46 protein-coding genes (2 of these 46 running past the window's edge) are annotated in these 57357 nt (G+C 72.3%); 20 read left to right on the top strand and 26 right to left on the bottom strand.

Going from position 1 to position 57357, the window contains the following annotated elements; genetic code table 11:
* Together AC2YHB_RS10080 and AC2YHB_RS10075 are read left to right on the top strand one after the other, a co-directional pair.
* Positions 1–762: the 3' portion of a universal stress protein gene (locus tag AC2YHB_RS10080; RefSeq protein ID WP_179647354.1), read on the top strand. It extends 84 nt beyond the left edge of the window; 762 of the gene's 846 nt are visible here — the last part of the coding sequence; its start codon lies off the left edge, out of view; it ends in the stop codon at positions 760–762.
* Positions 759–1307: a flavodoxin family protein gene (locus tag AC2YHB_RS10075; RefSeq protein WP_179647355.1), complete on the top strand. Its 549-nt coding sequence runs from the start codon at positions 759–761 to the stop codon at positions 1305–1307. Before AC2YHB_RS10080 ends, AC2YHB_RS10075 begins: the two co-directional genes overlap by 4 nt.
* A 9-nt stretch (positions 1308–1316) precedes the next feature.
* On the opposite strand, the gene AC2YHB_RS10070 is transcribed toward AC2YHB_RS10075, so the two are convergent.
* Both AC2YHB_RS10070 and AC2YHB_RS10065 read right to left on the bottom strand, forming a co-directional pair.
* Complete coding sequence (locus AC2YHB_RS10070; RefSeq protein ID WP_179647356.1) at positions 1317–1796, bottom strand: T3SS (YopN, CesT) and YbjN peptide-binding chaperone 1; 480 nt, start codon at positions 1794–1796, stop codon at positions 1317–1319.
* Between the two features lie 23 nt (positions 1797–1819).
* Complete coding sequence (locus AC2YHB_RS10065) at positions 1820–3355, bottom strand: SDR family NAD(P)-dependent oxidoreductase (RefSeq protein WP_308645434.1); 1536 nt, start codon at positions 3353–3355, stop codon at positions 1820–1822.
* Positions 3356–3479: 124 nt separating this feature from the next.
* On the opposite strand from AC2YHB_RS10065, the gene AC2YHB_RS10060 reads away from it, so the two are divergent.
* Entirely contained in the window at positions 3480–5255 is a 1776-nt protein-coding gene (locus AC2YHB_RS10060) for an RCC1 domain-containing protein (protein WP_487353834.1), read from the top strand.
* Positions 5256–5277: 22 nt separating this feature from the next.
* Here the strand turns inward: AC2YHB_RS10060 and AC2YHB_RS10055 are convergent, their stop codons facing one another.
* Together AC2YHB_RS10055 and AC2YHB_RS10050 are read right to left on the bottom strand one after the other, a co-directional pair.
* Complete coding sequence (locus AC2YHB_RS10055; RefSeq protein WP_179647359.1) at positions 5278–5763, bottom strand: (2Fe-2S)-binding protein; 486 nt, start codon at positions 5761–5763, stop codon at positions 5278–5280.
* Positions 5764–5773: 10 nt separating this feature from the next.
* Complete coding sequence (locus AC2YHB_RS10050; RefSeq protein WP_487353833.1) at positions 5774–8098, bottom strand: molybdopterin cofactor-binding domain-containing protein; 2325 nt, start codon at positions 8096–8098, stop codon at positions 5774–5776.
* 182 nt (positions 8099–8280) lie between these two features.
* On the opposite strand from AC2YHB_RS10050, the gene AC2YHB_RS10045 reads away from it, so the two are divergent.
* On the top strand, positions 8281–9693 hold the full coding sequence (locus AC2YHB_RS10045; protein WP_487353832.1) for a diguanylate cyclase domain-containing protein: 1413 nt from the start codon (positions 8281–8283) through the stop codon (positions 9691–9693).
* Here AC2YHB_RS10045 and AC2YHB_RS10040 read toward each other — a convergent pair.
* Positions 9662–10258, bottom strand: coding sequence for a TetR/AcrR family transcriptional regulator (locus AC2YHB_RS10040; RefSeq protein ID WP_179647362.1), 597 nt, complete (start codon positions 10256–10258; stop codon positions 9662–9664). The two genes, AC2YHB_RS10045 and AC2YHB_RS10040, sit on opposite strands and share 32 nt — an antisense overlap.
* Positions 10259–10310: 52 nt before the next feature.
* On the opposite strand from AC2YHB_RS10040, the gene AC2YHB_RS10035 reads away from it, so the two are divergent.
* Positions 10311–11177 (top strand): oxygenase MpaB family protein, encoded by an 867-nt coding sequence (locus tag AC2YHB_RS10035; protein WP_218864574.1) that lies wholly within the window; start codon positions 10311–10313, stop codon positions 11175–11177.
* An 11-nt stretch (positions 11178–11188) separates the two neighbouring features.
* Entirely contained in the window at positions 11189–12388 is a 1200-nt protein-coding gene (locus AC2YHB_RS10030; protein ID WP_179647363.1) for an acyl-CoA dehydrogenase family protein, read from the top strand.
* 99 nt (positions 12389–12487) lie between these two features.
* On the opposite strand, the gene AC2YHB_RS10025 is transcribed toward AC2YHB_RS10030, so the two are convergent.
* Positions 12488–14557, bottom strand: coding sequence for a putative bifunctional diguanylate cyclase/phosphodiesterase (locus AC2YHB_RS10025; RefSeq protein ID WP_487353831.1), 2070 nt, complete (start codon positions 14555–14557; stop codon positions 12488–12490).
* 124 nt (positions 14558–14681) lie between these two features.
* Here AC2YHB_RS10025 and AC2YHB_RS10020 point away from each other — a divergent pair, with 124 nt between their 5' ends.
* On the top strand, positions 14682–16169 hold the full coding sequence (locus AC2YHB_RS10020; RefSeq protein ID WP_487353830.1) for a glycosyltransferase family 2 protein: 1488 nt from the start codon (positions 14682–14684) through the stop codon (positions 16167–16169).
* Complete coding sequence (locus AC2YHB_RS10015; RefSeq protein ID WP_207006118.1) at positions 16166–16384, top strand: hypothetical protein; 219 nt, start codon at positions 16166–16168, stop codon at positions 16382–16384. The genes AC2YHB_RS10020 and AC2YHB_RS10015 overlap by 4 nt, the downstream gene beginning before the upstream one ends.
* A 214-nt stretch (positions 16385–16598) precedes the next feature.
* On the opposite strand, the gene AC2YHB_RS10010 is transcribed toward AC2YHB_RS10015, so the two are convergent.
* From AC2YHB_RS10010 to AC2YHB_RS09995, 4 genes are read right to left on the bottom strand one after another with little or no spacing between them, the layout of a single operon-like run.
* A complete protein-coding gene (locus AC2YHB_RS10010; RefSeq protein ID WP_179651862.1) occupies positions 16599–17639 on the bottom strand; it encodes an iron-siderophore ABC transporter substrate-binding protein in 1041 nt (346 codons plus the stop codon).
* Between the two features lie 45 nt (positions 17640–17684).
* A complete protein-coding gene (locus tag AC2YHB_RS10005) occupies positions 17685–18497 on the bottom strand; it encodes an ABC transporter ATP-binding protein (RefSeq protein ID WP_487353829.1) in 813 nt (270 codons plus the stop codon).
* A 3-nt stretch (positions 18498–18500) separates the two neighbouring features.
* Positions 18501–19532 carry a FecCD family ABC transporter permease gene (locus AC2YHB_RS10000; RefSeq protein WP_487353828.1) on the bottom strand — a complete coding sequence of 344 codons (1032 nt, stop codon included), beginning with the start codon at positions 19530–19532 and terminating at the stop codon, positions 18501–18503.
* A gap of 5 nt (positions 19533–19537) precedes the next feature.
* Positions 19538–20575 carry a FecCD family ABC transporter permease gene (locus AC2YHB_RS09995; protein WP_487353827.1) on the bottom strand — a complete coding sequence of 346 codons (1038 nt, stop codon included), beginning with the start codon at positions 20573–20575 and terminating at the stop codon, positions 19538–19540.
* 141 nt (positions 20576–20716) lie between these two features.
* On the opposite strand from AC2YHB_RS09995, the gene AC2YHB_RS09990 reads away from it, so the two are divergent.
* A complete protein-coding gene (locus tag AC2YHB_RS09990; RefSeq protein ID WP_487353826.1) occupies positions 20717–22837 on the top strand; it encodes a putative bifunctional diguanylate cyclase/phosphodiesterase in 2121 nt (706 codons plus the stop codon).
* Positions 22834–23634: an HDOD domain-containing protein gene (locus AC2YHB_RS09985; RefSeq protein WP_487353825.1), complete on the top strand. Its 801-nt coding sequence runs from the start codon at positions 22834–22836 to the stop codon at positions 23632–23634. Before AC2YHB_RS09990 ends, AC2YHB_RS09985 begins: the two co-directional genes overlap by 4 nt.
* A gap of 28 nt (positions 23635–23662) precedes the next feature.
* On the opposite strand, the gene AC2YHB_RS09980 is transcribed toward AC2YHB_RS09985, so the two are convergent.
* The 4 genes from AC2YHB_RS09980 to AC2YHB_RS09965 all read right to left on the bottom strand — a co-directional run bounded on the left by AC2YHB_RS09980 (position 23663) and on the right by AC2YHB_RS09965 (position 31135).
* On the bottom strand, positions 23663–25705 hold the full coding sequence (locus AC2YHB_RS09980) for a hypothetical protein (protein WP_487353824.1): 2043 nt from the start codon (positions 25703–25705) through the stop codon (positions 23663–23665).
* A gap of 327 nt (positions 25706–26032) precedes the next feature.
* A complete protein-coding gene (locus AC2YHB_RS09975; protein ID WP_179647371.1) occupies positions 26033–28951 on the bottom strand; it encodes a bifunctional [glutamine synthetase] adenylyltransferase/[glutamine synthetase]-adenylyl-L-tyrosine phosphorylase in 2919 nt (972 codons plus the stop codon).
* A gap of 33 nt (positions 28952–28984) precedes the next feature.
* A complete protein-coding gene (locus tag AC2YHB_RS09970; protein WP_036544627.1) occupies positions 28985–30325 on the bottom strand; it encodes a glutamine synthetase family protein in 1341 nt (446 codons plus the stop codon).
* Between the two features lie 126 nt (positions 30326–30451).
* Positions 30452–31135: a helix-turn-helix transcriptional regulator gene (locus AC2YHB_RS09965; protein WP_179647372.1), complete on the bottom strand. Its 684-nt coding sequence runs from the start codon at positions 31133–31135 to the stop codon at positions 30452–30454.
* 114 nt (positions 31136–31249) lie between these two features.
* On the opposite strand from AC2YHB_RS09965, the gene AC2YHB_RS09960 reads away from it, so the two are divergent.
* The gene (locus AC2YHB_RS09960) at positions 31250–31708 is read left to right on the top strand and encodes a hypothetical protein (RefSeq protein WP_036544623.1); all 459 of its coding nucleotides are present in this window, start codon (positions 31250–31252) and stop codon (positions 31706–31708) included.
* 27 nt (positions 31709–31735) lie between these two features.
* Here AC2YHB_RS09960 and AC2YHB_RS09955 read toward each other — a convergent pair whose 3' ends face one another.
* Complete coding sequence (locus tag AC2YHB_RS09955; protein ID WP_179647373.1) at positions 31736–33790, bottom strand: NAD(+) synthase; 2055 nt, start codon at positions 33788–33790, stop codon at positions 31736–31738.
* A gap of 61 nt (positions 33791–33851) precedes the next feature.
* On the opposite strand from AC2YHB_RS09955, the gene AC2YHB_RS09950 reads away from it, so the two are divergent.
* From AC2YHB_RS09950 to AC2YHB_RS09940, 3 genes are all read left to right on the top strand, one after another.
* Positions 33852–34310 carry a VOC family protein gene (locus tag AC2YHB_RS09950; protein WP_179647374.1) on the top strand — a complete coding sequence of 153 codons (459 nt, stop codon included), beginning with the start codon at positions 33852–33854 and terminating at the stop codon, positions 34308–34310.
* 106 nt (positions 34311–34416) lie between these two features.
* Positions 34417–35280 carry a 3-methyl-2-oxobutanoate hydroxymethyltransferase gene (panB, locus tag AC2YHB_RS09945; protein WP_179647375.1) on the top strand — a complete coding sequence of 288 codons (864 nt, stop codon included), beginning with the start codon at positions 34417–34419 and terminating at the stop codon, positions 35278–35280.
* Positions 35281–35315: 35 nt separating this feature from the next.
* Positions 35316–36464: a PQQ-dependent sugar dehydrogenase gene (locus AC2YHB_RS09940; protein WP_179647376.1), complete on the top strand. Its 1149-nt coding sequence runs from the start codon at positions 35316–35318 to the stop codon at positions 36462–36464.
* 50 nt (positions 36465–36514) lie between these two features.
* Here AC2YHB_RS09940 and AC2YHB_RS09935 read toward each other — a convergent pair whose 3' ends face one another.
* The 3 genes from AC2YHB_RS09935 to AC2YHB_RS09925 form a co-directional block, all read right to left on the bottom strand.
* Positions 36515–37429, bottom strand: coding sequence for a hypothetical protein (locus AC2YHB_RS09935; protein WP_487353823.1), 915 nt, complete (start codon positions 37427–37429; stop codon positions 36515–36517).
* Between the two features lie 106 nt (positions 37430–37535).
* Positions 37536–39563: a M3 family metallopeptidase gene (locus AC2YHB_RS09930; RefSeq protein ID WP_308645435.1), complete on the bottom strand. Its 2028-nt coding sequence runs from the start codon at positions 39561–39563 to the stop codon at positions 37536–37538.
* Complete coding sequence (locus tag AC2YHB_RS09925) at positions 39560–40924, bottom strand: lysozyme family protein (RefSeq protein WP_179647378.1); 1365 nt, start codon at positions 40922–40924, stop codon at positions 39560–39562. The genes AC2YHB_RS09930 and AC2YHB_RS09925 overlap by 4 nt, the downstream gene beginning before the upstream one ends.
* A 168-nt stretch (positions 40925–41092) precedes the next feature.
* On the opposite strand from AC2YHB_RS09925, the gene AC2YHB_RS09920 reads away from it, so the two are divergent.
* A complete protein-coding gene (locus AC2YHB_RS09920) occupies positions 41093–41764 on the top strand; it encodes a thymidine kinase (protein WP_179647379.1) in 672 nt (223 codons plus the stop codon).
* Here AC2YHB_RS09920 and AC2YHB_RS09915 read toward each other — a convergent pair.
* The 5 genes from AC2YHB_RS09915 to AC2YHB_RS09895 all read right to left on the bottom strand — a co-directional run bounded on the left by AC2YHB_RS09915 (position 41730) and on the right by AC2YHB_RS09895 (position 48006).
* A complete protein-coding gene (locus tag AC2YHB_RS09915; protein ID WP_179647380.1) occupies positions 41730–42881 on the bottom strand; it encodes a hypothetical protein in 1152 nt (383 codons plus the stop codon). The genes AC2YHB_RS09920 and AC2YHB_RS09915 overlap by 35 nt on opposite strands.
* A complete protein-coding gene (locus tag AC2YHB_RS09910; RefSeq protein WP_179647381.1) occupies positions 42878–43411 on the bottom strand; it encodes a SigE family RNA polymerase sigma factor in 534 nt (177 codons plus the stop codon). Before AC2YHB_RS09910 ends, AC2YHB_RS09915 begins: the two co-directional genes overlap by 4 nt.
* 87 nt (positions 43412–43498) lie before the next feature.
* The gene (locus tag AC2YHB_RS09905) at positions 43499–44659 is read right to left on the bottom strand and encodes an alkaline phosphatase family protein (RefSeq protein WP_308645436.1); all 1161 of its coding nucleotides are present in this window, start codon (positions 44657–44659) and stop codon (positions 43499–43501) included.
* Positions 44652–45221 (bottom strand): DUF5998 family protein, encoded by a 570-nt coding sequence (locus AC2YHB_RS09900; protein ID WP_036544606.1) that lies wholly within the window; start codon positions 45219–45221, stop codon positions 44652–44654. The genes AC2YHB_RS09905 and AC2YHB_RS09900 overlap by 8 nt, the downstream gene beginning before the upstream one ends.
* 61 nt (positions 45222–45282) lie before the next feature.
* The gene (locus tag AC2YHB_RS09895) at positions 45283–48006 is read right to left on the bottom strand and encodes a bifunctional acetate--CoA ligase family protein/GNAT family N-acetyltransferase (RefSeq protein WP_242530258.1); all 2724 of its coding nucleotides are present in this window, start codon (positions 48004–48006) and stop codon (positions 45283–45285) included.
* Between the two features lie 91 nt (positions 48007–48097).
* Between AC2YHB_RS09895 and AC2YHB_RS09890 the strand changes: the two genes are divergently transcribed.
* From AC2YHB_RS09890 to AC2YHB_RS09875, 4 genes are read left to right on the top strand one after another with little or no spacing between them, the layout of a single operon-like run.
* The gene (locus tag AC2YHB_RS09890) at positions 48098–50626 is read left to right on the top strand and encodes a DNA gyrase/topoisomerase IV subunit A (RefSeq protein WP_036544604.1); all 2529 of its coding nucleotides are present in this window, start codon (positions 48098–48100) and stop codon (positions 50624–50626) included.
* Between the two features lie 4 nt (positions 50627–50630).
* Positions 50631–51350 (top strand): LppX_LprAFG lipoprotein, encoded by a 720-nt coding sequence (locus AC2YHB_RS09885; RefSeq protein WP_487353822.1) that lies wholly within the window; start codon positions 50631–50633, stop codon positions 51348–51350.
* Positions 51347–53152, top strand: coding sequence for an MFS transporter (locus AC2YHB_RS09880; protein WP_179647383.1), 1806 nt, complete (start codon positions 51347–51349; stop codon positions 53150–53152). The genes AC2YHB_RS09885 and AC2YHB_RS09880 overlap by 4 nt, the downstream gene beginning before the upstream one ends.
* 9 nt (positions 53153–53161) lie before the next feature.
* Entirely contained in the window at positions 53162–53656 is a 495-nt protein-coding gene (locus AC2YHB_RS09875) for a beta-class carbonic anhydrase (RefSeq protein ID WP_036544600.1), read from the top strand.
* 27 nt (positions 53657–53683) lie between these two features.
* On the opposite strand, the gene AC2YHB_RS09870 is transcribed toward AC2YHB_RS09875, so the two are convergent.
* Both AC2YHB_RS09870 and AC2YHB_RS09865 read right to left on the bottom strand, forming a co-directional pair.
* The gene (locus AC2YHB_RS09870) at positions 53684–54058 is read right to left on the bottom strand and encodes a hypothetical protein (protein WP_036544598.1); all 375 of its coding nucleotides are present in this window, start codon (positions 54056–54058) and stop codon (positions 53684–53686) included.
* Between the two features lie 10 nt (positions 54059–54068).
* The gene (locus AC2YHB_RS09865; RefSeq protein ID WP_487353821.1) at positions 54069–56225 is read right to left on the bottom strand and encodes a DNA gyrase/topoisomerase IV subunit B; all 2157 of its coding nucleotides are present in this window, start codon (positions 56223–56225) and stop codon (positions 54069–54071) included.
* A 277-nt stretch (positions 56226–56502) separates the two neighbouring features.
* Here AC2YHB_RS09865 and AC2YHB_RS09860 point away from each other — a divergent pair, with 277 nt between their 5' ends.
* Positions 56503–56724, top strand: coding sequence for a DUF7455 domain-containing protein (locus AC2YHB_RS09860; RefSeq protein ID WP_036544597.1), 222 nt, complete (start codon positions 56503–56505; stop codon positions 56722–56724).
* Between the two features lie 57 nt (positions 56725–56781).
* Here AC2YHB_RS09860 and AC2YHB_RS09855 read toward each other — a convergent pair whose 3' ends face one another.
* Positions 56782–57357: the final stretch of a hypothetical protein gene (locus AC2YHB_RS09855; protein ID WP_179647384.1), read on the bottom strand. It continues 879 nt past the right edge of the window; the window shows 576 of its 1455 coding nt (coding positions 880–1455); its start codon lies beyond the right edge, outside the window; its stop codon occupies positions 56782–56784.

The following is a 57357-nucleotide window of genomic DNA, read 5'->3' as shown; positions in this document are numbered from 1 at the left end:
GAGCAGGCCCGCCTCGAGCGCCGCCCCCTGGTGGTCGTCACGACCGAGGAGGGCAGTGCGTTCCGGATCAACGCCGACGCGGTCCGCACCGTGCACGAGCTCGCCCCGGGCGTGGAGGTGAGCGGCGTCAGCGCGGCGGGAGACCCCCGCAACGTGCTCGTCGAGCTCACCCGCAACGCCCACCTGCTGGTGGTCGGGTCCCACGGCCGCGGAACCGTGCGCAGCGCCCTGCTCGGCTCGGTGAGCGCCGCGGTGAGCCGCGAGGCCGTGTGCCCGGTCGTCGTGTGCCGGCCCCGTGCCGAGGAGCAGGTCCGCCAGGGGGTCCTGGTCGCCGTCGACGCCAGCGAGTCGTCGCTGCCGGTCATCGAGTTCGCGTTCGCGCAGGCATCCCTGCACGGTCAACCGCTCACGGCCGTCCACTGCGTGTGGGACGTGATGGCTGCCGTGGCCGGCCTGCGCAACGTCAAGCTGGACGACGCCGACCTCGGGATCGGAGACGAGGCCCACCTCGCGCTGGCCGAGTCGCTCGCCGGGTTCGCCGAGAAGTACCCGGACGTCCCGGTGACGGAGCGCGTCAACCACGGCCTCGTCGACGACGTGGTCGGCTGGCGCACCGGCGCCTGGGACCTGGTGGTCGTGGGCCGGCACCCCCTCGACACCGTCAGCCGGCTCGTGACCGGCTCCATCGCCACCGCCGTGGTCGAGCGCGCGCAGACCAATGTCGCCGTCGTACCTGTCGAGCGGGAGCGGGTCACATCGTGAGCACCCGACCACCCAGTGCCCTCGTGGTCTACGAGTCGATGTTCGACAACACCACCCAGACGGCGGAGGCCGTGGCGCGGGGGCTCCGGCGGGCGGGGTTCGCGGCCCACGCCGTGCCCGTCACGTCGTTGGCGTCGACCGGTCCCGTCGACGTCGACCTCCTCGCCGTCGGCGCGCCCACCCACGGCTTCACGCTGAGCCGCAGGGAGAGCCGTGCCGAGGCCGTGCGCCAGGGTGCCGGCCCCGACCGGGCCGCGATCGGCCTTCGGGACTGGATCGCCCAGTCCCTGCCGCAGCGCTACGGCACCGACCGTCTGGTCGTCTTCGACACGCGGATCGGGCGTGTGCGGCACCTGCCACTGTCCGCGGCCCGCACTGCCGCCCGTCTGCTGCACCGGCGCGGATTCCGTCTCCTGCGCAAGCCGGTCGGCTTCGCGGTGGACAGGGTGCGCGGGCCCCTCCGGGACGGCGAGCTCGCCCGCGCGGAGAACTGGGGCCGGATGGTCGGCTCCGCCTGCCTCGAGGAGCTCAGCGAGGCGGCCTGAGGCCGAATCTCAGAGGTAGAGCCCGTCCCCCGCTGCCGGCTCCGCCGTCGGGTCGGCCTTCTCCGCCGCCGGCTCCTCCTCGAAGGTCAGCGAGCCACCGAACCTCTCCTTCAGCTGCGGGCCGAAGAAGTTGCTCGCCTCCGCCACGTCGACCAGCGACGACTCGAGGGTGCCCTTGTTGAGCGCGAGGCCGGCGACGGCGTCCTCGAACACGACCGCCTTCTCCGCCCAGTAGACCCGCGCGTGCAGGAGCCGCTGGTTGATGTCGTTGAGGGTGCCGAGCAGCTCGGGGGTCTGCTCCACGTCGTGTACGGCGACCGACCACACCCGCACCGCGGGGCGGTCGTCATTGCCCACGACGCGCACGGTGTAGCCGCTGCTGCCGTGCCGGAAGGCGTAGCCGCCCTGGTCGTCCTTCGTCAGGGACTCGTTGCCCGAGAACTCCTCGAGCAGGCGCTCGACGTACGCATCGACCATGTCGCGGCTCATGGCCCGACCCTACTCAGCAGCGGTCACCAGGGCGACGGCTCGTAGTCCTTCACGAAGACGCCGTAGATGTCCTCGCCGGCCTCGCCGCGGACGATCGGGTCGTAGACGCGGGCGGCGCCGTCGACGAGGTCGAGCGGTGCGTGCCAGCCCTCGGCGGCGATGCGCAGCTTCTCGTAGTGCGGCCGCTCGTCGGTGATCCAGCCGGTGTCGACGGCGGTCATCAGGATCCGGTCGGTCTCGAACATCTCGCCCGACGACGTGCGGGTCATCATGTTGAGCGCGGCCTTGGCCATGTTGGTGTGCGGGTGGCCCGCGCCCTTGTAGCGGCGGGAGAACTGGCCCTCCATCGCCGACACGTTGACGATGTAGGCCCGCCGGGCGCCGTTCTGGACGGCGGCGCGCAGCGCCGGACGCAGCCGGGAGTTGATGAGGAAGGGCGCGATCGAGTTGCAGAACTGCACCTCGAGGAGCTCCAGCGGGTCCACCTCGTCGAGCACCTGCGTCCAGGAGTTGTTGTCCTGGATGTCCGGGATCAGGCCGCCGGCGTCGATCGCCGTGCCTGCCAGGTGCGCCTCGAGCGAGGCGCCACCGGCCTTGAGCGACAGCGCCGTGAGCGACGCCGCGTTGTGGGCGGCCAGCGCGGCCTCGGCGGACTCACCCTCGTGGTGCGCGACCGCCGTGTCGGCGAGGGCGCCGGCGATCGCGGCGGGGTGCGCCTCGGAGATCCGGTCGAAGGTGACCATCTCGGGCAGCGCCTTCACACCGAGCGACTCCGCGCTCGGCAGAGCGGTGTTCTCGCCGTCGATCAGGTGCGAGTAGGCGCCCGGCAGCCGGCGCACGGTCTGGCAGGCGTTGTTGATGATGATGTCGAGCGGGCCGTCGGCCGCGACATCGTCGGTCAGCGAGATGACCTGGGTGGGGTCGCGCAGGTCGATGCCCACGACCTTGAGCCGGTGGAGCCAGTCGGCCGAGTCCTCCATCGCGGCGAAGCGGCGTACGGCGTCCTTCGGGAAGCGCGTCGTGATCGTGGTGTGCGCCCCGTCGCGCAGCAGCCGCAGCGCGATGTACATGCCGATCTTGGCGCGCCCACCGGTCAGCAGCGCCCGCTTGCCGGTGAGGTCCGTGCGCTGGTCGCGCTTCGCGTGGCTCATCGCCGCGCAGCGCGGGCACAGCCAGTGGTAGAAGGCGTCGACGAGGGTGAAGTCCTCCTTGCAGATGTAGCACCCGCGCGCGGTGATCAGCTCGCCCGCGAAGGCACCCTTCGCCGTCGACACCAGCGGGATGCCCGCCGTCTCGTCGTCGATCCGCATCGGCGAGCCGGTCGCCGTCCTCTCGATGATCTCCTGGTCGTGGCGCTGCCGCTCCTGCCGGATCTCGGCCCGCCGCGACTTCTTGATCAGCTTGTACATGTACGACGCCGCGCGCTTCATCGTGCGCACGTCCTCGTGGTCCGGGTGCAGCTCGGGGATCTGCCGCAGCACCTTGATCGCGATCGCGAGCTCGTCCGGGTCGATCCGGTCGAGGCCGGAGAAGGGGACGTCGGAGTCTGCGCTGGTCACCGGCGAATCGTACGCGTGGCGGGCCCTCATCCCGTCGTCGAGGTGACTCAGGAGGTACCTGAAATGGATGACGCCCGGCACGGGCTCCGGGCCTAGCGTGAGGCACTGCACAGGGAGGCTCGTCATGACGATCGCCAAGTCCGTCGTCACGCCCGTGCTGACCACGCTCGCGGCGGCGTTCCTCCTCGTCCTGCCTGCGCGGGCCCCGGCCGTGCCGACCCCGCCGGGTGCGGTCCACGCGTGGGGCGGCAATGCGTTCGGCGAGCTCGGCGACGGGACCACCGACGCACACCGGGCGCCGGCGCCGGTCCCGGGGATGGACGAAGTCGTCGACATCCACACCGGCCGCGAGCACGCCGTCGCCCTCCGGGAGGACGGCACCGTGCTGACCTGGGGCAGCAACCAGATGGGTCAACTCGGTGGCGGCACGACCGGGGGGCAGCGGCCCTCGCCGGGCCCGGTCGCCGGGCTGGACGGGGTCACCATGGTCTCGACCGGCCACTACCACTCGCTCGCCCTGCGCTCGGACGGATCCCTGTGGACCTGGGGCTACAACAACGTCGGCCAGCTCGGCGACGGCACCACCACCAACCGGAACCGTCCGGTGCAGGTCAGCGGCACACGCACCTACGCGTACGTCGCGGCGGGCCGCGACATGTCCTACGCCGTCGCCACCGACGGCACCGTGTGGGCGTGGGGCCGTGGCGACGACGGGCAGCTGGGCGACGGCACGCTGGTCAACCACTCCACCCCGGTCCGGGTCGGTGCGCTGACCGATGTCGTCCAGGTGGCCGGCGGCCGGGACCACGGGCTCGCCCTGCGCATCGACGGGAGCGTCTGGGCGTGGGGGTGGAACGCCTACGGCCAACTCGGCGACGGCACGCTCACCGACCGGACGTCGCCCGTGCAGGTGCTGACCGGGGCGACCATGCTCGCCGCGGGCGCCCACCACTCCTACGCCCTGCGCAGCGACGGCCGCGTGGCCGCCTGGGGCCGCAACTACCGCAACGAGCTGGGGGACGGCACCAGCACCCAGCGCACGCGCCCGGTCACCGTGCTCGGCGTGAGTGGAGCGGTCACGATCGGGTCCGGACGCGACCACGGACTCGCCGCGCTGGCCGACGGGACGGTCCGCACCTGGGGCCACAACTCCTCCGGCCAGCTGGGCGACGGGACCCTCACGAGCCGGTCGACCGCCGTTGCCGTGCCCGGGCTCACCGATGTCGTCCGGGTCAGCGGTGGCGCGGAGTTCTCCGTCGCGGTCGCCGCGACCGGCGCTCCGCCGGAGCCGTCCGGGACGGCGGAGTTCCGTGCGGTGTCCGGAGCGAGCGGCAACGCGAGCTCAGTCACCGTCGCCGTGCCCGCCACGGTCCAGGCCGGGGACGTCCTGGTGCTGTTCGTCGGGACCAACCGGCTCGCGACCGTTCCGGCGCCGACGGGATGGTCCCTGCTCGGCGTCGCGACCGACGGGTCCGACCTCCGGTCCTGGGCGTTCACCCGGACCGCCACCGGCACGCCGGGGTCGAGCGTCACCGTCGTGCTCGACGCCACCAGCAAGGTCGACGTCAGCCTGGCGGCGTACGACGGATCGGCGGTGACGGCCACGGCCTCCCGCGCCGAGACGGGCACCGGCGCGTCCCACCTGAGCGCTCCCGTCGCCGTCACCACGCCCGGTTCGCGGGTCGTCCACCACTGGGTGAGCAAGGTCAACGAGGTGGTCACGTGGACCGTCGCCGACCTGGTGCCGCGACGCACCGGAGCAGGCAGTGGGAGCGGACAGGTCGTCAGCCTCACCGCGGACGGCGGTCCGGCACCCGCCGGGACCTGGCCCGCCCGGACGGCCACCGCGAGCGTCGTCTCGAGCAAGGCCATCGCCTGGACCGTCGTGGTCGCCCCGTGATGCGCCAGCGGCTCCGGGGCCCTCAGCCGCCCATCGCCGCGGCTCCCGTGCGCACCGCCTCCCTGATCCGCGAGTAGGTCCCGCACCGGCAGACGTTGCGGATCGAGTCGAGGTCGTCCTCGGTGATCGCCCGGCCCTCGGCGCGGACCTTGTTGACCAGCGCGACGGCGGCCATGATCTGGCCTGGCTGGCAGTAGCCGCACTGGGCGACGTCGTGCTCGAGCCAGGCGTCCTGCATGGGGTGCAGCCCGTCGCCGGGAGCGGTGTCGGCGAGTCCCTCGATCGTGGTGATCTCGTCGTCCTCGCCGATGGCGGAGACCGGCACCGAGCAGGGGTTGAAGGCCTTGCCGTTGATGTGCGACGTACAGGCCTTGCAGACGTTGATCCCGCAGCCGTACTTGGGTCCAGTGACGCCCAGGACGTCGCGCAGGACCCAGAGGATGCGGACGTCGTCCTCGACGTCGACGGTGACCGTCTCGCCGTTCAGCTGGAAGGTGTGCTTCGGCATGTCGGGGACCTCAGAAGGTGTGGTCGAGGCCGTTGACCGGCGACTCGGGGACGGACGGGACGAACGGCTTGGGCTCGAAGTGCAGCGGCGCGTGGAAGTTGATCGGGAACTCCTTGGGCAGGGTGCCCGTAGCCCGGGCGTAGGCGCAGGCCACCGCGGCCATCGACGCCGCGACCCCCGCCTCGCCGGCGCCGCCGGGCTCCTTGCGGTCGGAGTCGATGACCTCGCACCGGAACTCGAACGGGACGTTCCACTGACGCGTGTACGCCGAGTTGTCCCAGCTCGCCTCGAGGAAGTGCCCGTCGACGAGGTGGTTGCTGTAGGTCAGCGCCTGGGCCATCCCGTCCATGAAGCCGCCCATCATCTGGGCCTGCACGCCCAGCGGGTTGACGACCAGGCCACAGTCAACGACCACGAGGGCCTTGGTGACCCGCGGCCCGGTGACCGCGTCGCGGACCTTCCGGTCGACCGTCTCGGGCCGGCAGTCGATCTCCACCAGTACGGCGGTCGCGCCCTTGTACTCCTTGTGGATCGCGATGCCCTGGGCGGTGCCGGGCGGCATCGTCCGGCCCCACTCCCCCAGCTCGGCCGCCCGCTCGAGGACCCGCTTGACGATCCCGCTGCGCAGGTGCGCGCGCCGGAAGGCGACGGGGTCCTGCTTGAACCTCTTCGCCAGCTGGTCGACCATCAGCTCGTTGGCGCAGCGGACCTCCGGGGAGTAGACGTTGCGCACCGAGCTGGTGTTGAACCGCCTGACGTCGTGGTCGGTCTCGTTGAGGAGCTGGGTGACGACCCCGAAGTTGTAGGGCAGCTCCTGGGTGAGCGTGAAGATCGACTCCGAGAAGGTCAGGTTGGCCAGCCCGGTCGGCAGCGCCGCCACCTCCGCGGTCAGCCGCTCGCCGAGGCCGTGGGTGAAGTCCGTCGTGACGGCCGTGTGCCGCTGCTCGAAGCTGATCACGCTGCCGGCGAGGACGCTGGCCCGGATCCGCGATGTCGTCATCGGGTGCACGCGACCCTGGCGCGGCTCGTCGGCGCGGTGCCACATCAGCTTCACCGGCGCCCCGAACGCCTTCGACGCGTGGGCCGCCTCGATCGCCGCGTCGCTGAACAGCTTGCGCCCGAAGGACCCGCCGCCCTGGACGACGTGGACGGTCACCTTGCCCTGCGGCAGGCCGAGCGCCTTGGCCACCTTCGACTGGGTGTCGATCGGCGACTTGAGCCCGCCCCAGATCGTCGCCGTCCCGTCGCGTACGTCGGCGACGGCACAGTTGGGCTCGAGGGCCGAGCCGCTGCGGAAGTGGAAGACGAACTCGGCCTCGACGGTGCTGGCCCCGAGCTTGGGGACGACCAGCGGCAGCTGGGCCTTGCGCAGCTCGCCGAGGATGTCGGCCGACGACTTCCCGACGACCGTGCCGGGACTCCACTCGACGTCGAGGGCCCGCACGGCGTCGATGCACTGGCCGAAGGTCCTCGCGCGGACGGCGACGCCCGTCGGGATGATCGCGACGTGGGTGACACCGGGCATCGAGGCGACGGCCGCCTGGTTGCGCACGGAGCGTGCGGTGCCGTTGAGGTCCGGCGCCCGGCACACCATCGTGGGCAGGGCGTCCGGGACGTCGAGGTCCATCGCGTACTGCTTGCGGCCGGTCACCGCGTCGAGGGCGTCCACGCGGCGCTGCGGCGTACCGATGAGCGATTGGTCCGCTGCTGCCTTGAGCCTGACCCGGACCCGCTTCGTGGTCGGCGAGGCCGCGGTCGCCGCGGCCTCGCCGTAGGTGAGCGTGTTGCCGAGCAGGTCCGAGATGATGCCGCCCTTCACGGTCAGCGTCGTGACCAGGGCGCCGAGCTGGACGGCGGCGGCGTCGAGGAGGGCCTTGCGCGCCACCGCGGCCGCGACCCGCACCGGCGTGTACATCGAGATCATCGTGTTGGAGCCGCCGGTGAGCTGGTTGAAGAGCAGCTCGGGCCGTGCCGGCGCCAGCGTGACGTGCACCCGGTCGAGCGGCAGGTCGAGCTCGTCGGCGATGAGCATGCCGATCGAGGTGGTGATGCCCTGGCCGACCTCCATCCTCGGGAGGGCGAAGTGGGCGTGCCCCTCCTCGTCGACGTGGATCGCGATGAGGTTCGACGTCGGCAACGCGCAGTGCGTCAGGAAGTCGTTGAGGTCGTAGAGCTCCGGCACCTGCGGCAGTGACGGGATCGGGACGGCGTGCGCCGGTGCGGCACCGGCGACGAGGTCGGCGGCCACGACGAGGCTCGTGCCCCCCATGACGTAGCCGACGAAGGAGCGGCGGCTAAGTGGGCGCGCGGAGGCGCGCGCCGGAGACTTCCCCATGATTTCTCCCCGAGTGAGATGGCGGTCACACCAGCACAGCAGCCGGAGATTGGTCGGAGGTTGGTCGCTCACCCCCGTTGGAGGGGTGCACCCGCCGACTCGGCGGAAACCACTCCGATCATCGCCCCGCGCGCCGATGGGAGCAGTGCCCGCCGAAGAAGCCGAGGAAGTCGGGAGGAGCCGTGGCCGCATCCGCCGCCCGGGCACTGCTGCCCGCCCTCGGCTTCGGCGCTGCCTACTCGGTCGCGATCCTGGTCGGCCGTGCCACCCGGGTCGAGGGCAGTGAGGTGTCGCTGGTGTGGCCGGCGGCCGCGGTCGCGGTTCTCTGGGGGATCCACGCCCGCGGCCTGCCACGCCGCACTGCCGCCTTCCACTGGATCGTGCTCGCCGCGCTCACCTTCGGCGTCAACCTCACCACCGGCGCTCCCGTCGGCCTCTCGGCGTGGTTCGTGCTGGTCAACGTCGCGCTGGCGGCCGTCACCACCCTCGTCCTCGGGTACGGCGGCCGCCAGATCACGCTGCGCGACCCTGCCGACCTCGGGCACCTGGTCGTGGCGGTCACGTGCGGCACCCTGGTCGCCGCCGGGCTGGCCACCGTCTACTTCGCGGCGGTCGGCCACGAGGACCTGCCGCGGACCTTCGGGCTGTTCGCGGTCCGCAACGGCGTGACCGCTCTGGCCGGCGCGGCCGTCGTGCTCCGTCTCCGGGAGGCGCAGTGGCGCCGCCCGCAGCCGTCGCGGCTGCGGGTCCTCGAGTCGGTCGCCTGCGTCGTGGTGACGGTCGTCGTCTTCGCGCGGGTCTTCTGGTTCAACCCGGGCCTGCCGACGGCCTTCGGGATCATGCTGCCCGCGATGTGGGTCTCGCTGCGCTACACCACCACCACGGGCACACTCTTCCTCGCCGCGGCCGGTGGCTCGATCGTGTGGGCCACGCTGCTCGACCGCGGCGCGCTGCAGGGCATCACCCCGCAGGAGCAGGCCCTGCTCGCGCAGGGCATGGTCGGCTGCCTCGCCATGGTCGTGCTGACCCTCGCGCTGTTCCGCGACTCCCGCAACGACCTCATCGAGCGGCTTCGCCACCTCGCGCTGCAGGACCCGCTCACCGGCCTCGCCAACCGGACCCTGCTGACCGAGCGGCTCGACGACGCCATCGCCCGCGGCGAGCCCGGCACGGTCGGGGTGATCCTGATGGACCTCGACGGCTTCAAGCTGGTCAACGACGCGTGGGGCCACGCCGAGGGAGACCTCCTGCTCGTCGAGATCGCCCGCCGGCTGCTGGCCACGGTGCGCGCCGGCGACACGGTGGCCCGGCTCGGCGGCGACGAGTTCGTCGTCGTCTGCACCCGCCTGCGCGACGCCGACGAGCTCCGCCTGTGCGCCGAACGGATCCGGGACAGCGTGGCCGAGCCCTATGGCCAGGCCTCCGACGCGCCGTACGACCGGATCACGGCGAGCATCGGCACCGCACTGTCCGAGCGGTCGTGCAACTCGCGCAGCCTGCTGAGCAGGGCCGACAAGTCGATGTACGACGACAAGCGCGCACGGCGCCGCCCGCCGGCCACGGTCACAGCCCTGGCAGCACGTCCTGCACGATGACCAGCAGTGACTCGCGCAGCAGCAGGTGGGCCTGCTCGCGGGTCAACGTCCTGGCACGCGACCACTCCCGGATGGTGCCGCGGGCGAGCTCGCCGAAGGCCCGGATGCAGGCGCGGGACGCCGCGTCCGCAGGGTCTCCCCCGACCAGCTCGAGCACCCGGCCGGCCGCCAGGTCGTGGGCGCCCTCGAGGATCGCGCGCACCTCGGCGTCGTCGCCGATCCCCTCGGCCGCGCCGATGGTGAGGTAGGTCGCCCGCTCGGGGGTGATCGAGCCGAGGAACCAGTGCACGGCCGCGTCGACCCGCTCGGCCAGCGAGCCGGTCGGCAGCGGCACGTCCTCCAGCGTCGGCAGCAGCGCCGCGCGTCGTACGACCTCGAGGTAGAGGGCGCGCTTGTCGCCGAAGTAGTGGTTGAGCAGGCCCCGGGCTACCCCGGCGGCCGCGGCGAGCTCGGTGGTGGAGACCTCGACGTAGGGACGCTCCGCGAACAGCCGCTCGGCCGCGACCAGGATCTGCTCGCGGCGCTGGTCCGGGGACAGGCGCCGACGCGCGACTGCTTCGCTCATGGCCCCGACCCTACTATTGGCAGACTGCCAACAACAGACTAGCCTCGGTGTCGTGACCACCCGAGCCGAGACCACTGCCCGCGCCACCAGGGTGCGCGACGTCCCCGTGCCCGCGGGCTTCGTCATGCGCGACCACGTCTCCGGCATCGGCGCCCACCTGGCCGGCCCGGCCAACGTGATCATGCAGCTGAGCTGGCCCGGGGTCGGCCACGGCGTGATGAACAGCCGGGTCGAGAGCGGCTCGGCGATGAAGCGGCCGTTCAAGCGCGGGCGCACCACCTTCACCTACCTCGCCGTCGCGCTGCTCGGCGGCGACGACGACCGCACCGCGTTCCGCAAGGAGGTCAACCGCCAGCACGCGCAGGTCTACTCGCGCCCCGGCGAGAAGGTCGCCTACAAGGCGATGGACCCGCGCCTGCAGACCTGGGTCGCCGCGTGCCTCTACTACGGCACGGTCGACATGATCGAGAAGATGCACGGGCCCCTGCCCGACGCGGAGGCCGACGCGCTCTACGCCCACTGCGCGCGCTTCGGCACCACGCTGCAGATGCCGGCGGACGCCTGGCCCGCCGACCGCGCCGCCTTCGCCGCCTACTGGGAGGAGTCGCTCGCCGAGGTCGACATCGACCCCGACGTGGCGGAGTACCTCATGCAGCTCACCACGCTGCAGAACTTCCCGAGGCCCTTCCGGCTGCTGGCGCCGTTCCTCGTCTTCGTCACCACCGGCTTCCTGCCGCCCGTCTTCCGCGAGGCGATGGGGCTGTCGTGGTCGAAGCGCCAGCAGCGCCGCTTCGACCGGATGATGCGGGCCTTCGGCGCGCTCGAGCGCCGGCTCCCCGCCGTGCTGCGGGTCTTCCCGTTCAACCTGTGGCTGGCCGACATGCGGGTGCGCCGCCGGTTCCACCGCCCCCTCGTCTGAGAAGGAATCCCATGGACTTCGACCTGCCCGACTCCGCCCTCGCCGTCCAGGAGGGCGTCGCCGCCGTCGCCGCGAAGTACGACCACGCCTACTGGTCGCGCTGCGAGGAGGAGCACCGCTTCCCGCAGGAGGTCTTCGACGACCTCGGCGCCGGCGGCTGGTTCGGCCTGTGCGTCCCCGAGGAGTACGGCGGCGGCGGGCAGGGCCTGCTCGAGCTGGCCGTCGCCAACATGACCCTGTGCGCCTCCGGCGGCGTCGCGGGCACCTTCTTCTACGTCACGACGCCCGGCTTCGGCGCGATGACGCTCACCCGCCACGGCAGCGAGGAGCAGAAGCAGCGGATCCTCCCCGGCCTCGCCGAGGGCGCCCTGCAGTTCTGCCTCGCCCTCACCGAGCCCGACGCCGGCAGCAACGCCATCGAGATCACGACCCAGGCCCGCCGCGCCCCCGACAACCCCGACGAGTTCCTCATCAAGGGACAGAAGGTGTGGATCTCCAACGTCGAGAACGCCGACTGGATGGTCGCCGTCACCCGCACGATCCCCGCCGCGGAGACGAAGGAGCGCGGACTCCCCCGCACGGCCGGGTTCACCCTCTTCCTCGTCGACGTCAGGGAGGCGCTCGCCGCCGGCACGCTCTCCTACACACCCATCCCCAAGATGGGCAGCAACATCCTGCACTCCAGCCAGGTCTTCCTCGACGACGTACGGGTGCCCGCCGCCAACGTCATCGGCCAGGTCGACGCCGGGTTCGCCGTCCTGTGGGACGTCCTCAACCCCGAGCGCATCCTGGCCGCCTCCGGCGGTGTGGGTACGGCGGACGCGGCGCTGCGCATCGCCAGCGACTACGCGCGGGAGCGGGAGGTGTTCGGTCGCCCGATCGGGGCCAACCAGGGCCTGCAGTTCCCGCTCGCGCAGATCAAGGCGAAGACCGAGCTCGGCCGGTTGATGACCTACAAGGCGGCGTGGCTCTTCGACCAGGGCCGCCCCTGCGGCAACGAGGCGAATGTCGCCAAGCTCACCGGCGCGCAGGTCGGCTGGGAGGCCGCCAACCAGGCGTTCCAGACCCTCGGCGGGATGGCCTACTCGAAGGAGTACCCGGTCGAGCGGATCTTCCGCGACGCCCGGATCGCCAAGAACATCCCCGTAGCCGAGGAGCTCGTGCTCGCCCACATCGGCACCCAGATGCTGGGCCTGCCGAAGAGCTACTGACGCCCCGGTGGTCGAGGAGGTCGCGCAGCGACCGTCACGAGACCCCGGCCCACTCCCGGGCCACCGAGCCCGGTGGTCGAGGAGGTCGCGCAGCGACCGTCACGAGACCCCGGCCCACTCCCGGGCCACCCGCACCACCTCGGGTGCGGGGACGCCGGGGCTGTAGCGGTAGCCCTGCACCTCGTCGCACCCGCGCTCGCGCAGGTAGCGCTCCTGGACCTCGGTCTCGACGCCCTCGGCGACGACGGTCATGCCGAGGGCGTGGGCCATCACGATGATCGCGTCGACGATCGCCGCGTCGGTGTCGGCGCTGGTGATCTCCTGGACGAAGGAGCGGTCGATCTTGATCTTGTCGATGGGGAACTTCGTCAGGTAGGCGAGGCTGCTGTAGCCGCAGCCGAAGTCGTCGAGCACGATCGTCACGCCGACCTCGCGCAGCGCGTCGAGGACGGCCACGACGTCGCCGTGGTCCTCCATCAGGATGCCCTCGGTCAGCTCGACCTCGAGCTGCTTCGGCTCGATGCCGCTGGCCTCGATGGCGTCGGTGATCTCGGACAGCCAGGTCGCGCTGCGCAGCTGGCGGGGTGACACGTTCACCGCGAGCCGCAGCGGCTGGCCGAGATCGGCCTGCATCTGCACCACCGCGGAGCACGCCGAGCGCAGCACCCATCCGCCGAGCTGGATGATCATGCCGCCGTCCTCGGCGACCGGGATGAACCGGTCCGGCGCGACGGATCCGAGCCGCGGGCTGGACCAGCGCACCAGCGCCTCCACGCCGACCACGCCACCGCCGCCGAGGTCGAGCTGCGGCTGGAAGACCAGCGACAGCTCGTCGTGCTCGAGGGCCTGGCGCAGCGCGGCGGACAGCGAGAGCTTGTCGTTGTTGTCGTCGAGCATGCCGTGCTCGAACCACCGCACGCCGTTGCGGCCCGCCGCCTTGGCCTGGTACATCGCGATGTCCGCGTGCTTGAGCAGCGCGGCCGGGTCGTCGCCGTCGGCCGGGTAGAGCGCGCCGCCGATGCTGGCCGTGACGGCGAGCTCGTAGCCGTGGACGACGATCGGCGCCAGCACGGCCCGCGTCAGGTCCGCGATGCGGCGGTCCAGGTCGACCCCGGGGTCGAGGTCCTCGAAGACGATCACGAACTCGTCGCCGCCGAGGCGCGCCACGACGTCGTACTGGCGGACCCAGGAGAGCAGCCGCTCGGCGACCACGACGAGCATCTCGTCCCCGATGTGGTGGCCGAGGGAGTCGTTGATCCGCTTGAAGTGGTCGACGTCGAGGAGCAGCAGCGCGACCTGGCGACGGTCGCGATCGGCCGCGTCAAAGGCCGCGTCGAGGTGGCGGACCAGCAGGCCGCGGTTGGGCAGGTTGGTCAGGCTGTCGTGCGTGGCGAGGTGCTCCGCGCGGTCGCGCGCCTCGATCCGGTGCGTGATGTCGTAGGCGACGAGGATGAAGCCGGGCTCGTCGCCGACGTCCATCGGGACGACCGCCTCGGCCACCGGTACGACGTGCCCCTCGCGGTGCCGGTAGGTCCACTCGGCCTCGTCGCCGTCGACCCGGCTCAGGGCGGGCGTCCCGTCGGCGTAGCGGGCCCGTTCGGCGGCGTCGATCTCGGTGATCCAGCGCCCGACCAGCTCCTCCTGGGCATAGCCGAGCAGGGACTCGGCGGCCGGGTTGGCGGTCACGATCCGGCCGGCGCTGTCGGTGGCGATGATGCAGAACGGGATGCTGTCGAGGATCGAGCGGCGCAGCACGTCCTCGCGGACGGCCTTCTCGGCCTCCTGGCCGCGCAGCCGCTCGGTGATGTCGATGACCGACGCCAGCACGAACCGCTCGCCGCCGATCGTGATCGGGTTGAGGCCGATCTCGACGCGCATCTCGGTGCCGTCCTTGCGGAGCGCGAAGAGCTCGCGGCCCACGCCCATGGCCCGGCGCGACGGATGGGCGACGTACTCCTGCCGCTCGAGGTCGTGGTGGCGCCGGAACCGGGTCGGCACCAGGTCCTCGACCCGCAGCTGCAGGATCTCGTCCGGGCCGTAGCCGAAGGAGCGCTCGGCCTCGGTGTTCGCGAGCACGACCCGGCCCGCGCCGTCGACGAGCAGCATGGCGCTCGGCGATGCCTCGACGACCAGACGCAGGGCGTCGTCGCCGACCGCGGCCCGAGGCACCGCTGCAGGCTCCACTGGCGACCCCATGGCTTCTCCGTCCTGGCAGCGTGCATCCCGCATCCGTGCGGGTTCAAGCAGTCAGATCGGCAGCCTCCTGTCCGATCAGAGGATTGTGAGCGAGCCAATGAGCGAGGGAACGAGTCCGGGCAGGTCCGGCGCCGACGAGGCGAGGCCCCCGCGGACGACGCTGCAGCACCGCCTGCAGCGCACCGTGGGGCTGGTCATCTTCGGTACGGCGACGGCGGGCGCCGGGCTGCTGTGGTGGGCGGTCTCGGGAACCAGCCGACCCGCCGACGACCCGACCGACGGGACGGTCGGGAGGTGGCACCTCCTCTACGACCCCCAGGCCCCGACCCTCGTGACGCTGGCGGCCGCCACGGGTCTGGCCCTGCTGTTCGCGGCCGGGGTCGCGCTGATCGAGCGGCGCATCGCCACCCTGGCGCGCCGCAGCGACGACGGCACCCGCCTGCCCCTCTCCCCCCGCCGGGTGATGCAGGAGACCCGCGGGGTCTTCCACGGCCCGGTCACGGTCACCGTCCTGGTCCCGGCGCACAACGAGGAGCAGGCGATCGGCGCCACGCTCGCCTCGCTCCGGCAGCAGGAGCCGCCGCCCGACCGGGTGGTGGTCGTCGCCGACAACTGCACGGACCGCACCGTGGAGATCGCCCGGTCGTGCGGGGTCGAGGTCTTCGAGACCGTCGGCAACCGCCACAAGAAGGCCGGCGCGCTCAACCAGGCGCTGACCGCGCTCCTGCCCGCCCAGGGCGAGAACGACCTCGTCATGGTGATGGACGCCGACACGGTGCTGGACGCCGGGTTCATCGCCTCGGCCGTGCGCCGGATGACCCAGGACCGCGGCCTGATGGCCATCGGCGGGCTCTTCTACGGCGAGGACGGCATGGGCCTGATCGGCCAGTTCCAGCGCAACGAGTACACCCGCTACGCCCGCGACCTCCAGCGTCGCCGCGGCCGCGTCTTCGTGCTCACCGGCACCGCCACCGTCTTCCGCCCGCGCGCGCTGCGCACGGTCGCCGCCGAGCGCGGCCGGATGCTGCCGGGCGTCCCCGGCGACGTCTACGACACCCTCGTGCTCACCGAGGACAACGAGATCACCCTCGCGCTGAAGGTGCTGGGCGGACTCATCGTCTCCCCCGCCGAGTGCACCGTCGTGACCGAGGTGATGCCGACCTGGCGCGCCCTGTGGGCCCAGCGCCTGCGCTGGCAGCGCGGCGCGCTCGAGAACCTCGGCGAGTACGGCGTCCGGCCGGCCACGTTCCGCTACTGGGCCCAGCAGCTCGGCATCGGCTACGGCGTGATCGCGCTCTTCGCCTACCTGCTGCTGATGTTCCTGATGATGACGTCCTTCGACCAGTGGGTGTGGTTCCCGTTCTGGCTCGGAACCGGCCTCGTGTTCACGGTGGAGCGGGTCGTCACCGTGTGGAACGGCGGCTGGCGGGCCCGGTTGCTGGCCGCGACCCTGTTCCCCGAGCTCATCTACGCGCTCTACCTCGACATCGTGTACCTGAAGGGAATCGTCGACATGTCCGTCGGACGCACCGCCACCTGGAAGCACGTCGTCCAGTCACCGACGACCGTGCGGGCCGACGCATGAGCGGCCTCGTCGTCTCGCTCGGAATCCTGTTCCCCGAGTCATTGGTCCGCTCGCAGGGCTTCGCGATCCTCGCGGCGTTCGTCGCGATCAACACCGTCGTCTACGTGTCCCTGGCCGTCGCGAAGGCGCTGCCGAAGATCTACGTCGGCGACCACCTGCCGCGCCAGTACGAGCGGGCCGAGACCCGGAGCATCCACCCCGACGACCCCGCCTGACCGGTGGTCGAGGAGGTTGCGCACGCCCTGACCCGGTGGTCGAGGAGGTTGCGCACGCCCTTGCCGGTGGTCGAGGAGGTTGCGCACGCCCTGGCCGGTGGTCGAGGAGGTTGCGCAGCAACCGTCACGAGACCCCCGCAGGACACGCACACAACCCTGAACGGCCCGGGAGCAACCGCTCCCGGGCCGTCCTGCAGCGCGTGCCGTCAGCAGGTCACTCCGCGACGGCCTCGGAGAGCAGCTTCACCAGCTCCGGCATGCCGCCGGCCCACTGGAAGCTGAGCGCGGTCGGCGGGGAGACCGCCGAGATGTGCTCGCGGCCGACGACCTGGGCGACGTTGCCGCCCTTGACGGCCGGGATGGCCAGCGCCTTCTGGTCCTTGAGGAAGGCAGCCGCCTGGGCGTCGTCGTCGAAGTAGGTCACCACGACGTCGGCGTCGATCGCGTCGACCTTCTCGTAGCTGAGGTCGTAGTAGAAGCCGCCGTCGGAGGTGTCCAGCTCCGCGACGCTCGGCGCGACGTCGAAGCCGAGCTTGGTGAGGATCGCCAGGCGCGGGTCGAGCTCGGTGTAGAGCGACATGGCGTTCGGCCCCGGGTAGAGCGCGGCGATCTTCCTGCCCGCGAACTCCGGGTGCTTCTCGGCCTCGTCGGCCAGGAAGGTGTCGATGTCGGCCAGGATCTCGTCACCGTGCGCGCTGCGGCCGAGGGCCTTGGCGGTGATCGTGATCGTGTCCTGCCAGGTCGTCGTCCACGGCGCCTCGGGGTAGGCGACCGTCGGCGCGATCTCGCTGAGCTTCTTGTACTGCTCCTCGGTGATGCCGGAGTAGGGCGCCAGGATCAGGTCCGGCTTCGCGGCGATGAACTCGTCGTAGGGGACGGTCGCGCCGGAGCCGTCGTCGGGGAGCAGCGTCGGGTGCTCGACGCCCTTCTCGTCGTACGCCTCCTCGACCCAGGGCAGCAGGTTGCCCTTGCCGACGGTCCACAGCTGCTCCGCGATCGCGACCGGGTAGACGCCGGACGCGATGGCGGCCTCGGTGGAGCCCCAGCCCCACGTCGCGACCCGCTTCGGCTCCTCGGTGATCTCGGTGGTGCCGAAGGCGTGCTCGATGCTGATCGGGAACTCGTCGGTCACCTCCAGCGTGGTGGCACCGGCGTCCTCGTCGTCCGCGCTGTCGTCGGCGCCGCAGGCCGACAGGGCCAGGACGGCCGCCAGGCCGGCGACGAGCGCCGTGCTGCGACGGAAGGCACGTGTCATGCGCACGTGGATCTCCTCATGTTCTCGGGATTAGGTGAGGCTATCCTAAGCGTTGCTCGTGGCGAGTCCGCGCCGGGTCCGTCCCTTGGGCACCACGAGCGGTCCGCCGGTGACCGGATCGGGGATCACCTCGGCGTCCAGGCCGAACGCCGCGCGCACCGACTCGGCGGTCAGCACGTCGCCCGGCGCGCCCTCCGCGGCCACGCGTCCGCCCGACATGACGACCATGTGGTCGGCGTAGCGCGCGGCGTGGTTGAGCTCGTGCAGCACCATCACGACGGTCGTGCCGCGCTCGGCGTTCAGGTCGCTCAGCAGGTCGAGCAGCTCCAGCTGGTGGGTGACGTCGAGGTACGTCGTCGGCTCGTCCAGCAGCACCGCGTCGGTCTCCTGCGCCAGGACCATGGCGATCCACACCCGCTGCCGCTGCCCACCCGACAGCTCCTCCAGGCGGCGGTCCGCGAGGTCGGCGACGCCGGTGGCCTCCAGCGCCCGCAGGACGACCCGGTCGTCCTGGCTGGTGTGGCGCCCGAACCAGCCCTGGTGCGGGAACCGCCCGCGACCGACCAGCTCGGCGACCCGCACGCCGTCGGGCGCCACCGAGCTCTGCGGGAGGACGCCGACCACCCGGGCCAGGTCACGGCGCGAGATCGCGCCGATGTCCTGCCCGTCGATCCGCACCCGCCCGGCGGTCAGCGGGTGCAGCCGGGCCAGGCCGCGCAGCAGCGTCGACTTGCCACAGGCGTTCGGGCCGACGATCGCGGTCACCCGGCCGGGCGGGAGCTCGAGGTCGAGCCCCTCGATCACGGTGCGGCCGCGGTAGCCGAGGCTGATCCCTTCGGCGGCGATGGAGGTACTCATGGGTCACGGTGCCTTTCGTTCGCTGCGGGCCAACAGCCACAGGAGGTACGGCGCGCCCACCAGGCCGGTCACGATGCCGACCGGGGCGGTGATGCCGCCGGGGAGGGCGTACTGCCCGATGACGTCGGCGCCCATGGTGAGCGCGGCGCCGACCGCGGCCGACGCGGCCAAGGCCGGCCCGCCGTCGTCGACCAGCCGGCGGGCGATCGCCGGCGAGATGAGGGCCACGAAGGCGACCGGCCCGGCCACCGCGGTGGCGAGCGCGACGAGCCCGACGCCGATCAGCAGCGCGACGACCCGGGACCGGGTCGGCCCCAGGCCGAGGCCCTGGGCGTGCTCGTCGCCGAGCGCCAGCGCCCGCTGCTCGCGGGCGACGGGGACCGCCAGCAGCGCGAGGGCGACCACGCCGGCAGTGAGGAAGCCGAGCGTGCCGTCACGGACGTCGGCGACGCTGCCGACGGTCCAGAGCAGCACCGTGCCCGCCTCGCGCAGCTCGGCCTCCGCGAGCCGCCAGGCGATCAGCGACGAGCACAGGTAGGCGATGCCGACGCCGACCAGGACGAAGCGGATGCCGTGCAGCCCGTTGCGCCAGGCCAGCGCCCAGATCGCGACGGCCGCTCCGAGCGCGCCCGCGCAGGCGGCGACGTTGACGGTGGCGCCCGAGGCGTCGTACCCGACGACGGCGGTGACCGCGCCGAGCGAGGCGCCGCCGGAGATGCCGAGGATGTCGGGACTGGCGAGGTTGTTGCGCAGCGTCGACTGGAAGAGCGCGCCCGCCAGGCCGAATGCGACACCGGCCACGACCGCGGCGGCGCCCCGGGGCAGGCGCAGCTCGCGCACGACGAGCAGGTCGAAGCGGTCCCCCACCCCGAGCAGCGCCGGGAAGGACCGCTCCGGCGGGACGCCCGCGGCACCCAGGCCGAAGGTCACGAGGAGCAGGCCGAGGCACAGGCCGGCGGCGACGACCACCACGGCCAGCGCCCGGGCACGGCTGCGGCGGCGGATCCGGGTGACGGTCCGCAGGGTGGCCTCCACCGTGCTCACAGTCCGGCCACCCGTCGTCCGCGGGCCACGGCGATGAGTACCGGGGCGCCGATGAGCGCCGCGACCACGCCCGCCTCGAGCTCGTCGGCCTTGACCAGCCGCCCGATGATGTCGGCTGCCATCAGCATGACCGGGCCGAGCAGCGCGCACAGCGGCACCAGCCACCGGTAGTCGGAGCCCACCAGGCGCCGGGCGGCGTGGGGGACGGCGAGGCCGACCAGCGCGATCGGACCGGCCAGCGCGGTCGCTGCTCCCGCCAGGCAGATGATCGCGAGACCGGCGAGGGCGCGCGTCGTACCGACGCCCTGGCCCAGCGCCGCCGCGACGTCGTCTCCGAGGGCCAGGCCGTTGAGCCGGTGGGCGGAGAAGAGGGCGAGGGCGGCACCGACGGCGATGAAGGGCCAGAGCACGGCGACGGCGTCGATGTCGCGCCCGTTGAGGGCGCCGACGGACCAGTACCGCAGCAGGTTCAGCGCGTCGACGTCGCGGAACAGCACGAGCGTCGAGAGCGGGGTCAGCAGCGCCGTGACGGTCGCCCCCGCCAGAGCGAGCTGGACCGGGCGGCCGTTGCCGATCGCGAAGACGACCACCGCGGCGATCGCCGCCCCGGCGAAGGCGAACCAGACCGCGCCGACCGGGGAGAGGACACCGAACGCCGTGGCGGCGACGACGATGCCGAGCGACGCACCGGCGTTGAGGCCGAGCAGGCCCGGATCGGCCAGCGGGTTGCGGGTGATGCCCTGGCTGAGCACCCCGGCCAGCGCGAGCGCGGCACCGGCGAGCAGCGCGATGAGGGTGCGCGGGACCCGCTGCCCGCGGATCACCGCGTGGTCGACGTTGCCCGGGACCGGGTCGGTGAGCGCCCGCCACGCCTCGCCGAAGGCCACCTCGCGCACGCCGAGCGCCAGGCTCAGCACCACGCCGAGGACGAGCAGCACGAACGCCCCCACGAGGACCGCGACCCGGGCACGGCGGCGGGTGGGCGTCGTCGCCAGCGGGGACGCGGGCGCCTCGACGGCGAGTAAGGCTTGCATAACCTAAGAATGACACAGCGCTGCTCCGCCCCGGTCCCGGGACCAATGACCCATCCGCGTCAGGTGCGGACCGCGCCTGCCGATCGGCGCATCGGACCACGTGTCCCGATGCCGCGAAACGCCCCTCGCCGAGGAGGAACGATGCCCCACAGCGCTGCCGCCCCGCGCGCGGACGCCGACCGTCACGGGGTTCCCTTCCGCCAACCCGGCGACGTCGTCGCGGCCGTGCTCCACGCCGCTGCCGCCGACACCGACATCGCCCTGCTCGTCGCCGACCTGGGCACCGGCGCGCCGGCCGTGGTCCGGTGGAGCAACCTCGGCGCGACCGAGCTGCTCGGCCTGGCGGGCACGGACCTGGACGGTGCCGCGCTGGAGGGCTTCATCGGGCGGGCGGACGGCGGCCCGCTCCCCTCCCTGTTCCGCCGCGAGCGGCCGACCACCGCCGACGTCATGGTCCGCACGGCCGTGGGCGAGCGGCTGCCCTGTCGGGCGACCACGATCCCCGCGCCGGACCGTCGGCTGTGGACGCTGCGGATCGACCGCCAGTCGGACCTCGAGCTGGCCCTGCGCGCGTCCGCCGACGCCCACGAGCAGCGCTTCAAGGTGCTGGCCGAGCGGTCGCCGGTGCCGACGATGATGTCCGAGCAGGGCATGCGGCTGGGCCACGTCAACGACGCCCTGTGCGCCCTGCTCGGCGTCCCGGCCGACAAGCTGATCGGCATGGGGTGGATGTCGTACGCCCATCCCGAGGACCTCGAGACGATCACCGCGACCGTCGTCGCCGTGCTGGCCGGCGAGGAGCGGGAGATGCAGGCCCGCTTCGTCGACCACGACCGGAGCGTGCGCTACACCGACATGCGGTTCACGCCGCTGCACAGCCCCGGCGTCGGCGACGGGTTCGTCGCGACGCTCGAGGACATCACGGAACGCCGCGCGCTGGAGGAGCGGCTGAACCACCAGGCGACGCACGACTCCCTGACCGGCCTCCCGCGCCGCACCCGGCTGTGGGAGCACATCAACGAGGCGATGGCGGACCCGGCCGCCGGCCCGACCTGCATGTTCCTCGACCTCGACAACTTCAAGGTGGTCAACGACAGCCTGGGACACACCGCGGGCGACGCGCTCCTCGTGGAGGTCGCCCGCCGCCTCTCCAGCTGCGTGCGCCCCGGCGACCTCGTCGCGCGCTTCGGCGGCGACGAGTTCGTGGTCGTCTGCAGCACCAGCTCGCTCGAGACCGCACTGGAGGTGGCCGACCGGATCCTGCGGGTGCTGTCCGCCCCGGTCGTCCTCGGCGGCGTCGAGATCCACCCCCGGGCCTCGATCGGCGTGGTGATGCGGGGCCCGGACCACCACTCCGCCGAGGACCTCATCCGCGACTGCGACATCGCCATGTACGAGGCCAAGTCGCGGGGCAAGGGCAGGGTGACGGTGCTCGACGAGGGCGCCCGCAACGCCGCCTGCGACACCCTCGCCCTGGTGGCCGACCTGCGCCAGGCACTCGAGGACCGTGCGATCAGCCTGCTCTACCAGCCGATCGTGCGCCACGAGGGGGCCGGCACCGTGCTGGCATCGGTCGAGGCGCTGGCCCGCTGGCACCACCCCGAGCGCGGCCCGATCCCGGCCGAGGTCTTCGTACGCCTCGCCGAGGAGCACGGTCTCGTCAAGGAGCTCGGGGAGGTGGTCCTCGACGCCGCCTGCACGGCGATGGCCACCTGGCAGGAGGAGCTCGGGCCGCTCGCCCCACCGCGGATCAACGTGAACCTCTCGGCCCTGCAGATGAGCGACCACCAGCTGGTGCGCACGGTCGAGCGTGCCCTCGTCCAGCACGGCCTCGCGCCCGAGCGGCTCTGCCTCGAGATCACCGAGTCGGCGCTGATGAAGGACCCGGACACGGCGTCGGCGATCCTCGGCCGGCTCCGCGAGCACGGGGTGCTGGTCGCCATCGACGACTTCGGCACCGGCTACTCCTCGCTGGCCTACCTGCGGCGCCTGCCGGTCAACTACCTCAAGGTCGACCGGTCCTTCGTGGCGGAGCTCCAGGACGGCCACACCGCCGTCGCCCGGGCCGTCATCGGCCTCGCCCACAGCCTCGGGATCGACGTGGTCGCCGAGGGCGTCGAGACGCCCATCCAGGCGCAGAAGCTCGAGCAGATGGGCTGTGCCCTGCTCCAGGGGTACGGCCTCAGCCTGCCCCTCACCGGCCCGGCCCTGGTCGACTGGTGCCGGTCCGGCTGCCCGGCTCCGGAGGGTGGGCCGGCATGACGACACTGGCCCTCGACGTCGACACGGTCCTGGACCGCCTCGACGAGCTCGCCTCCCAACGGCCGGTCGCCGCACAGATCGTGGCGACCAGCAACAACGAGAGCGCCGGGGCCGCCGAGCTCGCCGCGATGCTGGGCGCCGACGTCGCGCTCGCGGCCAAGGTCATGAAGCTCGCGAACTCGGCGTACTTCGGCCTGTCGGGCCGGGTCACCAGCCTGCCCTTCGCCGTCACCGTGGTCGGCTTCAACACCGTGCGCTCGATCGCGACGGTGGCCCTCGCCGGGCTCGACGAGGCGACGGCCCTGCCCGAGGGCTTCTGGGACGTCTCCGTCCACCTCGCGGCCGCCTGCGGGGCGCTGGGACCGTCGTTCCAGCAGACCACGGCGGACGCGCTGTGCCTGGGCCTGCTGGCCCAGCTCGGCGCCGCGCTGATGCACCAGGCCGACGTCTCCGGGTACGACGAGCTGGTCGCCACCACGGACCTCGGCGCCGCCCGCTTCAGCGCCGAGACCGACCGGTACGGCATGAGCTCGCCCCAGCTGACCGCCGAGGCCCTCCAGCACTGGCGCTTCTCCCCCGCCATGGTGACGGCGCTTCGCGAGGTTCCGGGCGGGCAGGACGGCGCACTGGTGCGGACCGCCTACGAGCTCACCGCCCGCATGCTCTCCCCCGGGCACCGGCGGCTCCGGCTGGACGGCCTGTCGCGCCACCGCGTCCCCGAGTCGCAGGCGGCGACCCGGATCGCCGGCATCCGGGCCGATGTCGCCGCCCTCCGGGCGGCGCTGGGGCTGTCGTGACCTCCCCGCGCCACCCGTCGGGCGCGGCTCAGGAGGCCGGGGCCTTCTCACTCCGGGCCGGGACGCCGCTCGCGCCGGCGGCAGCGGCGTACAGCCAGCCGTAGAACGCCAGCAGCACCAGCCACGAGGCGATCACGACGCCGTACATCGTGGTCCACAGCCACACCGGCACGTCGGGCTTGCGCTCGCGCTGCAGCATGAACGGCTCGTGCACGAACGCCGCGTCGGTGCCGTCGTCGACCTGGACGAGGCCGGACGCGGGACCGTCGATCGCGGTGTCGGCCGGCATGTGCACCGGGATCGACACCATCGTGGTCGGCGCGAGGTGCAGCCGGATCAGCACCTTCCAGTTGCCGTAGATCGGGAGCGGCTCGGCCGAGCGGTACTCGCCCTCGCGCCCGGTGGCCTCCATGGCGACGCTCAGCATGCCGTCGCCCGGCACGTCACCGGACGTGCGGTGCCGGCCCTGGTAGGCCAGCGCCGAGATCCAGACGGCGTCCTCGACCTTGTCCTCGTCGGTGCGGACGGTCACCCGGGTCAGGCAGCCGTCGGTGCCGATGCAGTCGTCGTCGTACGAGACCTGGCCCATGATCACGCCGGTCCCTTCGACGGGCTGGTACGTCGTGCGGCACTCGTCACCCGCGCAGTCCTTGACGACCTCGACCTCGCCGGCGCTGCCCGGCGGCGCGAAGACCGCCATGAGCACGATGAACGCCAGCGTGCCGGCGGTACCGGCCCACCGGCCGGTCACGGCCATGCCCTCGCGCAGCGGCGCCGACGCCTCCGGGAGGTCGGCGATCCGCTCGAGGTGCCGGGCGAAGGACCAGCCGAGCAGGCCGCCGCCGGCGCCCGCGATCGCGCCCACCGTCAGCATCAGCGGCATCTGCTGGGCGTCCGGGGGCAGCGGGTAGGGCATGAAGACGTCCATCCACCACCACTCGGTCGCCAGGCCCGCGCCGCCGGCGAGCAGGCCGCCCACGGCCGCGAACACCGGCCCGCGGTTGCGGACCACCAGCGCGAGCAGCTCGATGCAGAGCGCCGGGCCGAGGAAGAGCAGCCAGTGGGCCCGGTGGATGTCGGGGACCGGCAGGGTGATCGCGTAGATGAGCACGCGCACGCCGAGATAGGTCAGCCACGTGACCAGGGCACCACCGGGCCCGAAGAACAGCCGGCCGGCCGTGAAGATCCACGCGGTCAGGAAGCCGGAGATGATGAACATCGTGGCGGCGGGGAACTGCGGGACGCCGAGGTCGAACTCCATGAGGAAGCCGACCGGGATGATGCAGATGCCGATCACGATCGTCATGAAGAGCCGGGTCGACCAGGCGGCCCGGTCGGCGAGCACGGCCTCCGGCGCCTCGCGGCGCACGGGCGGGAGGATCCGTCCGAACAGCCGCAGGCCGCCGGTGGCGAGGCCACCGATCCACGTCCACCGCTGGGCCGCGGGCCGCCCGACCTGCGCGGCCTCCGCGAGGAGGAGCGGGACGGCGAGGATGCAGGTGACCGCACCACCGATCATCATCACGTGGGTCGGACCCCACTCGGTGACGTCCTGGCCGAAGAGCCGGTGCCAGACGTCGTCGGCCGGGAAGCCGGCGGCGGCGATCATGCCGGCCCCGAGCAGGACCAGCGTGCCCATCGGCACCCGCCACTTCGGCGTGAGCCGGACGGTACGACGCGGCAACGGGTCCTTCGCCAGGCCCGCCGAGATCACGCCGGCGGCCAGGAAGAAGAAGATGCCGAACATGATCGGGAAGTGCGACGGGTTGGCCAGCGGGCCCTCGTCGCGTCCGTTCTGCATGTGGATCGGGACGTCCCAGTACACGCCGAACGCGCACGAGATCAGGGAGACGAGCGCCAGGTAGCTCGGCAGGCCGGCCCAGCGGGGCAGGCCGTCGACCGCCGACACCCGGTCCGCCAGACGGCCGATCACGGTCGGCTTCCCGTCGCGCTCGCGCAGCAGGAAGATCCCGAGCGGGATGTAGATCGCCGCGAAGGCGGCGAAGGCGATCAGGACCTGGTCGAGCGCTGCGCCACCGGCCGGCGGAGCCTCTTCAACGGCTAGCAACATGGGGGTACACCTCACAATCCTCACCCCGAACGCTACTCGTAGTAACAGGTACCTGAACAGCGGATCACGCCTTGGTTGAGCGGGATCACATCGGCCCGGCCGAGCCTCCCGGGGACCCCGCTCGTTGCCGTCGCGAGACGTTCGGGGAAACTCCGGCCCCTAGCCGCCCGTGGGGACCAGCGATGTGTCATGATGGGCCGGTCGGGCCGCGACCGACCCCCCCAGAGGTCGCGGCCCGACGCTATTTTTCCCGGCCTGCCGCGTGGCGAGGGACGAGCAACACGGCGGATCAGACGGGGAGATCGACCAGCGACGGTGCGGCTGGACTCACTCCCAGAAGACGCGGTCGACGACCGCCCGCGCATGCCGGGTGACCCGCAGGTAGTCGTCGAGCAGCCGGTCGGCCTCGTCGGTCTGGTAGCCGAGGATCGCCGCCACCGAGCGCCGTTCCTGGGCCGCGCGCGGGAACTGGTCGCCGGGCTTGCCGCGGGCGAGGAGGATCGCGTTGCGCACCCGGGTCGCCATCCGCCACGACGTGCCGAGCGTCTCGGCGTCGTCGTGGGACACCAGGCCCGCCTCGGCCGCCGCGGACAGGGCCGCGAGCGTCTGGGACGTGCGCAGGCCGGGCACCTCGGCGCCGTACCGGAGCTGGAGGAGCTGGATCGTCCACTCGATGTCGGCCAGTCCCCCGCGTCCCAGCTTGAGGTGCAGGTTGGGGTCGGCGCCGCGCGGGAGGCGCTCCTTGTCGACGCGCCCCTTGATCCGGCGGACCTCGAGCACGTCGTCGTCGGTCAGGCCGCCGGCCGGGTAGCGCAACGGGTCGATGAGGGCCGTGAAGCGCTCCCGGACCTCGGGGTCGCCGACCACGGCGTCGGCCCGGAGCAGCGCCTGCGCCTCCCAGACGTGCGACCACTTCGCGTAGTAGGCGGCGTAGGCGTCGAGGGTGCGCACGAGCGGTCCCTGACGTCCCTCGGGGCGCAGGTCGGCGTCGACGACCAGCGCCGGGTCGGGACCGGGGGCGCCGAGCACCCGGCGGACCTCCTCCGCGACGATCCGCGCGAAGGTCGAGGCGGCGTGCGCGTCGGCGCCCTCGACGGGCTCGTGGACGAAGAGCACGTCGGCGTCGCTGCCGTAGGAGAGCTCGAAGCCGCCGTACCGGCCCATCGCGATGATCGCCATCCGGGTCGGCGCCTCGTCGAGGCCCCGGGCCCGCAGCGTGGTCTCGATCGCGCCCTCGAGCGTCGCCTCGAGCGTGGCGTCGGTGAGCCGGGTCAGCGCGAAGCCGACGTCGGCCACGTCGATCAGGCCCAGCACGTCGCTCGCAGCGATGCGCAGGAGCTCCCGGCGTCGTACGGCGCGGACGGCGCGGACCCCCTTCTCGAAGCCCTCCTGGCGCCGACCGGTCGCGTTCATCTCCTCGATCAGCGCGGCCGACGTCAGCGGGGCGAGGTCGCCGCCGAGCAGGCGCACGCCCGCGGGCTCGCGCTCGAGGAGGTCGGTGCAGTAGCGGGAGGTCGCCAGCAGGTGGGCGAGCCGCTCGGCGACCTCGCCCTCGTCGCGCAGCGTGGAGAGGTACCACGGCGTGCGACCGAGCGCCTCGCTGATCCGGCGGAAGCCGAACAGGCCGCCGTCGGGGTCCGGCGCCTCCGCGAACCACTGCAGCATCGCGGGCAGCAGCGTGCGCTGGATGGCGGCCGTGCGGCTGACCCCCGACGTGAGCGCCTCCAGGTTGCGCAGCGCGGCCTGCGGGTCGGCGTACCCGAGGGCGGCGAGGCGGGCACCGGCGGCCTCGGACGACAGCCGCACCTCGTCGGCGCCGATCCGCGCGACGGCGGTGAGCAGCGGACGGTAGAAGATCTTCTGGTGCAGCCGGCTGACCTCGCGGCGGTGGTCCTGCCAGGTCTCGTCGAGCCGCTTCTCGGACTCCTTGAGGAAGCCGAGGCTGCGGCCCAGGCGGCGCAGCGACGCCTCGTCGGCGGGTACGACGTGCGTCCGCTGCAGCCGGTGGAGCTGGATCCGGTGCTCGAGGGTCCGCAGGAACGCATAGGCGCGGTGGAGCGCCTCGCCGTCCTCGCGGCCGACATAGCCGCCCTCGATGAGGCGGGCCAGCGCACTCAGGGTCGTCGGCGGCCGGATGCTCTCGTCCGCGCGTCCGTGCACGAGCTGGAGCAGCTGCACGGCGAACTCGACGTCGCGCAGCCCGCCGGCGCCGAGCTTGAGCTGGCGGTCCGCCTCGCGCGCGGGGATGTGGTCGAGCACCCGGCGCCGCATCGCCCGCGCCGCCTCGACGAAGCCCTCGCGGTCGGCGGCCGACCAGACCATCGGACCCACCATGTCGACGAAGTCGCGGCCCAGCTCGAGGTCGCCGGCGACCGGGCGCGCCTTGAGCAGCGCCTGGAACTCCCAGGGCTCGGCCCAGCGCTCGTAGTAGCCCTGGTGGCTGGCCAGGGTCCGGCTCAGCGGGCCGGCCTTGCCCTCGGGCCGCAGGTTGGCGTCGACCGGCCAGATGGTGCCCTCGGCGGTGTGGTCGGAGCAGACCTGCATCATCTGCGCGGCCAGCCGGGCGGCGACCCGCTCGTCGCCCTCGTGAACGAAGATCACGTCGACGTCGGAGACGTAGTTGAGCTCGTGGCCGCCGCACTTGCCCATCGCGATCACCGCCAGGCGGGCCCGGTCGGCGTCCTCCCCCAGCCGCGTGCGGGCCACGGCGAGCGCGGCGTCGAGCGTCCCGGCCGCGAGGTCGGAGAGCTCCGCGGCCGCGTCGTCGACGCCGAGGTGGTGGGTCAGGTCGCGTGCGGCGAGCCGGAGCAGGAGGCGCCGGTACTCCACACGGAGCGCGTTCACGGCCTCGAGGTCGGGCTTGTCCGCCACCGCCTCGAGCAGCGAGGCGCGCACCGCCCACGCGGCGGGCCGGGTCGAGCCCAGGTCGGGGTCGGTCAGCTCCCGCCACTGGAACGGGTGGGTCACCAGGTGGTCGGCCAGCGCGGCGCTCGCCCCGAGCACGCAGAGCAGGCGCATCGCCGTACCCTCGTCGTCCGCGACCGCGGCGAGCAGCTCCTCGCGGTCCTCGACCGCGTCGGCGAGCCGCGCCAGCGCGTGCAGGGCGGCGTCCGGGTCGGCCGTGCGGCCGAGATAGGCCAGCAGGTCCACGCCCACCGGCCCGAGGGCGGCCAGGTGCTCCTGCGCGCGGTCGAGGTCGACGAAGCCGAGCCGCAGCAACTCGGTCCGTTGGCTCGCCCGGTTCATCGGCTCACCTCACGAGGTCGCGGCGGTCCGATGTCACAGGACGGGGAGCATGCGATCGCGCTCGAAGACCGACACCTGGCCGCGGTACTCGTCCCACTCCGCCCGCTTGTTGCGCAGGAAGAAGTCGAAGACCTGCTCGCCCAGCGTCTCGGCCAGGAGCTCCGAGTGCTCGGCGATGGTGATCGCCTCGTTGAGGTTCTTCGGCAGCGGCTCGATGCCGAGGCTGCGGCGCTCGCGCTCGGTCAGCGCCCAGACGTCGTCCTCGGCCTCGCGCGGCAGCTCGTAGCCGTTCTCGATGCCCTTGAGCCCGGCGGCGAGGACGGCGGCGTACGCGAGGTAGGGGTTGCACGCGGAGTCGATGGTGCGCAGCTCGATCCGGGTCGACTGGCCCTTCATCGGCTTGTACATCGGCACCCGGATCATGGCCGAGCGGTTGTTGTGCCCCCAGCAGATGTACGACGGCGCCTCGCCCCCGAACATCATCCGCTTGTAGGAGTTGACCCACTGGTTGGTGACGACGCTGATCTCGCTCGCGTGCTTGAGCACGCCGGCGATGAACTGGCGCCCGGTCTTGGAGAGCTGGTACTCGGCGCCCGCCTCGTAGAAGGCGTTCTGGTCGCCCTCGAAGAGGGACACGTGCGTGTGCATGCCCGAGCCCGGGTGGGACGTGAACGGCTTCGGCATGAAGGTCGCCCAGATGCCCTGGCTCAGCGCGACCTCGCGGATGACCGTGCGGAAGGTCATGATGTTGTCGGCGGTGGTGAGCGCGTCGGCGTAGCGCAGGTCGATCTCCTGCTGGCCCGGGCCGGCCTCGTGGTGGCTGAACTCCACCGAGATGCCCATCGCCTCGAGCATCGTGATCGCCTCGCGGCGGAAGTCGGAGCCGTGGCTGTGCGCGGCGTGGTCGAAGTAGCCGCTGCGGTCCATCGGCACCGGCTCCTCGCCGGGTCGCGGCTCGTCCTTGAACAGGTAGAACTCGATCTCGGGGTGCGTGTAGAAGGTGAACCCCTGCTCGGCGGCCTTGCCCAGGGTGCGCTTGAGCACGTTGCGGGGATCGGCGTACGACGCCGAGCCGTCCGGCATCACGATGTCGCAGAACATCCGGGCGGTCGCCGGGCCCTCGCTGCTGCGCCACGGCAGGATCTGGAAGGTCGTCGGGTCCGGCAGCGCGAGCATGTCGGCCTCGTAGACGCGGGCGAAGCCCTCGATGGCCGATCCGTCGAAGCCGATGCCCTCGGAGAACGCGCCCTCCAGCTCCGCGGGAGCCACCGCGACGGACTTGAGGAACCCAAGCACGTCGGTGAACCACAGCCGCACGAACCGGACGTCACGCTCCTCGAGAGCGCGGAGAACGAAGTCTTCCTGCTTGCCCATGGCTGCAGCCTAGGGGGTGGCCCTCCCCCCGGTGGTCGAGGAGGTCGCGCAGCGACCACCACCCGGTGGTCGAGGAGGTCGCGCAGCAACCACCACCCGGTGGTCGAGGAGGTCGCGCAGCGACCGTCACGAGACCCCCGCAGCCTCCGCACCCCGCAGCACCACACAGCACCCACGGCCCGGCGCGACCGGCTCTGCCGCCATCTGGTCGCCGCCCACCCGGCGCGCGAGCGCCGCCACGAACGCGTGGTTGACCCCGCAGACCAGGTCGCGGTGCTCCGCGGCCAGGCGCCCGAAGGGACAGTTGCGCAGCACGATCCCGGCGTCGGACTCCCGAGGCTCGTAGCCGAGCATCGCCAGGGTCGCACCGAGTCCCTCGCGCGCGGCCGGCCACTCCTCGGCGACCGACCGGGCCGCGCCGTCGGCGGCGTCCTGCAGTGCGTCGGGCATGGGCGTGCCGGCGAGGTTGCGCTCGACGGCGTCGGCGAGCACCTGGCCGGCCAGGTCGTAGCGCCGGCTCGGGACGCTGACGACCACCTCGCGCCCGGAGCGGCGGTAGAGCTTGGCCGGTCGTCCCGCGCCCGGCCCGGTCCGGCCGGTCAGCCGCTTGAACTCGGTGACCAGCAGGCCCTCCTCGACGAGCCGGTCGAGGTGGAACTTCGCCGTGTGCCGCGGGACCTCCACGCCCGAGGCGGCCTGGTCCCGGCTCACCGCGCCGGGCTGCTCGGCGACGAAACGGTAGAGCTGGCGTCGTACCGGGTCGGCGAGTGCACCCAACCGGGTGACCCGTCGCCCGAAGGCCTCGTCCATGGTGCGCCCCTCCCAGGGATTTCTAGCGGAGACAACTCTTGCCGAAAGACTACGACAGGTCTACCGTCAAAAGTGATGTCCGTTACAACGGACCGCCCGAGAAAGGACCCGGCCATGGCCAGCACCCACGCGTGGGACAACCTCACCCACGACATGCGCGAGGAGCTCAACGACCTCGCCCACTTCTCCACCATCGACGCGAACCGCCAGGGACGCGTCGCCCTCTGGGCCACGCTCACCGCACTCCCGCTGGTGTGGGGCCTGGACATGCTCTTCGGCGTGATGACGGACCACTGGGACAGCTATGTCGCGGTGTGGGCCAACAACTTCCTGCCCGGATCCGCCGACGACGCCGTGATGTGGATCGGCATCGTGACCCTCGCCATCGGCGTCCTGGTCGCGGTCGCCCCGCACTTCGGCGGCGACGTGCTCGGCATCTGGCTGGTCCTGCTCGCGATCAACCTGTTCGGCGTCGACGGCGTCGCCCACCTCGCGGTCGGCATGCTCGCCCTGGCGTTCTGCAGCTTCGCGATGGCCCGGATGGTGCGCGGCGACCACATCAGGGAGGCCTAGGGTTTCGAGGCTCGCTGCGCTCGCACCTCAACCACCGGCTCCACCGCCCTCCGGGACGTTGGACGCCAGCTCGGCCAGCCATGCTGCCGCGCTGGCGTCCGACGGCATCCGCCAGTCGCCGCGCGGCGACATGGTGCCGCCGGCGCTCACCTTCGGGCCGTTCGGCAGCGCCGAGCGCTTGAACTGGCTGCTGAAGAAGCGCCGCACGAAAACCTCCAGCCACCTCCGCACCGTCGCGAGGTCGTACGACGTCCGCCGCTCCTCCGGGAAGCCCGGCGGCCACTCCCCCACGGCCTGGTCGTGCCAGGCGTGCCAGGCGAGGAAGGCGATCTTGCTGGGCCGGTAGCCCCGCCGGATGACGTGGTAGAGCGTGAAGTCCTGCAGCGCGTAGGGGCCGACCGAGTCCTCGGTCTTCTGCTCCCCGCCCGGGATCAGCTCGGGCGTGATCTCCTGCTCGAGGATCTCCTTGAGGACCTCGTCGGCCTCGTCGTCGTAGTCGCCCCCGTGGAGCTGGTTGCTGTCGATGACCCAGCGGATCAGGTGCTGGATGAGCGTCTTCGGCACACCCGCGTTGACGTTGTAGTGCGACATCTGGTCGCCGACGCCGTAGGTGCACCAGCCGAGCGCGAGCTCGGACAGGTCACCGGTGCCGAGCACGATGCCGCCACGGTGGTTGGCCAGCCGGAAGAGGTAGTCGGTGCGCAGCCCGGCCTGGACATTCTCGAAGGTGATGTCGTAGACCGGCTCGCCGCCGGCGAACGGGTGCTTGAGGCCCTCGAGCATGGTCCGGGCGGCCGGCTTGATGTCGAGCTCCTCGAAGGTGCAGCCGAGCGCCTGCGAGAGCCGGGTGGCGTAGGACTTCGTGGTGTCGCCGGTCGCGAAGCCCGGCATCGTGAAGGCGTGGATGTCGCTGCGCGGCCGGCCCAGCCGGTCCATCGCCCGCGCGGCGACGATCAGCGCGTGCGTCGAGTCGAGGCCGCCGCTGACGCCGATGACCACCTTGGGCTGCCCGATGGCCGCGAGCCGCTGCTCGAGCCCGGAGACCTGGATGTTGTAGGCCTCGTAGCAGTCGAGCGCGAGCCGGGCCGGGTCGTCGGGGACGAACGGGTAGCGGTCGACCTTGCGGAGCAGGCCGATGTCGCCGGTGGGCGGGTCAAGCGTGAACGGGACCCGGGTGAACTCGGCGACGCCGGCGCCGAGCCGGTTGTCGTCGAAGGTCCCCTGGCGCATCCGCTCCTGCCGGAGCCGGTCGACGTCGACGTCGACCACGGTGCGCCGCGGACCGTCCGGGAACCGCTCGCTCTGCCCGAGCAGGTCGCCCATCTCGTAGACCATGGTCTGCCCGTCCCAGGACAGGTCCGTGGTCGACTCGCCCTGCCCGGCGGCGGCGTACACGTAGGCGGCGTTGCAGCGGGCGCTGGCGCTGCGGGCCAGCAGGTGCCGGTCCTCGGCGCGGGCGACCGTGATCGGGCTGCCGGAGATGTTGGCCAGGACCGTCGCACCGGCGAGTGCCGCCTCGGCGCTCGGCGGGATCGGCACCCACATGTCCTCGCAGACCTCGACGTGCAGCACCAGCCCGTCGACGTCGGTCGCCTCGAACAGCAGGTCGGAGCCGAAGGACACCTCGTTGCCGTCGAGCTCGATCACCTCGCTGCGCACGGTGGAGCCGGCCGCGAACCAGCGCGCCTCGTAGAACTCGCGGTAGGTCGGCAGGTACGACTTCGGGGCGACGCCGAGGACCCGGCCGCCGTGGATGACCACGGCGCAGTTGTGGACCCGGTTGCGCACCCGGAGCGGGGCGCCGACCACCAGGACCGGGCGGAGCTCCGCGGACGCGTCGGCGAGCTCGCGGATCGCCGCCCGCACGGCCTCCAGGAGGGTGTCCTGGAGGAAGAGGTCGTCGACGGCGTACCCGGTCAGGCCCAGCTCGGGGAAGACCGCCACCGCGACCCCCTCGTCGTGGCAGGCCCGGGCCTGCTCGATGGTGCGGGCGGCATTGGTCGCCGGGTCCGCGATGGCGACCGGCAGGGTCACCGCCGCGACCCGGGCGAACCCGTGGGCGTAGGCCGAGTAGAAGTCCACGGTGCGAGTCTAGGGAGCGGGTGTCCGATGAGTACGCCGCCCGCGCGCGGTCTCCCCCACCATGAGCATCGCGAGCAGCCACATCCAGCCGTGCCTGTGGTTCGACGACACGCTGGAGGAGGCCGCGCGCTTCTACACCGGCATCTTCCCGAACTCCGCCATCGGCCACCTCGGCCCGATGGCCGGTGAGTTCACCCTCGACGGGATGACCTTCCGCGGGATCAACGGCGGGCCGGCGTTCCCCTTCACGGAGGCGGTCTCGTTCTCGGTGACCTGCCGCGACCAGACCGAGGTCGACTACTACTGGGACTCGCTGGCCGACGGCGGCCAGGAGTCGGTGTGCGGCTGGCTGAAGGACCGCTACGGGCTGTCGTGGCAGATCGTGCCGGTGCGGCTCTACGAGCTGATGACCGATCCCGACCCCGCCCGCGCCGAGGCGGCCAGCCGGGCGATGCTGGGGATGCGGCGGATCGTGGTCGCCGAGCTCGAGGCGGCGGCGGACGCCGTACACCCGGGGTGACCCAACACACAGCGCGCGCCGGCTCCGCCCGGACTAGCCTCGTGGTTGCCCTTTCACGAACGTGGACCCGCACCTGCGGGCCGCGAGTCACCAGAGTGGAGCAACGATGAGCAGCACCCCCGAAGAGACCGCGCCGTACGGCGGCGCACCCGCCGCGGCCGCGTCCCCCGCACCGGTCAGGCGGATCCGCACGCACCACCTGCGCGAGATGAAGGAGCGCGGCGAGCGCTTCTCGATGCTGACCAGCTACGACCAGCTGACGGCCGGCATCTTCGACGAGGCCGGGATCGAGGTCCTCCTCGTCGGCGACAGCGCGTCCAACAACGTCCTCGGCAACAGCACCTCGATCCCCGTCACGGTCGACGAGCTACTCCCGCTGACCCGCGCCGTGAGCCGCTCGGTGTCCCGGGCGCTGGTCGTCGGCGACCTGCCGTTCGGCAGCTACCAGGCGTCGCCCGAGCAGGGCTACCTGACCGCCGTCCGGTTCATGAAGGAGGGCGGCGCCCACTGCGTGAAGCTCGAGGGCGGCGTCGAGATGGCCCCGCAGATCGAGCGGATGACGCGCGGCGGCATCCCGGTCATGGCCCACATCGGCTTCACCCCGCAGTCCGAGCACGCCCTCGGCGGCTACCGGGTCCAGGGCCGCGGTGCGGCCGCCGACCGGGTGCTCCGTGACGCCCTCGCGGTCCAGGAGGCCGGCGCCTTCGCCGTCGTCATGGAGATGGTCCCCGGCGATGTCGCCGCCGAGGTCACCGCCAAGCTCGACATCCCCACGATCGGCATCGGTGCCGGCAACCAGTGCGACGGCCAGGTCCTCGTGTGGCAGGACGCCTTCGGCCTGCGCACGGGCAAGCTGCCCCGCTTCGTCAAGCAGTACGCCGACCTCCGCTCGGTGCTGCTCGACGCCGCCCGTGCCTACGACTCCGAGGTCAAGGACCAGAGCTTCCCGGCTCCCGAGCACACGTTCTGACCCACGCAGCGCCCGGGGCGGCGTACGGTCGCTCCATGAGGGAGCGTCTCGTGGTCCTGCCCGTCCTCGTCCTGCTCGCGTCGGTCCTCGGCGCCGCCTGTGCCGGCGGCGCCGAGGAGCGCGGCACCCCGGCGCTCGACGTCGAGGTCGTCGCGAGCGGCCTGGACCATCCGTGGGAGGTCCAGGAGCTGCCGACCGGCGACCTGCTCGTCACCCAGCGCGAGCGGCGCACGCTGACGCTCGTCGACGCCGACACGGGCGCGAAGCGCAATCTCGCCTTCCCGAGCAGCAGCGTCTGGGCACGGGGCGAGACCGGGCTGCTCGGCCTGGCCGTCGACCCCCGCTTCGCGAGCAACCGGCGCATCTACACGTGCTCGGGCTGGCGGACCGCCTCCGGCCACGACATCCGCGTGGTCTCGTGGCAGCTCGACACCCGCTTCACCCGCGCGACCCGGCTGCGCTTCCTCAAGGTGGGCCTGCCGTCCAACTCCATCGGCCGGCACGGCGGCTGCCGCCTGCTGATCACCGGGTACGGCGCCCTCCTCGTCGGCACCGGAGACGCCGCCCACGGCACCAACCCGCAGAACCTCTCGTCGCTGGGCGGCAAGGTCCTGCGGATGGACCGCTTCTACGGCCGGCCGTGGCCGACGAACCCGTGGGTCAAGGGCACCGGCAACCGGCGCTGGGTGCTGACCTACGGGCACCGCAACGTGCAGGGGCTCGCCCAGCGCTCGGACGGCAGCGTCTGGTCGGTCGAGCACGGCTCCTACCGCGACGACGAGATCAACCTGGTCCGCAACGGCCGCAACTTCGGCTGGAACCCGGTCCCGGGCTACAACGAGAGCGTCCCGATGACCGACGGCAACCTGCCCGGCACGCAGTACGGCGCCCGCTGGCGCTCCGGCGACCCGACGATCGCGCCGTCCGGGGCGGACTTCGTCCGCGGCTCCGGCTGGGGCGACCTCGCCGGCACGCTCGCCGTCGCGGTGCTCAAGGACCAGCGCCTGATGTTCGTCCGCTTCGACAGCGACGGCGTCCTGCAGTGGACCCGCTCCCCCGCCGAGCTGCGCGGCACCCGCGGCCGCCTGCGCGACGTGACCGCCGCCCGCGACGGCTCGCTGCTGGTCACCACCGACAACGGCGGCGGGCAGGACGTGCTCCTGCGGGTCCGTCCGGCCGGCTGACCGTAGTCGGGGGGGTGGGAGTGACCCAGGGGTCACTCCCACCCACCCGACTACGCTGCCGGAACGCCGAGCAGCCGGAGGTCTCGCGCCACCGTCCCGGGTTCGTCACGTAGCTCGCGGGTCGTGCACCTCACGACCACCCGTGTCGGCGAGGTCAAGGCACGTTGGCGCGCGAGGTCGTCCTCCCAGTGCTCGACCTCCATGTGGAAGCCACCGTCCACCTCGAGCACGATGGTGCGGCCGTCGGGGAGCCGCCACTCGCAGTCGGTGAATCGCAGCCGTCCGCTGGCATCACGTCGCCGCACCTGCCGCACCGGCAGCGTCAGTCCACCGGCTCGGCACATCCTGCGGACGTCGATCTCCCCGACGGACTGGGCACCGCCCGCGATCTCCGCGAGTGCGCGCCGGAACCGCCCCGCACCTCGAAGTGGTGCCAACCTGTCGATCCACTCCGAAAGGCGATCGGGTGAGGTCAGGCCCTGCTGGACCGTTGCCGCGAGGACACCCTCGGCAACCCGGGGCGAGCGCTGGCGGGAGGCGAACAGCAGGACGGCCGGCTCGATTCGGGCAACAGGCAGCTCGTGGCCGGGCCGACGCAGGACAGCCAGGTCACGCCGGCTGCGGACGTACGTGACGCCGAGGAAGCCCTCACCGACGTCGGCGCCGTGAGGGACGAGCACCGTGACGTCGTCACGGTGCCAGTTGCGCAGTCCGCCGACCTCCGCGGCCGTGAGGCCACCGACCACGGCCCGCGCTCCACCATGCAGCACACCGACCCACATCGACTGCTCACGCGTCAGCTCGCCCGTCGTCGTACCGATGACGGTCGGGGTGTGGGCCACCCAACGCCCCGTCTCGACACGGTGCCGGATCGCCCATCGGTCGATGCCGACGCCGGCGAGCTGCGCGCGGGTGAGGAGCCCCGCTTGCCGTACCGCCAACCGCTTCCAGTCGTCCCGAGCCATGTGACGAGGCTGCCCGCAAACGACCTGGACTGCAGCGCTCCTCCACAGGCCGGGGTTGGGTGGGTGGGAGTGACCCAGGGGTCACTCCCACCCACCCAGCTCGCCGTCAGGCCAGGCCGCGACGCTCCAGCAGCGGCTGGATCGGGGCGGGCCGCCCGCGCCACTCGAGGTACGACGCCAGCGGGTCGCGCGTGCCGCCGATGCCGATCACGTGGCGGAGGTAGGCGTCGCCGTTCTCGCGGGTGAGCCCGCCGTTCTCCTTGAACCACGCGACGGTGTCGGCGTCGAGCACCTCGCTCCAGATGTAGGAGTAGTAGGCCGAGGCGTAGCCGGAGCTGAAGCTGTGGGCGAAGTAGGGCGTCGAGTAGCGCGGCGGCACGGCGGGGTTGTCGAGGCCCACGTCGGCCAGCGCCTGCTGCTCGAAGGCCGCCACGGCCTCCGGGTCGGTCGGGACCTCCTCGGGGGCCAGCTCGTGCCAGGCGAGGTCGACGAGCGCGGCGGCGAGGTACTCGCTCGTCGCGAAGCCCTCGTTGAACGTCTCGGCCGCGCGGATCCGCTCGACGACCTCGGCCGGGATCGGCTCGCCGGTCTCGTGGTGGACCGCGTAGCTGGCGAGCACCTCGGGCCACAGCACCCACATCTCGTTGACCTGCGAGGGGTACTCGACGAAGTCGCGGAAGACCGAGGTGCCCGAGAACTTCGGGTACGTCGACCGGGCGAGCAGCCCGTGCAGGGCGTGGCCGAACTCGTGGAAGAGCGTCCGGGTCTCGTCCCACGTCAGCAGGGTCGCCTCGCCGTCGGCCGGCTTGGGCACGTTGAGGTTGTTGACGACGACGGCGGACTCGTTGCCGAGCAGGACGGACTGGTCGACGAAGCTGCTCATCCACGCGCCGCCCCGCTTCGAGTCGCGGGTGTAGAGGTCGAGCAGGTAGAGGCCGATGGGGGTGCCGTCGCGGCTGACCTCGAAGACCCGCACGTCCGGGTGGTAGCCGGCCAGGTCGCCGCGCTCGGCGAACGTGAGGCCGAACAGCGCGCCGGCCGCGAAGAAGACGCCGTCCTGCAGGACCCGCTCCGCCTCGAACCACGGGCGCAGCGCGGCCAGGTCGACGTCGTACTCGGCGGCGCGAACCCGCTCGGCGTAGAACGGCCAGTCCCACGGCGCGACCTCGAAGCCCGCCTGTGCGGACAGCGCCTCCTGCTCGCGACGGGCGTTGCGGGCGGCCGGCGCCGCGAGCTGCTCGAGCAGCGAGCGGACGGCAGCCGGGGTGCCGGCGGTGTTGTCCGCGGTGACCAGGGCCGCGTGGTTGTCGAAGCCGAGGAGACGGGCCCGCTCGGCGCGCAGCCGCAGGATGTCGAGGGCGAGCGCACGGGTGTCGTGGTCCCCGCCGCGGCTGCCACGTGAGCGCTGGGCCGTGGACAGCCGCTCGCGCACGGACCGATCGGTCAGGGCCGCGAGGTGCGGGTGGGCCGTCGGCAGCACGAGGGTGAGCAGGTACTTCCCCTCGAGGCCGCGCGCGGCGGCGGCCGCTGCCGCCGCCGACACCTCTCCCGGCGTCAGCCCGGCGAGCTCGGCCGGATCGTCGACCACGACGGCAAGGTCGTTGCTGTCGGCCTGGAGCGCCAGCTCGAAGGCGGTCTCCTTGCTGGAGATCTCGCCGTTGAGCGCGCGCAGCCGGGCCTTGTCGTCCTCGCCCAGGGCCGCACCGGCGAGCCGGAAGTCGGCGACATAGCGCTCGACGAGGTACGCCGCCTCGGCGTCCAGTTCCGACGCCTGGCCGGCCACGGCCTGGATCCGCTCCCACAGCGCCGCGTCCAGCAGGATCGCGTCGGAGTGCGCGGCGAGCCGGGGCGCGAACTCGGCCCGCACCGCGTCGACGGTCGCGGACGAGTCCGCGCCGGCCTTGTTGTGGAAGACCCGCAGGACGCGCGAGAGCGAGGTCCCGCTGCGCTCCAGCGGCACCAGCGTGTTGTCGAAGGTCGGCACCGCCGGATCGGCGGTGATGTCCGCGATGGCCGCGAGCTGCTCGGCCATCGCGGCCTCGATCGCGGGCGCGTAGTCGTCGTCGGTGATGTCCGCGAAGGGCGGCAGCTGGTGGGGCAGTTGGCTGGGCCCGAGCAGGGCTTCCGTCGTCACTCCGCCACTGTAGTGACGGCTCCGTCGTCCGGGGTCGCGGCCGGCTCGGTCGACGGCTCCTGGACGGTCGGCTCCTCGGCGGCGGCGCGGGTCGCGTCCGGCTCCGCGGTCGCCGTCGGCTCGGTGGACGGCTCCGGGGAGGGGACGGGCTCCGGTGTCGGCTCCGGTGTGGGCTCGGGCGTCGGCTCCGGGTCGGGAGTCGGCTCGGGCTCCGGAGTCGGGTCGGGCGTCGGCTCCGGGTCCGGTGTCGGCTCCGGGTCAGGAGTCGGCTCCGGGTCGGGCGTGGGCTCCGGGTCCGGCGTCGGCTCCGGTTCCGTCGTCGGGTCGGGGTCCGTCGACGGACCGGTCGACGGGTCGGTGCCGGGCTGCTCGCCGCTCCCGCCCCCGTCACCCCGGACGATGTCGCCGGAGCGCGGGATCACCAGGCCGGAGTGCCGGATCGCCGAGCGCACGTGGCGGATCGCGTCGTCGACGGCGTCGTCACAACCGCAGTCGACCAGGTCCCCGGGCAGCACGCCGGCGAGCATCGGGATGGCGATCGGCTGGTTCTCCATCTCCTCGGCGTAGAACGCCGCGAGCGCGATCACCGTGTCGGCGTACCCCTTCGCCTCGTTGTACGTCGCCAGCGCGTTGCGCAGCGCCGGCTCGGTCGACAGGTCCGGCCGGCCGGAGCACAGGAGCACGCTGGCACCGAGCGCGGCGTCGTCGAGGTCCTGGGGGTTGCGCTTCGTGTCGCTGTCGGCGTCGACCGCGACGGCCGCCCAGGTCGCCGGCAGCAGCCCGAGCGGACCGACGGTGGCGTCCCACCGGGTGTTGCGGTCGAGGAGGCCGGCATCGGTGTCGCTGACCCGGTTGCGCCCGCCGCGCCCGTCCTGCGGCTTGCCGATGATCGCCGGTGTCACGACGCCTTCGTCGCTCACCTCGTGGTCGAGGCTCTCCCCGCGGCCGTGGTTCGACTCGATGCGTCCGATGGCGGCGAGCACGGTCCAGTCCAGGTTGCAGTCGGCCGCGCCGTCGATGATCGATGCCGCCCGCTGGTAGGCGAGCAGCGCGGCGGGCGGGGCGTCGAGCACGGCGCCGTCGTACCCCGCGGCGGCACCGACGGGCTTGCGGACCGGCGCCGGGCCGAGGACGACCTGTTGCGGGACGGCAGCGGGGCCGGGCACGTCGGCCACCGCACCCGGCACGACCTGGTCGGCCGGCTGCGCGGTCCCGGGATCGGGATCGGCCGTCGACGCGGTCGGGATCCCACGACCGGTGACCCCGGTCAGGGCGAGCACGACGGCCAGTGCCGCGACGAGTCCGACGACCCCGAGCGTCCGCCAGATCCAGCGCGTGGCCGGCTTGGTGGAGACCCCCATTGCCACCGCACCTTTCTGCAAGAGTTGGACCTCACAAAGTGTTCGCCCCCGCCCACCTTTCCGCAGCGGAATCGACAGATCCATCGCCTTCGGGACCGTTCCGGAGGCGTTCGCACGGGGCGCACCGCACGTTCACCATCGGATCCGATGGATGAGAGGATGCCGCCCGTGGCCGAGCTGATCTTCCGTACCGGGACCATGGACGCCGGGAAGTCGACCCTCGCGCTGCAGACCAACCACAACCACGCCGCGCGTGGTCGCGTGGGAAGGCTCTTCACCTCCCACGACCGGGCCGGCGCGGCGGTGGTGTCCTCGCGGCTCGGCCTGACGGCGCTGGCCCAGGAGGTCGAGCCGGACTTCGACTTCTGGCGCTACACCGTCGACGCGCTGACCCAGGGCGCGCGGATCGACTACTTCATCTGCGACGAGGCCCAGTTCTACACGGCCGAGCAGGTCGACCAGCTGGCGAAGATCGTCGACGAGCTGCAGATCGACGTCTTCTGCTTCGGCATCCTCACCGACTTCCGCACCCGCCTGTTCCCGGGCTCGGCGAGGCTCGTGGAGCTGGCCGACCGCACCGAGGTGCTGCAGGTCGAGGCGCTGTGCTGGTGCGGCAAGCGCGCCACGCACAACGCCCGCACCGAGGACGGCGTCATGGTCACCGAGGGCGAGGTCATCGTCGTCGGCGACGTCGACACCGACCCGGAGGCCGCCGTCCATGCCGCCGACGACGTCGACGTGGCGTACGAGGTGCTGTGCCGCCAGCACCACCGGCGCGGGATGACCGCGGCGCGGGCGCGTGCGGTCAGTCTGTCGCCGGAGCCCCTCCCGTTTCCGTAGCGGAGGACTCCTCGGCAGACGTGCTCAGCAGCTCGGTGGCATAGCCGCCGACCGGCAGCAGCAGGTCGTGCGTGAGGCCGGCGACCGCCGTCGCGCAGGTCCCCTCGGGCAGGTCGCAGGTCAGCAGGTCGGTGTCGTCGCCGGCGTCGAGCACCACCGCCACCGTGTCGGCGTCGAGCCATTCGTAGGCGTACCAGGTGCGGTCCGGCCCGGGGACGTCGAGCAGCACCTCCGCACCGGTCGCCACCGCGACGACGACGTGGTCATCGGTCGTCACCCACCGACCGTCCGGCGACACGGCTCCGAAGTAGCGCTCCTCGACGGGGGGCAGCACCACCGTGCCGTCGCGGTCGCGGAGGTCGGTGCCGAGGTCGCCCCCACCGTCGTCCTCGACGAGCCCGACCCGGAGGCCGTCCGAGACGTCGCCGATCCACTGCAGGTCCTTCCCGGTGGCGATCACCCGGCTCTCGCCCGTGGCGAGGTCGGTCGCCACCTCGCCCCGCAGGTCCAGCCAGTACGCCGTGCCGTCGTCGATCGCGAAGAACCAGGCCAGCTGCGGCGGTTCGCCGTCAGCCATGGAGGCATCGAGATGGGCGTCGTGGCGCTGCGCCGTCCCGGTCGCGAGGTCGACGGTGACGTAGACCGGCACCGCCCCGGACCGGTCCACCCAGCCGACTGTCGTCCCGTTCTCGTCACCGACCAGCGGGGCGTGGCCCGCCGCTCCCGAGCCGATCTTTGTGACCTCGCCCTCGACGACCGAGTAGACCGTGCCGTCCTCGGTGAGGAACGCGTAGCCGACCCGGGTGCGCACGAAGCCCTCCGCCTTCCGGCCCAGGTCGTACGACGCCGTGGGCGTGTGCAGGGTGTCGCCGACCACCCACGACAGCTCCGCCGGGCTCGACCCGTCCGCAGGAGCGGGATCCTTCGCGGTGTCTCCCCCACCGAGGGCCACCGCGACGCCGCCGGCGACGACCGCGAGAGCGGCGACGCCGCCGACGAGCGAGGTCTGGCGGCGGCGTACGGCACGGTCGCCGGACTCCACGATCGCGGCGAGGTCCACCGCCTCGAAGTCCAGGTCGGCCGCGCGGTCCATCAGGGTCTTCAGCTTCTCGGTCATGCCGGCACTCCTTCCGTGGCGAGCAGGTCGTCGATGTCGAGGTCGTCCCCCATGAGGTCGCGGAGGCGGGTGAGCGCGGCGGAGGCCTGGCTCTTGACGGTGCCGACCGCGCAGCCGAGCAGCTCGGCGGTCTGCCGTTCGGTGAGGTCCTCGTAGTAGCGGAGCACGATCACGGCGCGTTGGCGCGGTGGCAGCTGCGCGAGCGCACCGAGCAGCGCCTGCCGGGCGACCAGCCCGTCGGCGTGGCCGTCGGCGGCCTGCTCGGGCAGCGTCGCGGTGACCCGCTCGGCGTTCCAGCTGCGCTTGCGGAACCACGTGATCGCGGTCGTCGTGATCGCCTTGCGGGTGTACGCCTCCGCGGCCTGCGGGTTGCGCAGGCGCGGCCACGCGACGTACGTCTTCGTCAGCGACTCCTGCACGAGGTCCTGGGCGAGCCCGACGTCGCCCACCATCAGGTAGGCGGCGCGGTGCAGCGCCCCGGAGCGGGCGGCCACGAACTCGGCGAACGCGGCCCGGTCCCGAGCAACCATGCTTCCTCCGGTCCTTCCGGGACCCCAGCGGCCCCACTCACCCACCCAGACGACGCGGGCGGCCGAAAAGGTTCGGTGGCCGGTGGCTCAGTCCAGCAGGACCGGGATCAGCATCTCGTCGGGCGTCAGCGAGCCGTGCATGCCGATCAGCCTGGTCTCGTAGGGAAAGCCGTCGGTCGACAGCACGGCGAAGTCGCCGCGGCAGGCGACGATGACGTCGCCGATCCGCGGCAGCACCGACGGGTCGACGACCCCGAACCAGCCGCGGCCGATCGCCTCGGCGCGGGTGAGCACCTCGGCGCGGTCGCCGATCCGCTCGCGCCAGGTCGCCACGACATCGGGCACGGCGCCGCCGGTGCAGTAGAGGTGGCGGAAGCGCGCCTCGCCGCCCACGATCGCCACACCCGAGCGGAGCTCGTCGTCGGAGGACACGTCGATCCGCGAGCCGTCGGGCACGTCGACCATGCCGTGGTCGGCCACGACGACGAGCCGGCGGTCGGCGGGCAGGGCCTCGCGCAGCTGCTCGGCCTCGTGGTCGATCATCGCGAGCTGCTGCAGCCACTGGCTCGACGCCACGCCCCAGCGGTGACCGGTCCAGTCGAGGTCGCCGTCGTACACATAGGTCAGCGCGGGCTGGCGCGGGTCCGGCCGGGACGCCGCGACGACGGCGGCGATCCGCTCCCCGACCCGGTCGACGCCGACGTAGTCGGCACCGCGGTGCGCCGCGACCGTCAGGCCGCTGCCGTCGAACTCCCGCTTGTTGACGACCGTGACCCGCACGCCAGCCGCCTGGAGCGACGAGAACGCGGTGGTGTGCGGCTGCCACTGGGTCGGCTCGATGTCGTGGTCCCAGATCAGCGCGTTGAGCAGCTCGTCGGTGCCGGGGATCCGGGTCGTGAAGCCCACCAGGCCGTGGGCACCGGGCGTCAGGCCGGTGCCGAGCGAGGTGAGCGAGGTCGAGGTCGTCGACGGCACGCCCGCGGTCGCGGGGCTCGAGCCGGCCAGCAGGGAGGAGAGGTACGGCGCCACGTGGGCGTGCCGCTCGAGCAGGCGCGCGCCGAGCCCGTCGATGAGGAAGATGACATACGACGCCGCACCCGGCAGCAGCAGGCCCGACGGGGCGGGGCCGAGCGGGCTGCCGAGCGCGTGCGCGGCCGCCGGGACGAGGTCGCCCAGCGAGCGGACGCCGTAGGCGGGCTCGCAGAAGCCGTCCTGCACCGGGGCGCCGGGAGCGAGTGGGTCAGCCACGGGTCAGCGCGGACAGGGAGGCGGCGAAGGACAGCAGCCCACCGACGGCGTCGGCGCCGTCGGCGGCGGCCGAGACGCGCAAGGAGAAGTCGTCGGACGACATGGTGCCGGTGTAGCCGTGGTCGGCCTCGCACTGCGGGTCGTCGCACGCGGCGGGCTCGAGGTCGAGCCGGCTGACGGCGCCCCAGCCGATGGTCAGCACGGCCTCGGCCGGCGGCCGCGGGCCCGCGGTCGGGTTGGTCGTCATCCGGGTCACGACGACGGACGCGACCGCGCTCAGGCTGACCGCCTCCGTCGAGGTCGACGTGTAGGGCTCCGGGAGGAGGTCGTCGCCCGCGTGCTCGTCGGTGTGGGCGAGGATCAGCCGGGTCGGGGTCAGCACGATCACGGTCTGGTGCCGGCGCACCTCGTCACGCTCGAAGGTCGGCTCGTGGTGCACGTAGAAGGACACCACGGACTCGCCGCCGCAGGCATCGGCGACGGCGTCGGCCACCACCTCCGGGTAGTAGCCGGTGCGGTTGATCGCAGTGCTCAGCTCGGCGCTCCGGTCGCGGACGGTCATGGGCGGCATCCTGTCACGCCGTCCCGCGGCGGGCTGCGCCAGTCGGCGACTCGGCCCGGAGTCAGTCGGGAATCGTGGTGATGAGGTCCGGCATCCGGCGCACCAGCGAGTCCGGGCGCGGGTCCTTGACCGCGGCGACGCGTGCCGACGCGGTGAGCACCCGGGCCCCGTCGACACCGGCCAGCACCAGCGACAGCTCGAGCGAGCTGACCTGCGGCAGGTCGTTCTGGAGCTCGGCGACGCGGGTGATCAGGTCCTCGATCGCCGCGACGTCGACCGCCTCCGCACCGCGGTAGCCGAACAGCAGCGGGGCGCTCTTCACCTCGCGCACCATCGCCGCGACCTCGTGCTCGCCGAGCGGCGGGATCCGGTAGGACCAGTCGCCGAGCAGCTCGATCACGGGCCCGGAGATGCCGAACGACACGACCGGCCCGAACAGCGGGTCCTCGAAGGAGCGCACCGCGATCGGGACACCCGTCGGGGCGTTGCGCTGGACGACGAACCGCCCGGTCGCCGGGTCGACGAGCCGGCTGAGGTCGGACCAGGCCTCCCGCATCTCCGCGACGTCGTCGATGTTGCGCCACACGTGCACCTGGTCGGGCCGCTCGCGCACAGAGGGCAGGGTCGACTTGAGCACGACATTCCAGCCGAGCGACTCCCCCGCCGCGACCGCCTCGTCGAGGTCGGCGACGCGCAGGGTCGGCCACAGCTCGATGCCGTACGCCGCCAGCAGCTGCGCCACCTGGTCCTGGTCGAGCTCGACCTCGCGGTCGGCGGCGATCACCTCGGGGTCGGCGAGGATCTGGTCGACCAGGCGCCGCGCGGCCCGGTCGTCGACCTCGCCCGCGTCGGCGACGGGGCCGTCGGGGGCGTGGAGCCACACGGCGTACTCGACGACACGCGCGAGCGCCCGCACCGCCGCCTCCACCGCCGGGTACGACGGCACGGAGCCGCGCCCGGCCGCCGAGCCCGCGACGTCGGGGACCCGCAGCAGTTCGGGGATGCCCTCGGCCCCGAGGAAGGAGGAGACCAGCGGCTTGTCCGACTGCTCGCCGACCGCCGCCAGGACGTTGGCGACCTCCTCGCCGGACACGTCGAGCGGCGGGATGTAGACCGCGATCACCGAGTCGACGTCGGGGTCGTCGATGGCGTCGTCGAGCGCGTCCTCGAAGTCCTCGGCGGTCGCGTCGGCGCCGAGGGCGACGGACCGGTTGACGACCAGCCCGACGGCGGAGGCGGCGTCGGCGGCCAGCAGGCCGAGCGCGTCGGAGTTGCCGACGATGGCGACCCGGCGCCCGCGCGGGAGCGGCTGGTGCGCGAGCAGCTGGGCGACGTCGAACATGTCGTCGAGGGTGTCGACCTGGATGACGCCGGCCTGGCGGAACATGGCGTCGACAGCTGCCTGGGGAGCGCCGATCCGGCGGACCGTGTGGCCCATCGGCACGCCCTGCGTCGTACGGCCCGAGCGGACCGCGACGATCGGCTTGCGGTGCGAGACCCGGCGGGCGATCCGGGAGAACTTGCGCGGGTTGCCGATCGACTCGAGGTACATCATGACGACCTCGGTCGCGTCGTCCTCCTCCCAGTACTGCAGGAGGTCGTTGCCGGACACGTCGGCGCGGTTGCCGGCGCTGACGAAGGTCGAGATGCCGAGGCCGCGGTTCTTGACCTTCTCGAGGATCGCGGAGCCGAGCGCGCCGGACTGGCAGAAGAAGCCGGCGCGACCGCGGTTGGGCATGACCGAGGACAGCGAGGCGTTGACCTGCACGCTCGGGTCGGTGTTGATGACGCCGAGGCAGTTGGGCCCGATCAGGCGCAGGCCGTAGGAACGGCACAGGCCGGCGAGGTGCCGCTGGCGGCGCCGGCCCTCCTCGCCGGTCTCGGCGAAGCCCGAGGAGATGACGACGAGGCCGTGCACGCCCTTGTTGGCACAGTCGAGCACGACGTCGGTCACCGCGTCGGCGGGGACGGCGACGATCGCGACGTCGACGTCGTCGGGGATGTCGTTGACGTTCTTGTACGCCGGCAGCCCCGACACCGCGGGCGCGCTCGGGTTGACGACATAGACGCGTCCGGTGAAGTCGGCCATCACCAGGTTGCGCACGAGCACCTGGCCGATCGTGTCCTGGCGGCGGCTGGCACCGATGATCGCGACCGACTTGGGGCGGAAGAAGCGGTCGATCGACGCCGCCTCGGCGGCGTGCTCGCGGTCGCGCATCACCCCGATCGCCGTGTCGGTCGGGTCGATCGGGAACTCCAGCGTGATCACGCCGTCGTGGTAGCCGCTCGCGACCCGGTAGCCGGCGTCGCGGAAGGTCTGGATCATCCGGCTGTTGTCGGGGAGCACCTCGGCGGTGAACCGCTCCACGCCCCGCTCGCGCCCGGCCTGGGCCAGGTGCTCGAGCAGGAGCTGGGCGATGCCGCGGCCCTGGTGGCCGTCCTCCACGAGGAAGGCGACCTCGGCCTCGTTGTCGCCCACGACGTCGTACCGGCCGACGGCGATCATCTTCTCCTGCAGGATCAGGATGAGGGCGACCCGGTCGACGTTGTCGACGTGGGTGAAGCGCCGCACGTCGCGCTCGGAGAGCACCGGCATGGGCGAGAAGAAGCGGTAGTACTTCGACTCGTCGGAGACCCGCGCGTAGAACTCGACGAGCAGCTCGTCGTCCTCGGGACGGATCGGACGGATGTGCGCGGTTCGGCCGTCGCGCAGCAGGACGTCGCCCTCCCAGTGCGCGGGAGGCGCCACGATCTCCTCGGTCGGGGTCGCATCACCGGCGGTCACAGGGAGAAATCTATCGGTCCCCTCCTACTCCCGGGACTCCCCCGGCGTGCCCGGTCACCGATGGCCGGTGCCGACCGGGAGAATGGGACGCATGGCACGGCGTACGAAGCAGGAACCCCTCCCGGAGGACTTCGAGGAGCACATCCTCGACACCGACATCCGCGACGAGATGCAGTCGTCCTTCCTGGAGTACGCCTACTCGGTCATCTACTCCCGCGCGCTGCCCGACGCCCGCGACGGGTTGAAGCCGGTCCAGCGCCGGATCCTCTACACGATGAACGACATGCGCCTGCTGCCCGACCGCGGCCACTCCAAGTGCGCCCGCATCGTCGGTGAGGTCATGGGCCGGCTGCACCCGCACGGCGACGGTGCGATCTACGACGCGCTCGTCCGCACCGCCCAGTCGTGGTCGCTGCGCCTGCCGATGGTCGACGGGCACGGCAACTTCGGCTCCCCCGGTGGCGAGGACCCGCCGGCCGCCATGCGTTACACCGAGGCCCGGATGGCTCCGGCCGCCGTGGCCATGACGGAGTCCATCGAAGAGGACACCGTCGACTTCAAGCCCAACTACGACAGCCGCGAGTACGAGCCGACGGTGCTCCCGTCGGCGATCCCCAACCTCGTGGTCAACGGCACGACCGGCATCGCGGTCGGCATGGCCACCAACATGGCCCCGCACAACCTGGTCGAGGTCGTGCAGGCGCTGCGCCACCTCATCCAGCACCCGAGGACCGACGTCGACGGCCTGATGCGCTTCATCCCGGGCCCGGACCTGCCGACGGGCGGCAAGATCGTCGGCCTCGACGGCATCCGCGACGCCTACGAGTCGGGCCGCGGCATCTTCAAGATGCGGGCGACCGCCCGGATCGAGACGATCGGGCGCCGCAAGGGCATCGTGGTGACCGAGCTGCCCTACGGCATCGGCACCGAGAAGGTCATGGAGCGGATCAAGACCCTGGTCCAGACCAAGAAGATCCAGGGCATCGCGGACATGAAGGACCTCACCGACCGCGAGAACGGCCTGCGCCTGGTCATCGAGATCAAGAACGGCTTCGTCCCCGAGGCCCTCCTCGAGCAGCTCTACAAGCTCACCCCGATGGAGGACTCCTTCGGCATCAACAACGTCGCGCTCGTCGACGGCCAGCCGCGCACCCTGGGCCTGAAGGAGATGCTCGAGGTCTTCCTCGAGCACCGCTACGACGTCGTACGCCGCCGCTCGCAGTTCCGCCGCAACAAGAAGGCCGACCGCCTCCACCTCGTCGACGGCCTCCTGCTCGCGCTGCTCGACATCGACGAGGTCATCCAGGTCATCCGCACCAGCGACAACTCGGCGGCCGCGAAGGAGCGGCTGATGAGTGTCTTCGACCTCTCCGAGCTCCAGGCCGAGTACATCCTCGAGATGCAGCTGCGCCGGCTGACCCGCTTCTCCCGCCTCGAGCTGGAGAAGGAGCAGGAGACGCTGCGCAAGGAGATCGAGGAGCTCGACGCGATCCTCGCCGACGAGGGCCTGCTCAAGAAGGTCGTCTCCACCGAGCTCGGCGAGGTCGCGAAGACCTACGGCACCCCGCGCCGCACCGTCCTGCTCGAGTCCGCCGGCACCACCGCCGTCGCGGCGGCGACCACCCCGCTCGAGGTCGCCGACGACCCCTGCTTCGCGCTGCTCTCCTCCTCCGGTCTGCTCGCGCGCACCAGCGGCGCCGACGAGCTCGGCTCCGGCGGCGGCCGGGCCAACCACGACGTCGTCGTCTCCGCCGTGCGTACGACGGCCCGCGCCGACATCGGCGTGCTCACCTCGGCCGGCCGCCTGGTCCGCCTCGCCGTCCTCGACCTGCCCGCGATCCCGCCCTCGGCCAACGAGCCCAACCTGCAGGGCGGGCTGCCGCTCAGCGAGGTCCTCGACCTGGCCTCCGGCGAGCGCGCGCTGGCGCTGACCACCCTCACCACCGACGGTCCCGGCCTGGCCCTCGGCACGAAGCAGGGTGTCGTCAAGCGGGTCAACCCCGAGGTGATCGGCAAGGACGAGTGGGAGGTCATCTCCCTCAAGGACGGCGACGAGGTCGTCGGCGCCGTCCAGCTCACCACCGGCACCGAGGAGCTCTGCTTCGTCACCTCCGACGCGCAGCTGCTGCACTACGGCGCCGACGGCGTCCGCCCGCAGGGCCGCTCCGGCGGCGGCATGGCCGGCGTCCGGGTCGCCGACGGCGAGCGGGTCGTGTGGTTCGGCGTGCTCGACCTCAACGCCCCCGGCGGCGTCGTGCTGGTCACCGCGTCCGGGTCCTCGACGGCCCTGCCCGGCACCGAGCCCGGCTCGGTCAAGGTGACCGACTTCTGGGAGTACCCCGCCAAGGGGCGGGCGACCGGCGGGGTGCGCTGCCACCGCTTCCTCAAGGGCGAGGACACCCTGGTCTTCGCGTGGGCCGGCCCGGCGCCGGCCCGGGCGGCCGCGGCCAGCGGTGCCCCGGTCGACCTGCCCGAGGCCGGTGGGCGTCGCGACGGCAGCGGCGTACCGGGCAGCCAGCCGATCATCGCGGCGGCCGGCCCGCTGACGGCCACCCTCGCGGCGGACGCGCCGGCGCTCGCGCCCTCGCCCGGGGCGCCCTCCACCGATGTGTCAGGGTGACCTCATGACGACCTCGACCCGTGTCGCCGCCGGCCTGCTCACCGGACTCCTCGCCGCCGGCGGACTGACCGCCTGCTCCGGCGACGACGGGGGCGGCGGCGACGCCGACCCGTGGAGCGACGCGGGCGCAAAGGCCAAGGAGCTGCTCGACGGCACCAGCGGGATCGAGGTCTCGATCTCGACCGGCGACGACCCGGGCGTCGACTACCTCTCGGCCGCCAGCGGCACGATCGTCGCCGACCCGCCGGCGTTCGAGGGCCAGGTCAGCGGCTCGGTCTCGGGCTTCGCGGTCACCGACGTCCCGGTCATCTCGGTCGGCGGCACGCTGTGGATCAACCACGCGCTGCTCGGCGGCTGGAGCGACCGCTTCCAGCCCGACGACCTCTGCGCGCCCGACCCCGCCACGCTGCTCTCGCCCGACTCGGGCGTCTCCAACGTGCTGACGTCCAGCAAGGACGTGAAGGCCGGCGAGTCCGAGCGCGGCGGCAAGGACAACAAGCAGGTCTTCCACACCTACTCCGGCACGGCCACCGGTGACGCGATCCGCAAGATCCTGCCGTGCGCCGAGGGCGACTCCTTCGAGGCGACCTACCGCCTCGACGACGACGGCTACCTCCGCACCGCGCGGCTGACCGGTGTCTTCTTCCCGGACGCCGAGGAGGTCACGTACTCGATCGACGTCACCGAGTACGACGTCACCAAGGACATCTCCGCACCGGAATGACCGCACTGGAGGATCCTCTGGACGCACGGCCGGCGGGACGGGACCGCCTCCTGCTGGCGCTCTGCGCGGTCGCGGTCGCCTTCGCGGCCGTCGACACCTATGTCGTCGTCCTGGCCCTGCCGGACATGATGGCCGGCGTCGGCATCCCCGTCGACGAGCTCCAGCGGGCCGCCCCGATCGTCTCCGGCTTCCTGCTCGGCTATGTCGCGATGCTGCCCCTCATCGGCCGGATCGCCGACCTGCGCGGCCAGGTGCCGGTCCTGGCGATGTCGCTGGTGCTGTTCGCCATCGGCTCGTTCGTCACCGCGATCTCCTACGACCTGCCGAGCATGGTCGCCGGCCGATTCCTGCAGGGCGTCGGCGGCGGCGGGCTGGTCCCGGCGACGATGTCGCTCGTCGCGGCGCTGTACCCCGTGGAGCGCCGCGGCCTCCCGCTCGGCCTGGTCTCGGCGGTCCAGGAGTTCGGCAGCGTCCTGGGCCCGCTCTTCGGTGCGCTCGTGCTGTCGTTCACCACCTGGCGGGGGATCTTCGCGATCAACCTCGCCGGCGGCGCCGTCCTCCTGGTGGCCGTCTCCGCCCTCGCCCGGGCGCGGAGCGCCTCGGTGGTCGAGGAGGCCATCGGCCAACCCATCGCAGGAGAGCCTCCGGTGGTGGCGCCACGAGCCCCCCGCAACCCGCGCACCCTCCTGGCCCGCGGCATCGCCCTGCTCCTCCTCGCCGCCACCGTCGGCACCGGCCTGATCACCTTCCTCCAGCCGCCCGACCTCCAGCGCGACCTCACCTGGGGCCAGCTCTTCATCCCGTACGTCGACGGCGGCAGCCGCTGGGTCACGCCGATCGGGGTCGCCACCATCGGCGCCTTCACCGTGCTCGCGCTGTGGTGCTGGTTCGTGCCCCGTGCCCTCGTGGACCTGCGCGGGTGGTTCGGCCACCTCGTCGCGGCCGACCTGCTGGGCGCGACGCTCCTGGCCGCCGTGCTCGGCGGCATCGTGCTCGCGTTCGCGACGGCCGACCCGGAGGTCGCCGTCTTCTCGCCCCAGGGGCCGTGGTTCCTGGCCGGCTCGGCGCTCGCGCTGGTACTGCTGCTGCTCCACCTGCGCCGGGCGGCCGACCCGATCGTCCCCCGGGGCGCGCTGCGCGCGACGCCGGCGTGGGGCTCGCTGGTCGTCAGCTTCCTCGTCGGCTGGGCGCTGATCGCGGCGCTCGTCGACATCCCGCTGTTCGCCCGCACGACCACCGAGCGCGACTCGCAGCTCGGCGCCGCGCTGGTCCTGCTCCGCTTCCTGGCCGCGCTCCCGGTCGGCGCGATCGTGGGTGGCTGGCTGCTGCGACGGGTCCCGGCCGGCGTACTCACGGCGATCGGGATGGCCGCCGCCGGCGGCTCGTTCCTGGCGATGGCGCAGTGGGACGACACCAGCCTCGCGGGCTTCGCGAGCAACCTGCCGCTGGTGGTCGGTGGCTTCGGGTTCGGCCTCGCGCTCGCTCCCGTCAACGCCGCCATCCTCGCCACCACCGACGACGACGCCCACGGCCTCGCCAGCGCCCTCGTCGTGGTCGCGCGCATGGTCGGGATGCTCGTCGGTATCTCGGCGCTGACCACGATCGGCCTGCGCCGGCTCTACGCCGCCCAGGAGGCGGACCCCGGCCTCAGCATCCTCGAGCTCGGCATCGTGCAGGAGCACGCCGTCTTCGTCGGCGCGGCCTTCGCGGCCTTCGCCGCAGGCGTCCTGGCGCTGGTCGTCTTCGCCCGGGCACGCACCCGAGGTGTGGACACCGTCGAGGCGCTGCGCGTCGCTGGATAATCTGGAGCCATGGGCGATTTCGATGACCTCCTGAAGGCCAACCAGGACTACGCGGCGACCTTCGACCAGGGCGGGTTCGACGGCAAGGCGCACGCCGGTGTGGCGATCGTGACCTGCATGGACTCCCGCATCGACCCGCTGCGCATGCTCGGCCTCGACTACGGCGACGCGAAGATCTTCCGCAACCCGGGTGGCCGCGTCACCGAGGCGGCCCTCGAGGCGCTCGTGCTCGGCTCGCACCTGCTCAACGTCGACCGGATCCTCGTGATCCCGCACACCCGGTGCGCCATGGCGGCCAACTCCGAGGCCGACATCCACGAGAAGATCGGCGCCGCGGTCGGCCAGGACGTCACCTGGCACGCCTTCCACGTCATCCCGGACCAGAAGGCCGCCCTCGCCGAGGACGTCCGCAAGGTGCGCTCGCACCCGTTGATCCCCGACACCGTCAAGGTCGGCGGCTTCATCTACGACGTCGACACGGGCCTGCTGACCCAGGAGGTCTGACCGCCCCGGCGGTCGAGGAGGCGCTCCTCAGGCGCCGAGCAGGTCCCGCAGGGACTGGTCGACCAGCGCGCCGGGGAGCTCGTCGAGGCGCGCGCCCAGCGTCGCCAGGTCGCCGATCGAGGTGATCAGGTCGAGCAGCCTCGTCGTGTCCGCGATGAGGTCCTCGAGGGGCACGTCGACGAGCAGCGGGCAGTCGACCGCTCCCCCGTCCGGCTCGGGCGCCGCCGCCGGCGTCCAGCAGCCGACCTCGAGCACCAGGTAGGCGTTGCGGCCCACGCCGTCGGCCCGCGGGTCGACGTACCAGAAGAGGTCGCCGACGGCGATCCGCAGGTGCCCCCGCCGGGCCTTCGCCCCCCGTGCCTTGAGCAGCTTGACGACCGCTGCCCGGCTCTCGCTCACCACCTGAGCAGCATCACGCGTCGAGGGCTTCCATGTCGACCTCGTAGGCGCCCTGGACGATGAACTCCTTGCGCGGCGCGACGTCACTGCCCATCAGCAGCTCGAAGACCTCGGCGGAGAGGTTGGCGTCGTCGACCGTCAGCCGGCGGAGGGTACGACGACGGGGGTCCATCGTCGTCTCGGCCAGCTGGTCCGCGTCCATCTCGCCGAGGCCCTTGTAGCGCTGCACCGGGTCCTTCCACTTGACGTTCTTCTTCTTCAGCTCCGCGAGCTTCCGCTGCAGCTCGTCGTCGGAGTAGGTGTAGACGTACTTGTCCTGGCCCTTCTTCGGGTTCGAGATCTCGATCCGGTGCAGGGGCGGGACGGCGGAGTAGACCCGGCCGTCCATGATCAGGTCGGGCATGTACTTGAAGAAGAGGGTCGCCAGCAGGGTCCGGATGTGGGCCCCGTCGGAGTCGGCGTCGGCCATGAAGATGATCCGGCCGTAGCGGCGGGCCTCGAGGTCGAAGGTGCGCCCCGAGCCGGCACCGACGACCTGGATGATCGAGGCGCACTCGGCGTTCTTCAGCATGTCGCCGACCGACGCCTTCTGGACGTTGAGGATCTTGCCCCGGATCGGCAGCAGCGCCTGGAACTCCGCGTTGCGGGCCAGCTTGGCCGTGCCGAGCGCGGAGTCACCCTCGACGATGAAGAGCTCCGTGCGCTCGTTGTCGGAGGCCCGGCAGTCGGCGAGCTTGGCCGGCAGGGACGAGGACTCCAGGGCGTTCTTGCGACGCTGGGTCTCCTTGTGCTGGCGGGCCGCGATCCGGGTCTTGGACGCCGAGACGACCTTCTCCATCAGGAGCTTGGCCTGCGCCTTCTCCGCCCGCTTCGTGGAGGTCAGGAAGTCCTTGAGCTCCTTCGCCACCACCTTGCGCACGACGGTGCGGGCGGCCGGCGTACCGAGGATCTCCTTGGTCTGGCCCTCGAACTGCGGCTCGGCGAGGCGGACCGTGACGATGGCGGTCATCCCCTCGAGGATGTCGTCCTTGATCACGTCGTCGTCGTTGACCTTGAGCGCCTTCGCCGCGCGCATCGACTCGTTGAAGGTCTTGGTGAGGGCGTTCTCGAAGCCGGAGACGTGGGTGCCGCCCTTGGGGGTCGCGATCACGTTGACGAACGAGCGCAGCTCGGTGTCGTAGCCCGTGCCCCAGCGGACCGCCACGTCGACGGTGAGCTCACGCTCGACGTCCTGCGGGGTCATGTGTCCCTTGTCGTCGAGCAGCGGCACGGTCTCGGTGAAGGTGTCGCTGCCCTGCAGGCGCAGGACCTCGGTGACCGGCTCGCCGGTGGCGAGGAAGTCGCAGAACTCGCCGATCCCGCCGTCGTGGCGGAACTTCTCCTCGAGCCACTCCGCGGAGTCGGCGGAGCGCTGGTCGCGGATCACCAGCTCGAGGCCCGGGACGATGAACGAGGTCTGGCGGGCGCGGCCGATCAGGCCGTCGAGGACGAAGCCGGCGTCCTTGGTGAAGATCTGGCGGTCGGGCCAGAACCGGATCCGGGTGCCCGACCTCCCCTTGGCGACCCGGCCGCCCTTGCGGGAGAGGCCCGAGGCCGGGGTGAACGGCGCGTCGGGGCCCTCGCCGGCGAAGGTGCCGGGGACGCCCCGCTGGAAGCTCATGCCCTGGCTGGCCGGCGAGCGGTCGACGTCGATGTCCATCCGGCTCGACAGCGCGTTGACCACGGACAGGCCGACGCCGTGGAGGCCACCGGTGGCGACATAGGAGCCGCCACCGAACTTGCCGCCGGCGTGCAGCTTCGTCGCCACGACCTCGACGCCGGTGAGCCCCGTCTTGGGCTCCTTGTCGGTCGGGATGCCCCGCCCGTCGTCGTGCACCTCGACCGAGCCGTCGGCGTGGAGGGTGACCTCGACCCGGTGGGCGAAGCCGCCGAGGGCCTCGTCGACGCCGTTGTCGATGATCTCCCAGAGGCAGTGCATCAGCCCCCGGGTGTCGGTGGAGCCGATGTACATCCCCGGACGCTTCCGCACGGCGTCGAGGCCCTCGAGGACCAGGAGGTGGGCTGCGTTGTAGGTGTTGTCGGCGATGACCGGCTCCTTCGGTGGTGCTGTCGTGCGGTGTACGACGCGCGTACGGCTGCGTGCTGCAGGGTCCGAATCTACCCGCGACACGCCGGAGACCGGTGCAGGCACACGGTGCCGGCCGGGAGGACGATGTTCGCCACGGCAAGGGAGCCGGACCGGATCAGGTAACGCTGGCCGATCGGAGGGTCACAACCTTGTTTCGGGTACTGGAAAATCAGGAATCCTACGAGAACCACGTGGTGGGATGAACTCATCAGGAACGTGCAATGGACCACATCCGGTCGGGAATCTTTGCCCCGGTCGCTACGTTGATCCACACGTCACCCGATGAGGGTGTTGTAGCCAGGCGAAAGAGAGGCCCGAGATGACGACTGCTGTTGCTCCCAGCGCCCCGCTGACGGCGGAGGACCGCTGCGACCGTTGTGGCGCCCAGGCCTACCTCCGTGTCGAGCTGACCACGGGCGGAGAGCTTCTCTTCTGCGCGCACCACGCGCGCGAGCACGGTGACAAGCTGCGCGCGATCGCGGCCAACGTGCACGACGAGACCCACAAGCTGAACGACAAGCCGGTGCCGGCCGCCGACTGACGTCCACCTGCTGCACCGTGGCCCCGGGAGCACCCGGGGCCACGGTTGTTTTTCGGGTCAGCCGAGCGGTGCCACCACGACCGTGGCGTCGGTCAGCCGCAGGGTCTCCTGGTCGGCGCTGCCCGCCTGCTGCGCGTCGTCGACCCGCGCGACCCACGCCTCGTCGCCGCCTGCGCAGGCCAGGGCGCCCTGGAGGCCGTACACCACCGGGTCCCCCGTCGTGCTCCAGGCCGCCCCCGACGAGGACCCACCCGTCGTCACCTGCGCGTTGAGCTCGCCCGGGGCGTCCTCGACGCCGACCGGGCGCCACACGACGGCGCGGGCCTCCCGGCACCCGCTGCCCGTGGCGAACTCCATCGTGCCGCGCACGTCGTCGGCGGTGTGCTCGACCGGCGCCTCGGCCAGCTCCTCCTCCGGCTCGCCCGGGACGGCGACGGTGAGGACCTCCTTCGTCGGCACGGTCACCGGGCCCTCGGCGCCGTCGGCCTCCTTCCCGTCGGCCTCCTGGAGCCAGGCGATCTCGACGGAGTTGCCGTGCACCGTGGCCTGCGCACGGGTGGCACCGTCCTTCTCCCAGGTCTCCTCGAACGGCACGTCCCGGCTGTCGCGGGCCAGGACCTGGAGCGCCGTGGC

It is taken from the genome of Nocardioides sp. SRI_004 (assembly GCF_057586415.1).
This window is presented reverse-complemented; position numbering and strand designations above follow the sequence as displayed.

Excerpts from the sequence above, each read along its gene's own strand:
- AC2YHB_RS10070 (WP_179647356.1), bottom strand. The coding sequence starts at position 1,796 with ATGAGCCGCGACATGGTCGATGCGTACGTCGAGCGCCTGCTCGAGGAG.
- AC2YHB_RS10060 (WP_487353834.1), top strand. The coding sequence starts at position 3,480 with ATGACGATCGCCAAGTCCGTCGTCACGCCCGTGCTGACCACGCTCGCG.
- AC2YHB_RS10055 (WP_179647359.1), bottom strand. The coding sequence starts at position 5,763 with ATGCCGAAGCACACCTTCCAGCTGAACGGCGAGACGGTCACCGTCGAC.
- AC2YHB_RS10050 (WP_487353833.1), bottom strand. The coding sequence starts at position 8,098 with ATGGGGAAGTCTCCGGCGCGCGCCTCCGCGCGCCCACTTAGCCGCCGC.
- AC2YHB_RS10040 (WP_179647362.1), bottom strand. The coding sequence starts at position 10,258 with ATGAGCGAAGCAGTCGCGCGTCGGCGCCTGTCCCCGGACCAGCGCCGC.
- AC2YHB_RS10030 (WP_179647363.1), top strand. The coding sequence starts at position 11,189 with ATGGACTTCGACCTGCCCGACTCCGCCCTCGCCGTCCAGGAGGGCGTC.
- AC2YHB_RS10020 (WP_487353830.1), top strand. The coding sequence starts at position 14,682 with ATGAGCGAGGGAACGAGTCCGGGCAGGTCCGGCGCCGACGAGGCGAGG.
- AC2YHB_RS10015 (WP_207006118.1), top strand. The coding sequence starts at position 16,166 with ATGAGCGGCCTCGTCGTCTCGCTCGGAATCCTGTTCCCCGAGTCATTG.
- AC2YHB_RS10010 (WP_179651862.1), bottom strand. The coding sequence starts at position 17,639 with ATGACACGTGCCTTCCGTCGCAGCACGGCGCTCGTCGCCGGCCTGGCG.
- AC2YHB_RS10005 (WP_487353829.1), bottom strand. The coding sequence starts at position 18,497 with ATGAGTACCTCCATCGCCGCCGAAGGGATCAGCCTCGGCTACCGCGGC.
- AC2YHB_RS09995 (WP_487353827.1), bottom strand. The coding sequence starts at position 20,575 with ATGCAAGCCTTACTCGCCGTCGAGGCGCCCGCGTCCCCGCTGGCGACG.
- AC2YHB_RS09990 (WP_487353826.1), top strand. The coding sequence starts at position 20,717 with ATGCCCCACAGCGCTGCCGCCCCGCGCGCGGACGCCGACCGTCACGGG.
- AC2YHB_RS09985 (WP_487353825.1), top strand. The coding sequence starts at position 22,834 with ATGACGACACTGGCCCTCGACGTCGACACGGTCCTGGACCGCCTCGAC.
- AC2YHB_RS09980 (WP_487353824.1), bottom strand. The coding sequence starts at position 25,705 with ATGTTGCTAGCCGTTGAAGAGGCTCCGCCGGCCGGTGGCGCAGCGCTC.
- AC2YHB_RS09975 (WP_179647371.1), bottom strand. The coding sequence starts at position 28,951 with ATGAACCGGGCGAGCCAACGGACCGAGTTGCTGCGGCTCGGCTTCGTC.
- AC2YHB_RS09970 (WP_036544627.1), bottom strand. The coding sequence starts at position 30,325 with ATGGGCAAGCAGGAAGACTTCGTTCTCCGCGCTCTCGAGGAGCGTGAC.
- AC2YHB_RS09965 (WP_179647372.1), bottom strand. The coding sequence starts at position 31,135 with ATGGACGAGGCCTTCGGGCGACGGGTCACCCGGTTGGGTGCACTCGCC.
- AC2YHB_RS09960 (WP_036544623.1), top strand. The coding sequence starts at position 31,250 with ATGGCCAGCACCCACGCGTGGGACAACCTCACCCACGACATGCGCGAG.
- AC2YHB_RS09950 (WP_179647374.1), top strand. The coding sequence starts at position 33,852 with ATGAGCATCGCGAGCAGCCACATCCAGCCGTGCCTGTGGTTCGACGAC.
- panB (WP_179647375.1), top strand. The coding sequence starts at position 34,417 with ATGAGCAGCACCCCCGAAGAGACCGCGCCGTACGGCGGCGCACCCGCC.
- AC2YHB_RS09940 (WP_179647376.1), top strand. The coding sequence starts at position 35,316 with ATGAGGGAGCGTCTCGTGGTCCTGCCCGTCCTCGTCCTGCTCGCGTCG.
- AC2YHB_RS09935 (WP_487353823.1), bottom strand. The coding sequence starts at position 37,429 with ATGGCTCGGGACGACTGGAAGCGGTTGGCGGTACGGCAAGCGGGGCTC.
- AC2YHB_RS09925 (WP_179647378.1), bottom strand. The coding sequence starts at position 40,924 with ATGGGGGTCTCCACCAAGCCGGCCACGCGCTGGATCTGGCGGACGCTC.
- AC2YHB_RS09915 (WP_179647380.1), bottom strand. The coding sequence starts at position 42,881 with ATGACCGAGAAGCTGAAGACCCTGATGGACCGCGCGGCCGACCTGGAC.
- AC2YHB_RS09910 (WP_179647381.1), bottom strand. The coding sequence starts at position 43,411 with ATGGTTGCTCGGGACCGGGCCGCGTTCGCCGAGTTCGTGGCCGCCCGC.
- AC2YHB_RS09900 (WP_036544606.1), bottom strand. The coding sequence starts at position 45,221 with ATGACCGTCCGCGACCGGAGCGCCGAGCTGAGCACTGCGATCAACCGC.
- AC2YHB_RS09890 (WP_036544604.1), top strand. The coding sequence starts at position 48,098 with ATGGCACGGCGTACGAAGCAGGAACCCCTCCCGGAGGACTTCGAGGAG.
- AC2YHB_RS09885 (WP_487353822.1), top strand. The coding sequence starts at position 50,631 with ATGACGACCTCGACCCGTGTCGCCGCCGGCCTGCTCACCGGACTCCTC.
- AC2YHB_RS09880 (WP_179647383.1), top strand. The coding sequence starts at position 51,347 with ATGACCGCACTGGAGGATCCTCTGGACGCACGGCCGGCGGGACGGGAC.
- AC2YHB_RS09875 (WP_036544600.1), top strand. The coding sequence starts at position 53,162 with ATGGGCGATTTCGATGACCTCCTGAAGGCCAACCAGGACTACGCGGCG.
- AC2YHB_RS09860 (WP_036544597.1), top strand. The coding sequence starts at position 56,503 with ATGACGACTGCTGTTGCTCCCAGCGCCCCGCTGACGGCGGAGGACCGC.